Origin of the sequence: Kitasatospora sp. GAS1066B, from assembly GCF_041262605.1 — a bacterium.
GTDB lineage: Bacteria > Actinomycetota > Actinomycetes > Streptomycetales > Streptomycetaceae > Kitasatospora.
Map to the genome: position 1 here is coordinate 57,672 of NZ_JBGCCO010000032.1, position 41,280 is coordinate 98,951.

The 41,280-nt window shown below is 74.2% G+C and carries 31 protein-coding genes (1 of these 31 cut by a window edge); 6 read left to right on the forward strand and 25 right to left on the reverse strand.

Features of this window, described 5'->3' with window-relative positions; genetic code table 11:
• The 11 genes from ABH937_RS30010 to ABH937_RS30060 all read right to left on the reverse strand — a co-directional run.
• Positions 1 to 1,954 carry the 5' portion of an AMP-binding protein gene (locus ABH937_RS30010; RefSeq protein ID WP_370220074.1) on the reverse strand. It extends 35 nt beyond the left edge of the window, so the window shows 1,954 of its 1,989 coding nt (coding positions 1-1,954); the start codon lies at positions 1,952 to 1,954; its stop codon lies off the left edge, out of view.
• A gap of 45 nt (positions 1,955 to 1,999) precedes the next feature.
• Positions 2,000 to 2,977, reverse strand: a complete 978-nt coding sequence (locus ABH937_RS30015) for an aromatase/cyclase (protein ID WP_370220075.1) — start codon at positions 2,975 to 2,977, stop codon at positions 2,000 to 2,002.
• 30 nt (positions 2,978 to 3,007) lie between these two features.
• Positions 3,008 to 3,832 carry an SDR family NAD(P)-dependent oxidoreductase gene (locus ABH937_RS30020; protein ID WP_370220076.1) on the reverse strand — a complete coding sequence of 275 codons (825 nt, stop codon included), beginning with the start codon at positions 3,830 to 3,832 and terminating at the stop codon, positions 3,008 to 3,010.
• 70 nt (positions 3,833 to 3,902) lie between these two features.
• Positions 3,903 to 5,201 carry an MFS transporter gene (locus ABH937_RS30025; protein WP_370220078.1) on the reverse strand — a complete coding sequence of 433 codons (1,299 nt, stop codon included), beginning with the start codon at positions 5,199 to 5,201 and terminating at the stop codon, positions 3,903 to 3,905.
• A 207-nt stretch (positions 5,202 to 5,408) separates the two neighbouring features.
• Positions 5,409 to 6,626, reverse strand: a complete 1,218-nt coding sequence (locus tag ABH937_RS30030) for a hypothetical protein (RefSeq protein ID WP_280692629.1) — start codon at positions 6,624 to 6,626, stop codon at positions 5,409 to 5,411.
• A 73-nt stretch (positions 6,627 to 6,699) separates the two neighbouring features.
• Entirely contained in the window at positions 6,700 to 7,227 is a 528-nt protein-coding gene (locus ABH937_RS30035) for a SigE family RNA polymerase sigma factor (RefSeq protein WP_280692627.1), read from the reverse strand.
• A gap of 145 nt (positions 7,228 to 7,372) precedes the next feature.
• Positions 7,373 to 7,657, reverse strand: coding sequence for an acyl carrier protein (locus ABH937_RS30040; RefSeq protein ID WP_280692625.1), 285 nt, complete (start codon positions 7,655 to 7,657; stop codon positions 7,373 to 7,375).
• Positions 7,658 to 7,722: 65 nt separating this feature from the next.
• Entirely contained in the window at positions 7,723 to 8,922 is a 1,200-nt protein-coding gene (locus ABH937_RS30045; protein WP_370220079.1) for a ketosynthase chain-length factor, read from the reverse strand.
• Positions 8,919 to 10,199, reverse strand: a complete 1,281-nt coding sequence (locus ABH937_RS30050; RefSeq protein WP_370220080.1) for a beta-ketoacyl synthase — start codon at positions 10,197 to 10,199, stop codon at positions 8,919 to 8,921. The genes ABH937_RS30045 and ABH937_RS30050 overlap by 4 nt, the downstream gene beginning before the upstream one ends.
• A gap of 114 nt (positions 10,200 to 10,313) precedes the next feature.
• Complete coding sequence (locus ABH937_RS30055; protein ID WP_370220081.1) at positions 10,314 to 11,321, reverse strand: ketoacyl-ACP synthase III family protein; 1,008 nt, start codon at positions 11,319 to 11,321, stop codon at positions 10,314 to 10,316.
• 57 nt (positions 11,322 to 11,378) lie between these two features.
• The gene (locus tag ABH937_RS30060; RefSeq protein WP_370220082.1) at positions 11,379 to 12,269 is read right to left on the reverse strand and encodes a 4'-phosphopantetheinyl transferase superfamily protein; all 891 of its coding nucleotides are present in this window, start codon (positions 12,267 to 12,269) and stop codon (positions 11,379 to 11,381) included.
• Between the two features lie 156 nt (positions 12,270 to 12,425).
• Between ABH937_RS30060 and ABH937_RS30065 the strand changes: the two genes are divergently transcribed.
• On the forward strand, positions 12,426 to 12,896 hold the full coding sequence (locus ABH937_RS30065) for a hypothetical protein (protein WP_370220083.1): 471 nt from the start codon (positions 12,426 to 12,428) through the stop codon (positions 12,894 to 12,896).
• Positions 12,897 to 13,005: 109 nt separating this feature from the next.
• On the opposite strand, the gene ABH937_RS30070 is transcribed toward ABH937_RS30065, so the two are convergent.
• Both ABH937_RS30070 and ABH937_RS30075 read right to left on the reverse strand, forming a co-directional pair.
• A complete protein-coding gene (locus ABH937_RS30070; protein ID WP_370220084.1) occupies positions 13,006 to 13,386 on the reverse strand; it encodes a nuclear transport factor 2 family protein in 381 nt (126 codons plus the stop codon).
• Positions 13,387 to 13,446: 60 nt separating this feature from the next.
• Positions 13,447 to 14,298: an NAD(P)H-binding protein gene (locus ABH937_RS30075; protein WP_370220085.1), complete on the reverse strand. Its 852-nt coding sequence runs from the start codon at positions 14,296 to 14,298 to the stop codon at positions 13,447 to 13,449.
• Between the two features lie 180 nt (positions 14,299 to 14,478).
• On the opposite strand from ABH937_RS30075, the gene ABH937_RS30080 reads away from it, so the two are divergent.
• On the forward strand, positions 14,479 to 14,796 hold the full coding sequence (locus tag ABH937_RS30080; RefSeq protein ID WP_280692612.1) for a helix-turn-helix transcriptional regulator: 318 nt from the start codon (positions 14,479 to 14,481) through the stop codon (positions 14,794 to 14,796).
• 90 nt (positions 14,797 to 14,886) lie between these two features.
• Here the strand turns inward: ABH937_RS30080 and ABH937_RS30085 are convergent, their stop codons facing one another.
• The 6 genes from ABH937_RS30085 to ABH937_RS30110 all read right to left on the reverse strand — a co-directional run bounded on the left by ABH937_RS30085 (position 14,887) and on the right by ABH937_RS30110 (position 21,207).
• Complete coding sequence (locus ABH937_RS30085; protein ID WP_370220086.1) at positions 14,887 to 15,702, reverse strand: BTAD domain-containing putative transcriptional regulator; 816 nt, start codon at positions 15,700 to 15,702, stop codon at positions 14,887 to 14,889.
• A 33-nt stretch (positions 15,703 to 15,735) separates the two neighbouring features.
• Positions 15,736 to 16,572: a 4'-phosphopantetheinyl transferase superfamily protein gene (locus ABH937_RS30090; protein ID WP_280692609.1), complete on the reverse strand. Its 837-nt coding sequence runs from the start codon at positions 16,570 to 16,572 to the stop codon at positions 15,736 to 15,738.
• Entirely contained in the window at positions 16,569 to 18,377 is a 1,809-nt protein-coding gene (locus ABH937_RS30095; RefSeq protein ID WP_280692607.1) for an acyl-CoA dehydrogenase, read from the reverse strand. The genes ABH937_RS30090 and ABH937_RS30095 overlap by 4 nt, the downstream gene beginning before the upstream one ends.
• Positions 18,378 to 18,582: 205 nt before the next feature.
• Positions 18,583 to 18,855 (reverse strand): acyl carrier protein, encoded by a 273-nt coding sequence (locus ABH937_RS30100; RefSeq protein WP_370220087.1) that lies wholly within the window; start codon positions 18,853 to 18,855, stop codon positions 18,583 to 18,585.
• Between the two features lie 37 nt (positions 18,856 to 18,892).
• Positions 18,893 to 20,170, reverse strand: coding sequence for an acyltransferase domain-containing protein (locus tag ABH937_RS30105; protein WP_280692604.1), 1,278 nt, complete (start codon positions 20,168 to 20,170; stop codon positions 18,893 to 18,895).
• Between the two features lie 218 nt (positions 20,171 to 20,388).
• The gene (locus tag ABH937_RS30110; RefSeq protein WP_280692603.1) at positions 20,389 to 21,207 is read right to left on the reverse strand and encodes an AfsR/SARP family transcriptional regulator; all 819 of its coding nucleotides are present in this window, start codon (positions 21,205 to 21,207) and stop codon (positions 20,389 to 20,391) included.
• 314 nt (positions 21,208 to 21,521) lie between these two features.
• Here ABH937_RS30110 and ABH937_RS30115 point away from each other — a divergent pair, with 314 nt between their 5' ends.
• From ABH937_RS30115 to ABH937_RS30130, 4 genes are all read left to right on the forward strand, one after another.
• Positions 21,522 to 21,761, forward strand: coding sequence for a hypothetical protein (locus ABH937_RS30115; RefSeq protein WP_280692601.1), 240 nt, complete (start codon positions 21,522 to 21,524; stop codon positions 21,759 to 21,761).
• Positions 21,758 to 24,055 (forward strand): TOMM precursor leader peptide-binding protein, encoded by a 2,298-nt coding sequence (locus ABH937_RS30120; protein ID WP_370220088.1) that lies wholly within the window; start codon positions 21,758 to 21,760, stop codon positions 24,053 to 24,055. Before ABH937_RS30115 ends, ABH937_RS30120 begins: the two co-directional genes overlap by 4 nt.
• Positions 24,056 to 24,101: 46 nt before the next feature.
• The gene (locus tag ABH937_RS30125; RefSeq protein ID WP_370220089.1) at positions 24,102 to 25,577 is read left to right on the forward strand and encodes a SagB family peptide dehydrogenase; all 1,476 of its coding nucleotides are present in this window, start codon (positions 24,102 to 24,104) and stop codon (positions 25,575 to 25,577) included.
• 238 nt (positions 25,578 to 25,815) lie between these two features.
• A complete protein-coding gene (locus ABH937_RS30130; RefSeq protein ID WP_370220090.1) occupies positions 25,816 to 26,955 on the forward strand; it encodes a sensor histidine kinase in 1,140 nt (379 codons plus the stop codon).
• Here the strand turns inward: ABH937_RS30130 and ABH937_RS30135 are convergent.
• The 6 genes from ABH937_RS30135 to ABH937_RS30160 form a co-directional block, all read right to left on the reverse strand.
• Entirely contained in the window at positions 26,897 to 27,490 is a 594-nt protein-coding gene (locus tag ABH937_RS30135; protein ID WP_280692594.1) for a response regulator transcription factor, read from the reverse strand. The genes ABH937_RS30130 and ABH937_RS30135 overlap by 59 nt on opposite strands.
• Before the next feature lie 139 nt (positions 27,491 to 27,629).
• Complete coding sequence (locus ABH937_RS30140) at positions 27,630 to 27,857, reverse strand: hypothetical protein (RefSeq protein ID WP_280692593.1); 228 nt, start codon at positions 27,855 to 27,857, stop codon at positions 27,630 to 27,632.
• A gap of 16 nt (positions 27,858 to 27,873) precedes the next feature.
• Complete coding sequence (locus ABH937_RS30145) at positions 27,874 to 28,866, reverse strand: acyltransferase domain-containing protein (RefSeq protein WP_370220091.1); 993 nt, start codon at positions 28,864 to 28,866, stop codon at positions 27,874 to 27,876.
• A gap of 99 nt (positions 28,867 to 28,965) precedes the next feature.
• Positions 28,966 to 29,730: a thioesterase II family protein gene (locus tag ABH937_RS30150; protein ID WP_280692589.1), complete on the reverse strand. Its 765-nt coding sequence runs from the start codon at positions 29,728 to 29,730 to the stop codon at positions 28,966 to 28,968.
• The gene (locus ABH937_RS30155) at positions 29,727 to 32,132 is read right to left on the reverse strand and encodes a type I polyketide synthase (RefSeq protein ID WP_280692588.1); all 2,406 of its coding nucleotides are present in this window, start codon (positions 32,130 to 32,132) and stop codon (positions 29,727 to 29,729) included. The genes ABH937_RS30150 and ABH937_RS30155 overlap by 4 nt, the downstream gene beginning before the upstream one ends.
• Before the next feature lie 11 nt (positions 32,133 to 32,143).
• Entirely contained in the window at positions 32,144 to 41,104 is an 8,961-nt protein-coding gene (locus ABH937_RS30160) for an SDR family NAD(P)-dependent oxidoreductase (RefSeq protein WP_370220092.1), read from the reverse strand.
• Between the last annotated feature and the right edge of the window lie 176 nt (positions 41,105 to 41,280).

Below are 41,280 nucleotides of genomic sequence, written 5' to 3' on the forward strand. Positions count from 1 at the left end.
CCTGCCAGCCGGCGGTGGCACTCCAGACCAGTTCGTCGGTCAGCCGGGCACCCGCCAGGACGGACGGGCGCTCGCCCGGCAGGGTGGCGACGATCAGCGTATGAGCCTCGGCGATCAGCCGGCCGTCACCGTGCCGCCGCACGGTCAGTCCGCTGATCAGGTGGCGGTTGACCTGGCCGGTGGCCGCGCGCTCGGCACGCTTGCGCCGGCTGTGCTCGACGATGGCTCCCCGGCCGCGCAACGCATCCGGGGAGCCGGCGGCGGCGAACTCGGCCTCGGGGTGGAAGGTGGCGCCGTAGACATCCAGTTGACCGTCGTCCACGGCCTGCGCCTGACGGGCGTAGAACTGCGCCAGCTGCTCGTGGAGATGGTCCGTGCGGGCCCGCAGTTCGGCGCGCAGCGCGGCGCGGTTCACCTTGCCGTTGGTCGGCTGGCGCGGGATATCGGGCAGCGGCTCGGCGTGGACGATCCGCTGGGCGGTGGGGAGTTCGGCGTTGACCTCGGCAAGGATGGCGGGGAGTTCGGCGACCACGACGGTGGACTCGGCGGTGGACTCGGCGGTGGGCTCGGCGGTGGGCTCGGCGGTGGGCTCGGCGAGGACGACGAAGGCCATCGGGGCCGGATCGCCGACCGCGTCCCGGCCGTCCACCACGGCGGCGTCGCGCACCAACGGGTGCGCCAGCAGCGCCCGTTCCAACACCGAGGGGCAGACCAACTCGCCGGCGCGGTGGAAGACGTCGGCCACCCGGTCCAGCACGTACAGGTAGCCGTCCGCGTCCAGCCGCACCACGTCGCCGGTGGCGAACCAGCCGTCGGCGTCGAACGGTTCGAGGTCCGGGCGGTCCAGGTAGCCGAGCATCAACTGCGGTCCCTGGACCAGGAGTTCGCCCGCCACTCCGGGCGGCAGCGGGCGCCGGGTGACCAGGTCGACCACCTGCGAGCGGGTGTCGGGCAGCGCCGGACCGGCCGAGCCGGGGCGCGGGTCGACCGGGCCGTCGGAGTGCAGCAGGTAGGCGGCCTCGGTGAGCCCGTAACCCTGGAAGACGGGGACGCCGAACTGCGCGGCGAGGGTGCGCACCACGGGGGCGGGCAGGGTCGCGTTGCCGGCCGCGATCTGGCGCACGGTACGGAACTTGAGCGCTTCGAGCCCCGGGTCGGCGGCCAGCCTGGCCAGCGTCACCGGGAGCGCGTAGTAGTGGGTGGCCCCGTAGCGGTCGGCCAGCTCGACCGTCTCGGCGGCGCTGCCGCCCAGGCCACCCGGCCCGACCACCTGCGCGGCTCCGGCGAACACCGCCGCGTTGAGGTGCAGCGGGGAGAAGATCGGCAGCTGCGCGAAGAGCGTCGAGGCGGCGTCCACCCGGTTGGTGTGGGCGAACTGGGCGGCGCAGGACTTGATCGCGTGGTGGCCGAGCGCGACGGCCTTGGCCGGTCCGGTGGTGCCGCTGGTGAAGGCGATCGCCGCCGGCAGCACGCTCACCGCCGGCTGGACTGCGTCCGAGGGCACGGTGCCGCGCAGCCGACCTGGCGCCAGGTCCACCGGACGATCACCGCCGATCACCAGCACCTGCTCCAGCGACGGGAGTTCGGCACGCAGTGCGGCCAGCCGGTCGGCCAGCTCGGGGCCGACCAGCGCGACGGCGACCTTGGCGGCGGCCAGCAGGTGGCGCAGCGCCGGATCCGGCAGCAACGGGTTGAGCGGCACCACGGTGTTGCCGCTGCGCAGCACCGCGTAGTAGCCGACCGGGAAGTCCGGGTGCAGCAGGGAGGAGACGGCGATCCGAACGCCGTCGCGGCCGAGCCCGTTCACCAACTGCCCAGCCCAGACGTCGACCCGGCGGTCCAGCTCGGCGAAGCTCAACTCCCCGGCGGCGGTGTGCAGCGCGGGGTGGCCAGGGTGGCGGCGGGCGGACTCGGCGAGCAGCACGTCGACCGTGCCGGGCGGGACGGTGAGCATCGGGCGCCTCCTGGTGTGCGGGGTGTCGAGTGGCCGGCGGCGGGCTCAGCGGCCGGTACGGCGGCGTTCGGCGAACTCCTTGGCGTGGCGCAGCGTGGTGGCGCTGTTGGTGCCCAGCGCGTGCCGGACCCGCTCGCGGGCCTGGGCCACCGTGGCGTCCGGGCCGAGCAGTTCGGCGATGCCCGCCGGGTCGAGGGTGACGGTGTGCCAGGAGGTGGCGAGCAGGCCGGGGCCGCCGTCCGGGTCCGCCTCGATCACCCAGCGGCCGGTGTGCGCGGCCATCACGGGTGGCACCTTGACCTGCTTGTAGACGATGGTGGCGCGGTCGGCGAAGGAGAGCCGGACCGAACTGGTGGTGTGCACGCCGCCGTCCGGGGCGCGGGTGTCCATCTCCAGGTACTGCACACCGCCCCGCTCGCTGAAGTCGACGCGGGCCACGTGCGGCAGCCGGCTCGGCCACCGGTCGGCCCGGTCGAGGAAGTCGAAGACGTCCGCCGCGGCGCCGTCGATCCGTACCGAGTCGCGGAAGGTGAACCGCGGTGCGTCGGCGGCACCGTCGTCCGGCGCCGCCGCGGCCGCGGCGAGTGCCCGCAGCTCGGCGGTGCTGTTGCGGTCGATCGCCTGCTCGATCCAGGTCACCGCGTCCGGGTCGTCGGCCACGGCCGAGAAGTCGTGCAGCAGGACCACCTCGCTGCCGCCTTCGACCGCGCCGACCTGCCACTCGCCGCCCATGCCGGCGACCGGCGGCGAGGAGACCAGCTGGCGGAAGGCGACCCGGTGGCGGGCCGGGTCGAGCGAGCGGCGGGAGGTCCAGCCGCGCACCTCGCCGTTGGCGAAGGCCCAGATCCGCAGCAGTTGCTCGGCCTGGTCGCTTTCACCGTCGCTTTCGCCGACCTCGACGTGAACCGTGGGGCCGAAGACCTGCGGCCAGCCGGCCGCGTCGGCGATCAGCCCGAAGACCCGCTCCGGGCTCGCCGCGACGGTGATCCGGTGCCGGGTGACCCGGGTGCCGAGCAGTGCCACCGCTCTCTCCCTCCGATGGATGACTGGCGATCAGTAACTGCCCAACCCACCACAGACGTTGAGCGCCTGCGCGGTGATCGCGGCAGCGTGCTCGCCGGCCAGGTAGCCGACCATCGCGGCCACCTCCTGGGCGGTGGTGTAGCGGCCGAGCGGGATCTTGGCCTCGAACCGGGCCAGCACCTCCGCCTCGGTGATGCCCCAGTGGTCGGCGAAGCCCAGCCGGACCCGCTCGGCCATCGGTGTCTCGACGTACCCGGGGCAGACCGCGTTGACGGTGATGCCGCTGGTCGCCAGCTCGAGGCCGAGCGCCTTGGTGAAGCCGATCACGCCGTGCTTGGAGGCCGAGTACGGGGCGGCGAGCAGCACGCCCTGCTTGCCGCCGGTGGAGGCGATGCTGATCACCCGCCCTGGCCCGCCCTCGCGCATCCGACCGGTGGTCAGCACCTCGCGGGTGACGCGGAAGACGCTGGTCAGGTTGGTCTCGATGACGTCGTCCCAGAGTTCGTCCGGGATCTCCTCGGTCCGTCCGCCGCCGCCCCGACCGGCGTTGTTGACCAGCACGTTGACCGGTCCGTAGAGCGCCACGGCCTGCTCCACCAGGGCGCGCACGTCGGCCGCCGAGCGGACGTCGGCGCGGGCGCCGGTCACCTCCAGGCCACGCCCGCGCAGCTTGTCGACCACGCTCTGCACGACTCCGGCGTCCCGACCGCAGAGGAAGACCGCGTGCCCCTGCTCGGCCAGCAGTTCGACCGACGCCAGGCCTATCCCGCTGGTGCCCCCGGTGACCAGGGCCGTCCGGTGTAGCTGTGGCTCGGCCTTCACCTGCTGCTCGGTTTCGGGCTGCTGCTCGGACATCGGCTGCCGCTCCTCTCGGGTCCCCTCAGGCGATACCGCCGCGAGCTTCACAGCGCGGACTCGGCAGCGGCTACAGGGTGACTCGATCCGGGTGCGCCCGCTCGGCCCACCGGACCACGGGCGGGATCGCCAGCCCCGCCGCGACGAAGACCCCGCCCATCAGCAGCCAGCCGAACGTGCCCTGGCTGACGCACAGGTAGCCGAGGACCGAGGGCGCCGCGACATCGGCCAGCCCGTTGCCGATCCTGGCGATCCCGGTGTACTGCCCCTGCGCGTGCGCGGGTGCCAGGGCGTACTTCAGCTGGAACGACCCGGCCGCCTGCCAGATCTCGCCGACCGTGTGCACTCCCGCGCCCAGCGCGATCAGCAGCACCGCCAGGCCGCCGGGCAGCCCGGCGGTCAGCCCGATCAGCGTCATCCCGACCAGGAACGCCCACCCCGAGCGGCGCCAGGCACGGGCGGCGGTCGCGTTGGTGTCGATCCCCCGGCTCACCCGGACCTGTAGGAACACCACCAGCAGGGTGTTGGCCAGCGCGCTCGCCCCGACCAGCCAGCGCGGCGCGTGGGTGTGCTCGACGATCCACAGCGGCAGCGCGAAGAGCAGCACATCACCCTGGAGGGCGGTGATCGCGGCCAGTACCGAGTAGACCAGGAACGGGTGGTCCCGGGCCGCGCTCATCCGTTCGCCCCCGGGCGGCGGCGGAACCGGCGGCAGGGACGGCAGCCGGCGGGCCAGCAGGGCGGCGGCCAGGAAGCTGAGCGCGTTGCCGAGCACCAGGCAGACGTAGGCGGTGCGGGTGTCCAACTGGACGACCAGCGCGGCCAGCACCGCCCCCAGACTGCCCGCCAGGTTGACCACCGCCCGCAGGTAGGCCCGGAACGCGGCCGGCTTCGGCCCCGCCAGCCCTCGGGTCAGCGGCGCTCGGGCCGCCTGACTGGCCGAGCCGGCCAGCTCGGTGAGGCAGACCACGAGGACGAAGACCCAGAACGAGTGCACCAGCACCAACGCGGCCATCGCCAGGGCCTGCGCGGTGAGCGTCATCAGGTAGACCTCGCGCGGCCCGCGCCGATCCGCCAGTCGCCCCACCGGGATCCCGGAGAGCAGCCCGACCAGCGCGCCGATGCCCATCCCCACCCCGACCCGCGAGAGCGAGAGCCCGACCGAGCGGGTGAAGAAGAGCGCCGCACTGATCATGAAGACGCCGCTGCCCACCATGTTGACGAAGCTCGCGGTGGCGAGGGTGCGGCGCGGCCCGCGCTCCAGCAGCAGGCCGCGGGCGACCAGCCAGGAGGGTGCGGAGCCGGGATCCTCACCCGACGATCGGTCAGAAGTGGTCGCGGTATCGGTCTTCGGGTCGGCCGAGGCCACAGGTCGCCGTCCTGAGTCGGGGAATGGGGAGGACTCGGAGTATGCAGGCACCCGGAGCGGCGCGAGAAGGCATGCTGGGCAGGGGAAAGCTCACACACCTCGCGGGAACGAGTCGGCCCTGCGACACCGTTGGAACTACAGAGAACGAAGCGGTTCGCTGCTACGCACCCACCAGGCCGCGCGGGGTGCGTAGCAGCGAACGGGTGGTCAGTGCTGCTGCCAGCTGGGGTTCGTGGCGATGGCCGTCAGCTGGTCGATGGTCAGCGCCGGCGTGCCGCCCTGGATGTCGTAGCCGTTGGTGCCGTTGGTCTCGTTGATGGTGACCCCGGTGCCGTCCGGCTGCATGACCTGGACCGTCCAGCGGGTGGCGGGGGTGCCACCGCCCGTGGTGACGTCGGCCGTCGAGGTGATCACGCTGCTGCCGCCGTTCACCGCACGGGTCAGCTGCTGGCCGGGCTGGGCCTGGCTCTCGAAGGCCTTCCGGGGATCGCCGGCGCCCTGGCCCAGGTGGGGATCGACCGTGATCAGCAGCACGCTGCTGCGCCCGGCGGCGGTGACCGTCAGATGCGCCTCGCCCGCGGTGAGCTGCGGTGTGGAGCCGTTGTCGTGCTGCACACCGGCGGGCAGCAGCCGGTCGGCGCCGGCCAGGATGTCGGCCGGCTGCGGCGCCTTCGGCGAGGCCTGCCCGGACGACGGGGCGGAGACCGGACGGGCCGCGTCGACCAGCTGGTCCCAGGACCCACTGGTCACCACCGCGGTCAACTGGTCGGCGGAGAGCGCGGGGTCGGCCCGGGTGGCCGGAGGCGTCATCGTGCGGGAGTTGGACTCGTCCAGCCGTACCTGTCGGCCGTCGGTGCCGGTGTAGACCGCGTGCCAGGTCTTGACCGGGTTCGTGGGCGTGGCGGCCGACTTGTCGATGACCAGGATCGAGCCGTCCGGCCGGACGGTCCGGGTGCAGCCCTCGGTGGGCACCATGAACGGGTCCGAGCAGTGGGTGCCCTCGGTGTCGTCACCGAGCGGCAGGCCGACCGTGGCGGTGGACAGTTGCAGCAGTGTGGCGCCGTGGCCGTCGTCGAAGGTGAGCTTCGCCGCCGGCCCGGGGCCGGTCACGTGATCAAGGGGGTTCTGGTCGCTGGTCCGGCCCGGCGGGAGGAGCGGGAGGAGCGTCGCGAGCGCCGACTGCGGCGCAGCGGCAGTGCTCTGCTGGCTCGCCGGCGTCGCCGGGGCGCTGCCGGGGCGCAGTTGGCCGACGGCCAGGCCGGCCACGGCCAGCACGGCCACGCCACCGGCCACGGCGGCTCGACGGCGGGCGACGCGGCGGCGGCCGCGCCGCTCGCCGGAGTCGGCCAGCAGCTCGCCGGGCGTCTCGGGAGCGAGGTCGGCGGCCTCGCGCAGGAGTTCGGTGATGGAGTCCTCAAAGGGCATGGCGGAGCGGGCCTTTCTCGGTGGCGTGGATGGTGCGCGGGGCGGCGGCGGGCCGGGTCAGGGGCGGGCCGGGTCAGGGGCGCGGCAGCTCGTCCAACTGGTCGCCGAGCACGGCACGCAGCCGGTCCAGCGCCCGGCTGCTGCGGGAGCGGACCCCGCTGGCGCTGAGCCGCAGGACCGCGGCGGTCTCCTCGACGCTGCGGTCCTCCCAGAACCGCAGGACCAGGACCGCGCGGTCCTGGACGGGCAGTTGGCCGAGCGCGCGGAGCAGGGTGAGGCGCAGGGCTGGGTCAGGGTCGCTGACGGCCGTCTCCGCGAAGCGGTCGGTGACCTGCTCGGTGCTCGCACGGCGCCGGCGATGGGAGAGGAAGGTGTGGAAGAGCACGGTCTGGGCGTAGCCGGCCGGGTTCTCCATCCGGGATATCCGGCGCCACTTGCTGTAGATCCGCCCTAGCGTCTCCTGGGCGAGGTCCTCGGCGAGATGCGCGTCACCGCCGTTCAGCAGGTAGGCCGTTCGCACCAGCCGGCGACCCATCGCGGTGGCGAACGAACGGAATTCCAGCGGTTCCGGGGGTGCGGAACTCGTCGTTGTGCGGTCCATGCCTGGTTAACGCGGTGGGGTGGGCCGCGCGTCCCGGGCCGCGCACGGCGATGTCCCCCGGCGCGTGGGGGCGCCGGGGGACGGTGGGGGTGGTGGGGGCAGTGGGGGGCGTCAGGGGGGGGGGGACGGCGGTTGGGCGGACGGGTCAGGCGGCCGCGATCTTGCGGACCTCGGCGAGCTGCTCGGGTGCCTGGACCTGGTGGACGGCGGCGAGGAACTCGCGCGGGGTCTCGGCGCCGATCGCCTCCTCGGGCAGTTCGATGCCGTACTCGCGCTGGATCCGCCCGGTGACCTGGAGGATCGCCAGCGAGTCGTAGCCGAGCTCGTAGAAGGAGACGTCCAGGACGTCGCCGTCCAGGTCGACGGCCTCGTCCTCGCCCGCGCACTCGCGCAACAGCCGGGTGAGGTCGGAGAGTTCAAGGAGGGGCATGCCACATCCTTTCGGAGTTGGGTCGTTCGACGTGATCAGACATGATCAGCCGTGATCGGACGTGATCAATGGGCGGCGCGCACGACCAGGGCGGCGTTGAAGCCGCCGTAGCCGCGCGCGAGGACCAGGGCGGTGCGCAACGGGGCCGGCCTGGCGGCCCCGCAGACCAGGTCGAGCCGCAGGGCGGCGGCGGGCTCGCGCACCGGTCCGCTGGGCGGGATCACGCCGTCGCGCAGCGCCAGCAGCGCGCTGGCCACGTCCAGCGCCGCACCGCCGGCCAGCCGGCCGGTCAGACTCTTGGGCGCGGTGACCGGGACCCCGTACGGCCCGAACAGGTCGACCAGCACGGCGGCCTCGGCCCGGTCGAGTTCGGGGACCCCGGCCGCGTCCGCGAAGACCACGTCGATGTCGGCGGCGGTCAGCCCGGCGTCGGCCAGCGCGTTCGCCGCGGCGCGCCCGAGCCCCGGCGGGCGGCCACTGCCGGGAGCCGGGTCCATGGTGGCGGCGTAGCCGGCGAGTTCGCCGTAGCGGTGGGCGGCCCCGCGCTGCCGTGCCGCCGCAGCCTCCTCGACCACCAGGATCGCGCCGCCCTCGCCCGGCAGGTAGCCGCTCGCCTCGGCCGCGAAGGGCAGGTACTCCCCCGCCTCGCTGACCCGCCCGGTGGCGAGTTGGGCGACCCAGCCCCAGGGGCAGAGCGCGCCGTCGACCCCGCCGGAGAGCATCAGCCGCACGCCCTTGCGGACCTCCCGGCGGGCCTGGCCGAGCGCGTCCAGGCCGCCGGCCTGCTCGGTGACCAGCACGCCGCTGGGTCCCTTGGTGCGCTGACGGATCGAGATCTGGCCGGTGTTGACAGCGTAGAACCAGGCGAACGACTGGTAGGCGCTGACGTGTTCGCGGCCGTGCTCCCAGAGCGCCTGCAGCTCCCGCTGCCCGAACTCCACCCCGCCGCCGGAGGCCGCGGTGACCACCCCCGCCGCGTACTCGGGGAGTTCCTCGGCCCGCACGCCCGCGTCGCGCAGCGCCCAGTCGGCGGCGACCAGGGCCAGCCGGGTCATCTGGTCGGTCTGCGGCAGCAGGCGGCTGGGCAGGTGGTCGGCGGCGGTGAAACCGGGGACCTCGCCCGCCACCCTGGCCGGGTAGCCCGAGGCGTCGAACCGGGTGATCGGGCCCAGGCCGCTCTTGCCGGCCAGCGTGGCGGCCCAGTACTCCTCGGTGCCCAGGCCGTTGGGGGCGACCACGCCCAGGCCGGTGACCAGCGCGCTCATCGCCGCACCAGCTCGGGCCGGGTCAGCACCAGCGCGCTCTGGAAGCCGCCGAACCCGCTGCCCACGCTGAGCGCGACGTCGGTGCGCTGCTCGCGGGCCTGGAGCGGGATGTAGTCGAGATCGCAGTCCGGGTCCGGCTCGTGCAGGTTGGCGGTGGGCGGCAGCACCCCGTGCCGCAGCGCGAGCGCGCAGGCGGCGACCTCCAGCGCGCCGACCGCGCCCAGCGAGTGGCCGATCATCGACTTGATCGAGCTGACCGGCGTCTCGTAGGCGTGCCCGCCCAGGGCCAGTTTGAAGGCGGCGGTCTCGTGCCGGTCGTTCATCTTCGTACTGGAACCGTGCGCGTTGACGTAGTCGACGGCGCTCGCCGCGAGCCGGGCCTGGTCCAGCGCGGCGCCGATCGCGGCGGCCAACTCCCGTCCGTCGGGCTTGAGTCCGGTCATGTGGTAGGCGTTGCAGCGGGACGCGTAGCCGGCCACCTCGGCGTAGATGCGGGCGCCGCGACGGCGGGCCGCGGTCAGCTCCTCCAGGATCAGCACGGCCGCGCCCTCGCCCAGCACCAGGCCGTTGCGGGTGCGGTCGAAGGGGCGGGAGGCACCGCTCGGGTCGTCGTTGCGCGGAGTGGTGGCGTGGATGGCGTCGAAGCAGGCTGCGGTGATCGGGGTGATCGGCGCCTCGGCGGCGCCGGCCACCATCACGTCCGCGCTGCCCTCGCGGATCAGCTCGACGGCGTGGCCGAGCGCGTCCAGGCCGGAGGTGCAGCCGGTGGAGACCACGGCGGCCGGGCCCTCGGCGCCAGCCGTCCAGGCCACCTCGGCGGCGATCGAGCTGGGCACGAAGTGCCGGTACAGCTCGGGGACGGCGCGTTCGTGGTCGACGGTCCAGCGGCGGCCGTGCTCGCTGACCGCGACGTACTCGCGCTCCAGGCTGGTGGTGCAGCCGACGGCGGTGCCGACCGTGGTGCCGATCCGGCCCGGGTCCAGCGCGCCGGTCTCCAGGCCGCTGTCCAGGCCGCTGTCGGCGAGCGCCTCGCGGGCGGCGACCACCGCGAACTGGGCCGCCCGGTCGAGCCGGACGCACTGCTCGGCGCTCAGCCCGGCGGCGACCGGGTCGAAATCGCTCTCGGCGGCCACCTGGGAGCGGTAGCCGGTGGCGTCGAAGAGCGTGATGGTGCGGCTCGCGGGCCGTCCCGCCGTGAGCATCTCCCAGTACGGTCCCACCCCCGGCCGGCCGGGGGCGACCACGCCCAGACCGGTGATCACCACGCGGCGGGTCATCGCCGCCCTGCCTTCGCTCGGTGCCGCACCTGTGCCGTCCTCTCCCCGTCGTGAATGCCATGCTGCTGAAGCCTCGTCAGTATTCGCACGCCCGCTCGAAGCAGGCTCGATCCCTCAGTCGAGCAACTCGACCACGGCGCAGCTCCAGCTGAACCCGGCACCGATCCCCGCCAGCAGGCAGCGCTGCCCGGGGCGCAGCGCGCCGCTGGTGCGCAGCCGGTCGAGGCCGGCGAACTGGTCGGCCGCGCCCAGGTGGCCGACCGAGCGGCTCCACTGCCAGGTGGAGCGGTCCGGGTCGATGCCGAACGGATCGAAGAAGGTCGCCGTGAGCCGGCGCCGGCCCAGGTGCGGCAGCACGAACCAGTCGATCTCGGCGAGTTCGGTCTCCGCCTCGGCCAGCGCCGTCTTGATCGCCGCGCGCTGCCCCGCCGAGACCCGGCCGACGCAGAACGAGGTGCTCACCCGCGCGAAGTAGGCCTGCTTGGCCCGCTCCAGATCGATCACCGGGCGTTGCTCGAAGGGAGCCGCGCCGAACGGGTCGTCGCCCCGGTGCATGCCTTCCAGCTCCGGGTCGGAGACGGTGACCACGCTGCGCAGCCGGGCGAAGCCGCCACGCCGGGAGAGCAGCAGGGCCGCACCGCCGTCCGCGTAGAGGGTGCCTGGGTCGCCGGTCCAGCGGTCGAAGCCTGGCGGGCAGAACCGGTCGCCGGCGGTGAGCAACGCGCCGTCCAGCTCGGCCGAGCCGGCCAGGTAGCCGGCGGCGAGCTGCAGCGCGGCCATGCCGCCGTTGGAGAGCTGGCGGACCTCGATCGCCGGGCAGGGCTCGGCGAGCAGCTCGCGCTGCAGGTAGGAGGCGGGCGCCCACAGGTCGTGGCCCTGGTAGTAGACGCTGGCGTGCAGCAGCAGGTCGACCTTCACCTGCGGGGCGCCGGCCAGTGCGGCGCGGGCGGCGGCCACCGCGAACTCGGGTCCGGAGGTGCCGTCCGAGACGGTGACCGCGAGCGCCTCGGTCTGGCGGGCGGTGCGGGCGTCGAGCAGGCCCTGCTCGACCGCCGCCGCGACGGCGCTGGGGGCGGGCAGGCTGCTGCCGTGGCCCGCGAGGTAGATGGACTCGTGCCGCACGACGCCTCCCTGGCCGGGCCGGCTCGGCCCCGCCGACGGCGGTGCGGCCCGTGCCGGTCATGGTCCGGCGCGCAGCTCGAAGGGCAGTGGAGCGGCGGCCGGTTCGACCCCGGACGGCAGCCCGGTGCGGCCCTCGCCGAGATCGCCGAGGGCGACGCTGGCCAGGTAGCGGCCGTCCACCAGGCCGGTGCCGAAGCTCCAGCAGGCCCCGTCCACCGCCTGCCGCTCCGGCGTCGCGACGGCCTTGGTGGCCCCGGCCGGTTCGGACGGCTCGGACGGCTCAGACGCCTCGAACAGGTCCGGCGGGCCGTGGAGCGGGAAGCCGAAGCGGGTGAAGCGCAGCCGCAGGCCCGCGCCGATCGCCTTGCTGTAGGCCTCCTTCAGGGTCCACAGGCGCACCAGCGCGTCGTTGCGCCGCTCGGCGGGCAGCGCCTCCAGCGCCGCGCGCTCCTGGTCGGTGCAGGCGTACAGCTCGACCCCGGTGCCGTACATCCGACGGGTCGCGGCCTCCGCGTCGACCCCGATCACGCCGCGCCGGCTCAGGCCCACCAGCATCAGGCGCTCGGTGTGGCTGAGGCTGATGTCCAGTTGCTCGCAGCCACGCAGGTAGGGCCGGCCGCCCAGCCGGTAGGCCACGTCCAGCAGGTGCGGCGGGCAGTCGAAGACCGCGGCGGCCGTGGCCTTGAGCAGCAGCCGGGAGGCGACGAAGCGCGCCCGGGCCTCGGGGTGGCCCAGGCCGCGCTGGCGGATCCAGTCGCGGCCGAGCAGCGGGCGCAGCTCCGGGGCGTCCAGGTCCTCGGGCAGCCAGTCGTCCCGCCGGCCGTAAACGAGCGCCACGCCCCGGTGCGCCATCGACTCCCTGACCCGGTGCCAGGGGCCGTGCCGGCCGGGCGCCAGGTACGGGACCCCGACCAGCGTCGCCAGCTCCTGCGCCGATCCGAACGCCATGGCCATGACTACCCTTCACCTACCGTGGACAAAGTGCCACCCTGGCACCGCCCGCTCGAAGAATGCTTGACCCACGAAGCTTCCAGCCAGCCTTTAGTGCCGCCTGCCAGCCTGCGGCTCCCGACCACCGGACCATCGTCTCAGGGAGTAACGCTCATGGCCCTCAAGCGGATTCAGCTTCTCGTGGCCGCCGCGGCACTGACCGCCGGCACCCTCGCCGTGACCTCGGCCGCCACCGCACAGGCCACTGCACCGACCACCGGCCGGACCGCCGCGAAGGCCGACCGCGCCTGCGCCGGACTGCTCGGCAAGTCGCTGGACATCACCTTCGACAACGGCCTGGAGATGAAGTTCGACTACGCCGCCGACGGCACCCAGCTCACCGGCACGGTGCTCGCGGTCGGCGACTCGGGCGGCAACGTCGGGGTGACCAACACCGTGCCCGACTCGCTCGCCACCATCGCGAAGAACGTCTACTTCACCAGCTGGAACGAGCACGGCGGGCTCACCGTCAGCCTGACCGAGGACCTCAAGTCGGGCACCGCGCAGGCCTACTGGTCCTTCCCCAGCGGCGGCGACGTGCGGGTCGGCCAGCTGCACAGCGGCACCATCCGCTGCCTGAGCTGACCGGGCGCGGGACGGGACGGAAGCACAACGGCACAGCGCCACGCGCACCCTGACAGGCTCGCGTGGCGCTGGGGTCAGATGAGCGGCAGATCCCGGAGCATCACCGGGGTCAGCTGAAGAAGGCGTTCATTCCCGGGACGTCGGAGGCGAAGGTCTCCACCTCGGCGATGAGCCCGTCGCGCAGGCGGCAGACCGTGGCGAGGTGCTCGTCGAGGACGAGCTCACCACGGCGTGCGGTGTTGTGCTGGGACAGGACCATGTTCTCTCGGCTCGTCAGGATGTGCAGCAGTTCGAAACGGACGCCGTATCCGGCGACCTTCTGGAGTTGGGCGATGACGGCGTCGGCACCGGCGGCGGTGCCGGAGATGGCGTGGTCGCCCGGCAGGGTCCAGGTCGCGTCGTCGTGCAGGAGGGCGCGGATGGCGAGCCAGTCTCCCGCCTGGAGGGCGGAGTAGAAGCGGGTGCCGAGGGCGTGTGCGGCGTCGTTCACGGGGTTTCCTCTTCGGTTCGCAGACCTGACAACGGCTGGTGTCGGGGCTGATCCCCGCACTCAAGCAGCTGGTGCTGCCCACCGGGCCGCGTGCTCCTGGACGAACTGGGTGAAGCTGCGGGGCGGCTGGCCCGTCAGGTCGAGCACCGCGGTGCTGACCTCGTCTTCGCGGCCGGGCCGGACGCCGGCGTCGGCGGCGGCGAGGATCGCGGCGAACTGCGCGGGTATGCCCGCGGCCCGCAGTTCGGCCGCCTGCTGGTCCGCACTCGCGTGGACCACCCGGACCGGCCGTCCGGTGCCGGCGGTGATGATCGCTGCCGCCTCCGGGTAACTCAGCGCCTGCGGGCCGGTGAGCAGGTGGTCACGCTGATCGCCGGGGACTGCGTCGAGGTCGGTCAGCAGGGCCGCGGCGGCTGCCGCGATGTCCCGCACGTCGATCCACCCCACCCGGCCGTCACCGGCGGCGGTGCGGATCTCACCGTCTCGTCGGATCCGCTCGCCCAGCGGGTGCGGGCTCAGGAAGTTCTGCATGAACCCGGACGGGCGCAGCACGACCCCGCCAGGCTGGGCTCGGACCTGGGCGGCCAGTTCCGGCGCCCTGGGGGCAAGGGGGATGGAGGAGCCGAGAAGCACCACCTTGCGCACGCCGAGGCGCTGCGCCTGGGCCAGGAACGGCCCGACCGACGGCATCGGGTCCAGGCTCTGCCCCGGAGGCACCACGAAAACCCGGTCCTGTCCGGCCAGCGCGGCCGGATGGGTGGCCGGATCGTCCCAGTCGAACCGGATCGCATCCGGGTCGTCGGCGGCCGGGTTGCGGCTGGCCACCCGAACCGGCACGCCTTGGCCGCGCAGCAGACTCACCAGCTCGCGACCGGTCTTCCCGGTGCCGCCGGTCACCAGTACGCCGGTCATCGGGTCGGCTCCTCGGAAGTACTCGCCACGGTGTCTCCTTCAATCAGGGCTGACAGGAACGGGCCGAAGGCGAGGACGAGTTGCCGCACCGTCGACACATCGTTTGATGCTTGTCGAAGCATCACGAGATGTGACGGTAGGCTGAACTTCGATGCACGTCAAACGATGAGGAGGCGACGGATGCCACGCGCACTACCCGAACCCTCGGTCGACTCCTTCGACCTCACGGTCATTCTCAGCGCGCTGGCCGAACCGGGCAGGCGAGCGTTGATGACCGAGCTGTATCGCGGTTCGGAGCCGATCGACTGCGCAGTCATCGCCGAGAAGGCCGACCTCGGCCTGAGCAGCCCGACGATCTCCCATCACTACCGCGTCCTGCGGGAGGCGGGCCTGATCAGGACCATCGCAGAAGGACGCAAGCGGATCGTCACAGTGCGCCGCCTCGACATGGAGGCGCGTTTCCCCGGCCTGCTGAGCGCGGTGCTCACGGGGCGATGAGCGAGTCTTCTGCCGTCTTGCCCTTTGGGCATCACGGGCGGATCCAGCGCAGCAAACGCCCTCTCGGACGTAGCCGACCCGGCGATTCGCCTACGGCACCAACTGCGCGACCCGCAGGTCCACTTCGCGCTCCGGCCCGGCGCCGAGGATGGCCCGCTCCAACTCCCTCAGCCGCAGGCCTGGTTCGGCGCCCAGTTCGGCGACCAGTTGCCCGCGCAGCCGCCGGAAGGCGCCGAGCGCGTCCACGCTGCGCCCGCACCGGTGCAGCACCCGCATGTACTGCTCGCAGAACCGCTCGTTCAACGGGTATTCGGTGGTCAACGCGGCCAGCTCTCCTACCAGTTCGCTGTGCCGGCCGATCGCCAGCGCGGCCTCGGTGCGCCGCTCGACCAGGGCGATCCGGCGGTCCTCCAGGTAGCGTGCCTCGGCCTGCAGTCGGGGTCCGAACTCGACGTCCAGCAGCACCGGTCCCCGCCACAGCCGGTCGGCCTCGCGCAGCAGCCGCTGCGCGCTCGCCGGGTCACCCAACTCCAGTGCCCGCAGGCCGAGTTGTCCCAGTCGGTCGAACTCGGTCAGGTCGCAGGCCTCCGGCGGGGCGGCCAGCTGGTAGCCACCGTAGGCGGTGCGCAGCAGGCCCTTGGCGCCGCCGTCCGGATCGGCCGTGCCGGCCAGCGCCGCCTCCAGCAGCCGGCGCAGTTGCAGGATGTAGGTCTGCAGCGTGGTGAGCGCGCTGGCCGGCGGGTGGCCGTCCCAGAGCTCCTCCAGAATCACCGGCACCGGAACCACCTGGCCCGCCCGCACCGCCAGCAGCGCCAGCACGTTCCGCGGCTTGGCCGCGCTCGGCACCACCGAGGCGCCGTGCACGGTCACCGCCAGCGGGCCGAGTACGCCGATCCGTACGTTCATCCTGGGCACTCCTCTCACACGTCATCAGCCCGATCAGCCCGAGCCGCCCGCCACCCGCAGCGCCCGCTGGATCGCCCCGAGCATCCGGGTGTCCAGCGTGGTGGCCGCCCTGGTGTCGCTGATCCGGCCGCGGCCCGCGTCGTGCAGGGCCAGCCCGGCCAGGTGGCGCTCGCCCACCCGCAGCGAGCGGAAGGACCACGCGTCACGGTCGGCCGGGGTGCCGTCGGCGCGCCGCAGCCGCGGCGGCTCCTCGTCCACCTGGAAGCCGAACTCGGTGAAAGGAAAGTACATCCCCTGCCCAAGTGCCTTGGTATAAGCCTCCTTGAGCGTCCACTGCCGCACCAGCCGCCGGTTGCGGTCCGCCTCGTCGGTGGCCGCGAGCAGCCGCACCTCGTCCGGGGTGCACATCTGCTGCTCGCCGCCGCTGCCGTAGAGGCGGCGGTCGGCGGACTCGACGTCGACCCCGATCAGCCCCAGGGTGCTCAGGCCCACCAGCATCAGGTCGCCGGTGTGGCTGAGGTTGAGGTCCACCTGGTCGCAGCCGCGCACGTAGAGCCGCCCGGTCAGCGCGTAGCCGAACTCCAGCTCCTGCGGCGGCACGCCGACCGCGCGGGCGGCCAGTTGCTTGAGCAGCGCCCGGGTGGCCAGGAAGCGGTCGGCGGACTTGCGGCCGCTGCGGGCCTGGTACTTCTCCCAGTCCCGGCCGAGCAGCGCCCGCAGCTCGGCCTCGCCGGGCAGCGCGGCCAGCCACTGGGTGATCGAGCCGTAGGCCAGCGCCACCCCGTGTGCCTGAAGGTCCCGGTCCACCGGGTCCCACGGGCCGTCAGGTCCGGCGACCGCCCGGGGTTCGAGCAGCGCGGCGGTGCTCATGCGAGCGGGAGGTCGTAGAGGTCCAGCGAGCGGTTCTCGGCGGTGCGGCGCAGCACCTCGGCGCACAGGCCCACCTCGACGGCCGGCGGCAGCGCCGGGGTCCGGCGGCCGAGCCGGCGCAGCAGCCGGTCCAGGGCCAGCGCCAGCCACTGCGGTTGGGCACTGAACGCCTCGTGCCGCGGGTCGGCGTTCAGCTGGACGCCGAGGCAGCAGATCGCGGAGATCGCCAGCGCGTACCGGTCGGTGAGCGGGAAGGAGCGCACCGAGGCGGCGAACTCGTGCTCGTCATCCGGGAGTTCGAGCGCGGCTCGGCGGATCTCGGCGAGTTCGGCGACCAGCAGCTCGCTCTGCTCGCGCAGCAGTTCGCCCAGCTCCTGCGGTGCCCGGATGGCGATCACTCGGGCCGCCTCGGCGGCGTAGGCGGCCAGACCGTCCTGGCCGCCGAAGCTGGCCAGCCGGTCGGAGTCGATCGGCGGGACCGGGCCGTACGGGGTGAACAGGCTGCCGGGCGCGGCCCGGTCGGCCGTCCACTCGGCCGCCGCGATGCCCGGCAGGCAGGGCGCGATGGTGGCCTGGCACATCGCGGTGCTGACGTGCCCGAAGGTGATCATGGCCAGGTCGCGGACGTGCTTCTGGAAGATCGCGTGGTCCCCGTTGCGGGCGTGGAAGGCGTCGCCCATCACCACCGAGAGGTGGTAGAGCGCCTCGCCGGCCAGCTTGGGCACCAGGTACTTGCCCACCGCCGACAGCACGTTGGACTGCTCGGGGATCAGGTGCAGCGCCCGGGTCGCGGTGAGCGTGAGGCTGTCGCAGATCAGCAGGTCGACGAAGGTGCCGGCGAGCGCGTTGCGGGCCATCGGCACCTCGGTCACCGGGCGGCTGAAGGCCCGCTGGTCGACCGCGAACCGGGTGGCGGTGCGCAGCGCGGTGTCGGCCAGGCCCACGCACATGGCCGGCACGGTCGCGTGGATCACCGGGAAGGCCCGCAGGCCCAGTTCGACGCCGCGGCCCCACTGGCCGAGCAGCGCGTCGTCCGCCAGCGGGGCGTCGGCGAACTCCAGGCCGCAGATCCGCAGGCCGCGCACCGCGTCGGTGCGGTGCCGGCCCAGCCGGCGCACCCGCTCGGCGGGCAACTCGGCCATCGGAACCAGCAGCAGCGAGTGGGTGCCGCTCTCGCCCCCCTCTCCTTCGGCGTCGTCCCGCTCGGCGTTGTCGGCCCCGCTGCGCGCGAAGGCGATCAACAGGTCGGCCGTCTCGGCGTTGTTGACGGCGGCCTTGCGCCCGGCGATCGCCAGGCCCGCGGCGGTGCGCTTGGCCCGGAACTCGTCGTTGACGAAGTCGTTGCCGTGCGCCAGCTGCTGGAAGGCGACGGTGGCCAGGCCGCCGTTCAGCAGAGTCTCGGCGGTGCGCCGGCACTGAGCGGCGTCGCCGTTCAGCCAGACCACCATGGAGCCCATGAAGGAGGTGAGCGCGGTGCCCATCGCGAGCGTCACGTCGCGGCGGAACATCGGGCGCATCAGCAGGCCGAGACCGTCCAGGCCGACCAGCCGGCCGCCCAGTTCGGCGGGCACGAACTCGGCGTTCAGGCCGAGTTGGGCGTATCGCTTGACGCCTTCGACCGACAGCTCGCCCTCGTCGTCGGCGGCGAGCAGCGCGCTGAAGCCGACCGGGTTGTTGCGGTCCCAGGGATCGCCGAAACCCTCCTCGATCTCGGCCAGCCGCGCCCGCAGCACGGTGCGACGGGCGGCGCGGGCGGCGTGCGCGTCATCGGCCGTCGGGTCGGCCCGTCCCAGCAGATCCGTCACGGCTACCCCCAGCTCCTCGTTCCAGCCCAAGCCGGCGGACCGCGGACCGCGGACCGCGGTCGCACCGGCACTTGCGGCCAGCATGGCGCGCGGGTGCGGAGGGTGGCTTCAGCCCACCTCGAGGATCGGTCGGGTGTGTGTCGGGTCTGCGCTGGTCAGGCCGGGTGGCTCGGCGGCCGGTCAGGCCGGGTGGCCGTGCCGCTGGTCAGGCCGGGTGGCTCTGCCGGCCGAAGAGCACGCTGATCATCTCCAGCAGCATCCGCGGCGTCTCCGCCTCCACCACCAACTCCTCGGGTACCGCGATCTGGTAGGTCCTGGCCAGTACTCCGACCGCCTGGAGCACCGCGAGCGAGTCCAGCCCCAGCTCGTAGAAGCTCTCGTCGAGCACCTCCTCGCTCAGCTCGGTGCAGGACTCCTCACCGCCGCAGGCGGCCAGGATCCGGGACAGCTCGATCAGTCCCACCTGCGGTGTCGGCATGCCGGCCGTCCTCTCGGGTTCGGGGGCCACGGGCCGGTCAGCCCAGCCGGTGAATGGCGTCGAGATCGAGGTCCTGCCCCGCGGTCCACAGCCGAGCCGCCGCCGCCAGCACGCTGCGCCGGTCGTGCGCCGCGTTGCGCGGCCGGGCGCTGAGCATCGCGACCGCCTGGCTCGGGCCCTTGAGGAAGGCCGGGTGGCGGCGGATCAGGCTGTAGAGCCCCTGGCCCGGACCGGCCTCCAGGCAGAGGTGCCCGCCGGAGGCGAAGAGCGTGTCGAAGGTGGCCCGCAACTGCACCGGGCGGGTCGGCTGCCGGGCCCAGAAGCCCGGATCCACCGCCTCACCGGGCGCCATCAGCGCGGCCGTGGAGGCCGACAGCACCGGGATGGCCGGCGGCAGCAGGGCCACCCGCTCGAAGGCCCGGGCCGCCTCGGCGCAGGCCGCCGCGACCACCGGGCTGTGGTAGGCGACGCTGGCCCGCACCGGCATGCAGCTCAACTGGGCCGCGCGCAGCGCCTCGGCGGCCCGCGCCAGGCCCTGCCTGGTCCCCGAGATCACCGTCTGGTTGGGGCTGTTCACCGCCGCCACCGCGACGTCCGGCGGCAGGTGCGGCGCCACCTGGTCGGCGCCGGCCGCCACCGCCACCATCCCGCCGGCCGGCGCCTGGGCCAGCCGCTCGGCCTGCGCGCCGATCACCTCGACGGCGGCCGGCAGGCTGAGCACGCCCGCCAGGGTGGCGGCCGCGTGCTCGCCGATGCCCTGGCCGAGCAGCAGTCCGGGGCGGATGCCCCAGCTGCTCAGCAGCCGGCCGAGCGCCAGGTCGAGCGCGAAGATCAGCGGCAGCGCGCGCTCGACGTGGTCGATCGGCAGCCGCGGGTTCTCGGCCAGCCAGTCGTCGCGGACCCGGTCGCCGGCCGGGCCGAGCAGCGCGAACACCTCGTCCACGGCCTCGGTGAAGACCTGCTCGTGGCCGTAGAGCCCGAGCGCCATCCGGGGGTGCTGGGCGCCCTGCCCGGGCAGCAGCATGGCCACCGGGCGCGGCTGCCCGACCTCGCCGACGAAGACGCCGGGGCCCTGCGCGTCGAGCGCGGCCAGCGCCTCCTGCGGGTCGGCGGCCACCAGCGCGCCGCGCGCCGGCCCGGGCGCGGCGGCGCCCCAGGCGTCGGCCACCCCGGCGAAACCCGCCTCGCCGCGCGCCTTGATCCAGCGGCGCAGGCTGACCCGCAGCGCGGCCTCGTCCTGCGCGCAGGCGGCCGACCAGACCAGCAGCCGGACGGGCTGGGGCATGCGGCGCGGGGAACCGACGGTACGCAGCATGGGTGCCTCCTCTCCTCTCCCTGCGCTGGGGGACGCGGGGTTGGGCGTCGGGGGGGGGTTGGGCGTCATGGTTGGGCGTCATGGTTGGGCGTCGGAGGGCGAGCGTCAGGGGTTGGCCTTCACTCGCGCCGAACGGCCGCCTACCCCGGGCCACTTGAGTGGACCGGGGACGGCGACAAAGCAGAACAGTCTTTGGACAGACGATGACTGACGCGACGTCAGACGACCATCCGGCCGGGCCTGCCCCGATCCTGGCGCACCGGGGTCTCCAGTGCCGGGTCGGAGGAGAGGATGGCCCGCTGGAGCTGTTGCAGCCGTGGCGAGGGCTCCAGGCCGAACTCGTTGACCAGCGTGCCGCGCAGTCTCTTGAAGACGTCCAGCGCGTGCCACTGCCGACCCGACCGGTAGAGCGCGATCATGTGCTGGGCGTGCAGGTTCTCGTGCCAGGGGTGCTGCACGGTGAGCACGGCGAGCTCGCTGAGCAGCTTGTGGTGGCGGCCCAGCCGCAGATCGGCGTCGATCCGCCGCTCCAGCACGCCGAGCCGGCTCTCCTCCAGGCGCATCACCTCGATCGCCAGCCGCGCGCCCGGCTGGACGTCGACCAGGACCGGACCGCGCCACTGCGCCAGCGCGCTGCCGAGCAGGCGCGAGGCGGCCTCGTCGTCCCGGGCGTCCAGCGCCTGCTGGCCCGCGCCGGCGAGGCGTTCGTAGGACTGGACGTCCAACTCCTCGGGCCGGATGTCGAGTACGTATCCGTTGTACTGGGTGCGCAGGACGTCCTTGGCACAGCGCGTCGGGTCGGCGCTCAGTGCGCTGTCCAGGCGCCTGCGCAGTTGCAGGATGTAGGTCTGCAGAGTGGTCGGCGCACTGCGTGGCGGCTCCGCGCCCCACAGCTCGTCCATCAGTACGCTCGCCGGTACGATCCGCCCGGACCAGAGCGCGAGCAGCGCGAGGACCTGGCGGGGCTTGCCGGCGGTGGGCACGATGGACTCGTCGCACTCCGTGGCCTCCAACGGGCCGAGAATCTTGATCTCCACAGGATTGCCTCTCCCCCATACCGTCAGCGGGAGCCCTGGGATCCGCGGCCCCGGTCCTGCGGGCCGGTGCAGCGGGCCGATACGGCGGATCACAGCGCCTGAACATCCATCAGGATCGCAACACGGCAGGCGAGTTGCCCAGTGCGCGAGTCATGACAGCGGCATGAGGAAGAACCCGGGCAACCCGTGAAATTCTCACGCCAGGGGGGTGACGCTCCCACTGGTGGGGTGGCGGGGCTCACACCCAGAATTCTGCCCATGGCCCGCTCGGGCCACGCACCACCCAGCCTTGATCGCAGAGTGGAGTGCTCCCTATGAACACGATCAGCTCCAACGCCGATTTCAGAACGCTGTTCACCGCCTACCTCCCGGCACGCGGCAACAAGGAAACCACGCTGGATCTGACCATCGACGCCCTGGACGGCTGGCACCTCCAGGACGGCGCGGCGCTGAACCTCTGCGCCGGGCTCTGCGCGGCGCCCGCCCCGGAACCGCTCGGTGCCGCGCACGCCGCGTTGACCGCCCCGGCTGTGCTCGGCTTCGCCGCGGCATGACCACGGGGCCGGGGGACGGGGGACCGCTGATCGGCTTCCGGCGCGATCTGCGCCCCGAAGTGGTCTCGGGGGAGGCCACTTACCTGTTCTCGGAGCACGGCGTCACCGCCCTGCAGGGCGCGCAGATCGAGGCGCTCGCCCCGCTGCTGGACGGCACCCGGGACATCCCCGGACTGCTGCGGGAGGCACCCGAGAGCGTCTCGCCGCAGCAGATCGGCGACCTGATGGAGCAGTTGGCGGACGCGGGGCTGGTCGCCCTGCGGCCGCCGACGGCCTCCCCCTGCGACGAGCGGGCGATCGCCTACTGGGAGGCGGCCGGCCTGGACAGCGGCCGGGCCGCCGCCCGGGCGGCCACCGGACGGATCCACCTGGCCGCGGTCGGCCGGGTGGACCCGCGCGACGCCGCGGCGGCCTTCGAGGCCGCCGGGCTCGCGGTGGTCGAGGATCCGGGCGACCGGCTGCCCGGCGACCTGACCGTGGCGCTCTGCGACGACTACCTGGCGCCCGGTCTGGCCGCCGTGAACGCCGCCGAACTGGCGGCGGAGCGGGCCTGGTTGATCGCCCGGCCGTACGGCCGGCGGGTCTGGATCGGCCCGGTCTTCCAGCCCGGCGGCGGCTGTTGGAGCTGCCTGGCACACCGGTTGGGCGGCCACCGGCGGGCCGAGGCCCATGTGCAGCAGGCGCTGGGCCGGACCGGACCGGTCCCCCGCCCCACCGCCTCGATCTCGCCGCTGGGCGGCTTCAGCACCCACCTGGTCGCCCTGGAGGCGGTCAAGTGGCTGGCCGGCTACCGCTGTCCGGCCCAGCAGTCGGTGTGGACGCTGGACACCCTGACCATGGAGGGCCGGCACCACCAGCTGCGGGTCCGGCCGCAGTGCCCCACCTGCGGCGACCCGCAGCTGGTCACCGAGCAGCAGTGGCGCCCGGTGGCCCCGCGCTCGCGGCTGAAGACCTGCTACGGCGGCGGCGGGCACCGCGCCCAGCCCCCCGAGCAGGTGCTGGAGACCTACCGGCACCTGATCAGCCCGATCACCGGCGTGGTCAAGGAGATCCGCCGCGACCCGCGCGGCCCGGCCTTCCTCAACTCCTTCCTGGCCGGCGCCAATCCGGCGGCCAACCCGAACAGCCCGAACAGCCTGGCCGCGCTCCGTACCGATCTGCGCAGCAACAACGGCGGCAAGGGGATCAGCGCCGTGCACGGCGAGGTCAGCGCGCTCTGCGAGGCGCTGGAGCGGCACAGCGGCTTCCTGCACGGCGACGAGCCCCGGATCCGGGGCAGCCTGCGGGAGTTGGCCGACCGCGCGGTGCGGCCACAGGACTGGCTGCTGTTCGACCCGCGCCAGTTCGACGGCCGCCAGGAGTGGAACGCCCGGCACGGTGGCTTCCAGCACGTCCCCGACCCGTTCGGCGAGGACGACGTGGTCGACTGGTCGCCGGTCTGGTCGCTGACCGAGCGCCGGCACAAGCTGCTGCCCACCGCGGCCCTGTACTTCGGGACGCCGCAGCCACCGGGCGCCCGGTTCTTCCACGCCGACTCCAACGGCAACGCCGCCGGCAGCAGCCTGGAGGACGCCATCCTGCAAGGCTTCCTGGAGCTGGTCGAGCGGGACGCGGTCGCGCTCTGGTGGTACAACAGGACCCGGCAGCCGGCCGTCGACCTGACCGCCTTCGAGGATCCGTGGATCACGGAACTGCGCGGCGTGCACGGCGACTTGGGCCGCGAGGTGTGGGCCCTGGAGGTGACCTCGGACTTCGGGATCCCGACCGTGGTGGCGTTCTCCCGGCGCTTCGACAAGCCGGCCCAGGACATCGTCTTCGGCTTCGGCGCGCACTTCGACCCGCGGATCGCGCTGCGCCGCGCGCTCACCGAGGTCAACCAACTGCTCCCGGCCGTGGTCGGCGCCCGCGCCGACGGCAGCGGCTACCAGGGCGGCGACGAGGCGGCCCGCTGGTGGTGGCGGCACGCCACCACCGGCAACCAGCCCTATCTCGCGCCGGATCCGGCCCTCGCCCCGCGCCGCCCGACGGACTACGGCTACACCCCGCGCCGCGACCTGCTCGACGACCTGGACGCCATCCTGGATTTGACGGATCGTCACGGCCTGGAAATGCTGGTGGTGGACCAGACCCGACCGGACATCGGGCTTCCGGTGGTCAAGGTGATCGTCCCCGGACTGCGGCACTTCTGGTCCCGCTTCGCCCCGGGACGGCTCTTCGATGTCCCGGTGGCGCTCGGCCGGTTGGCCACACCTACCCACTACCAGGACCTCAATCCGATCCCGATCTTCGTGTGACACCCCGGCCGGGCGCCGGACCAGAAGGAGCATCCGAGGAGCAGCGATGGACCCGACAGCCAGTGCCCCGGAACAGTGTGCGAGCGCCACCGTGCTGCTGCGGTCGCTGCGCGAGGATGCCCTGGTGGAGCAGGTGTTCGGGCAGGACGCGATCACGGTGCTGACCCGCTGGGGCGAGGTGCCGATCGACCGGCCGGGGCCCGCCGTGCGGGAGGCGCTGCGCCGGATGGCCTTCGGGCCGGTCAACCTGGTCAACGTGCTGGCCGGGCTGTCGATCGGGGACGAGCACGCGGCGGCGCAGCACCGGCGGCTGGCCGAGGTGCTGGACCGGCTGCAGGGCACGGTGATCCAGACGCTGGCGCTGACCGACGGCGAGGGCGCGCTGCTCTCGGTGGTCCCGATCTCCGGCCAGGCCAGCACCACCGTCACCGCGGTCGACCCCGAACGGCCGCTGCGGCTCTCCCGGTTCGCGACGCTCGGCGCCGGCGGCGGGGAGGCCGTGCTGGAGTCCCCGCTGGCCCTGCACCGGGTGCTGCTGCACCACACTGACGCGGTGCTGATCGCGGCCGCGCTCACCCGCCCGACCAGCGTCGCGAAGCTGGCCCGCGCCATCGGCCTGCCCGGCGAGGCGATCGGCGCGGTGGTCGCCCACCTGGTGGCCACCGGCATGGTGCTGGTGGGCGAACGCGATCGGCTCGGCGGCCCGCGGTTCGCCGAGGACACCGATCCCGACCTGCTCGGGTGGGCCGAGCACGACCTGCTCTTCCACTCCCGCAGCCGGCTCGGCCGGCACGACGGCGCCTACGGCGCGGTCTTCCCGCAGGGTCAACGGCCGCCGCACGAGCCGGCGGTGAAGCCGCTGCCGCGCGGCAAGTACTTCCCGCTGCCCCGGCCCCCCGAGCGCGGCGCGGCCGAGCCGACCCTGACCGAGGTGCTGGAGTCCCGGCGCCCGGCGGGCCGGCTCGGCGACCACGCGGTCACCGCCGCGCACCTGGGCGAACTGCTGCACCGCGCGGCCCGGGTACGGGAGATGCACGTCGGCGGCCCGGACGAGGCGGCGGCGGGCACCACCACCGACCGGCCCTACCCGAGCACCGGCGACCTGTACGAGCTGGAGCTCTACCTGGTGGTCGGCACCGCCGCCGACCTGCCCCGCGGCATCTACCACTACGATCCGCGCGGCCACGGCCTGACGCTGATCAACACCGCCGAGGAGGCGGTCGCCGAACTGCTCGACGCGGCGATGATGGCCGCCGGGCTGCGGCGGGAGCCACCGGTGCTGATCACCCTCACCGCCCGGTTCGGCCGGCTCTCCTGGGTCTACGGCGGGATGGCCTACGCCACCACGCTCAAGCACGTCGGCATCCTGCTGCAGACCCTCAACCTGGTGGCCACCGCGATGCGGTTGGCCCCGCAACCGGTCGCCTTCGGGGACAGCGACGCGGCGGCCCGGGCCTTCGGCCTGGACTGGCGGCGGGAGTCCAGCGTCGGCGAACTGATCGTCGGCCCGTCGACGGCCTGACTCGATGTCAAACTGCGCGTGAATTGCCGAAGTAGTGGCTGGTTTCTGTGAAAAGACACATGCCGCGTACCCCTTGGAGTAGCTGGTGCGCCGCTACGATGTGTGCCGGTGGGGTGACCTCGGTGGTCAAGGGGGACGGATGTCACGGATGTCACGTCGGGTAGACGCGCACGGTCGCCGCATTCCGGTGGTTGACGACCGGTCCGCTGTCGGGCCCGCGTCGCGACTGTCGCGCACGGTGATCGCCGTCGTCTTCAGCGGCTTCGCGGTGCTGGCCGGTGTGCACACCATGACCCTGAGACCGGGCCTCAGCCAGGTGCTGGTCTTCACCGTCTCGGTCGGCGCCCTGCTGGCCCTGCAACTGATCCACAACACCCGCCTCGCGCCGCGCCCCGGGTCCCGGACCGCCTACGCCACCCTGGCCCTGCAGGCCGCGCTGGTCTACCTGCCGTTCCTGATGTTCGGCAGCGCCTGGGTCGGCATGCCGGGGTTCTTCGCCGGGAACCTGCTGGTGCTCACCGCCTCGCCGGTGAGCTGGGTGCTGTTCGGCCTGGTGGTGGGCACCCAGACCTGGGCGCAGTACCTGGTGACGCCCGACGACGCCTGGTCGATCAGCTACACGCTGATCTCCGCCACCATCACCGGCCTGATCGTCTACGGCATGCTGCGGCTCGGCGACCTGGTGGAGGAGGTCAAGCGGACCCGCGAGGAGCTGGCCCGGATGGCCGTCCAGCAGGAGCGCCTGCGCTTCTCGCAGGACCTGCACGACCTGCTCGGCTACAGCCTCTCCGCCATCACCCTGAAGACCGAGCTCACCCGCCGCCTGGTCACCAGCCACCCCGACCGGGCGGGCGACGAGCTGATCGAGATCCTGGAGATATCCCGCCAGGCGCTCTCCGACGTGCGCATGGTGGCCAGCGGCTACCGCGAGATGTCCCTGGACCAGGAGACCCGCTCCGGCTGCTCGGTGCTGGCCGCCGCCGACATCCAGATCGACCTGGACATCTCGCACGACCGGCTGCCGCCGCAGGTCAGCACCGTGCTGGCGACCGTGCTGCGCGAGGGCATCACCAACGTGCTGGGGCACAGCAAGGCCGAGCACTGCGCCATCAGCATCGAGCAGCGCGACCGGAGCGTGTTGCTGCGGATCGTCAACGACGGCGTGCAGCCCGCGCCCCAGGAGCAGCCGGCCCGGCGCGGCACCGGCATCGACAGCCTGCGCTCCCGGGTCGGCCGGCTCGGCGGCCGGCTCACCGCCGCCGTCGGCCCGGACGGCCGCTTCCAGCTGGAAGCCCGGGTCCCGTTGCCGGCCGACGGTGCTACAGCCAGCCCGCCTGGGACGCGATCCGGATCGCGTCGACCCGGTTACGCGCGTTGAGCTTGGTCACGGCGGTGGTCAGGTAGTTGCGCACGGTGCCGGCCGAGAGGTAGAGGCTGGCGGCGATCTCCGCCACCTCCGCGCCGCCGGCGGCCAGCCGCAGCACCTCCGACTCCCGCCCGGTGAGCGGGTTCTCCACCGAGTCCCAGGCGGCCAGGGCCAGTTGCGGGTCGATCACCCGCCGCCCCGCCGCCACCCCGCGGATCGCCTCGGCCAGCCGGTCCGGCGGCGCGTCCTTCAGGATGAAGCCGGCGACCTGGGCGGCCACCGCGCGCCGCAGGTTTCCCGGGCGGCCGAGGCTGGTGAGGATCAGGGTGCGGCAGGACGGCAGTTCCTTGATCAGCTCGGCGGCGGCGGTCAGGCCGTCGATGCCCGGCAGGTCGATGTCGACGATGGCCACATCCGGTCGCCAGTCAAGCGCCCGGGGCACGATCTCGTCGCCCGAGGCCACCTCACCGACCACCTCGATGTCCGGTTCGAGGTTCAGGAGCGCGACCAGCGCCCCGCGGACCATGTTCATGTCCTCTGCCAACATGACCCTGATCAAGCCGGACTCCCCACCTCAGCGCACGGTACAGCTCGCGCGTCCTGAGAGGGTTCTACCATCCAAAGCTGGGAACGCGATCACAATCCACAGCGGTGCGGATACGTTTCACCACCGGCCGTCGCCGGGCTCAGGGCAGCCACTCCAGCGGCGGCCCCAGCCGCTCGGACCGCCGGCCGAGCAACTCGATCTCCCAGTCGTCCCAGTCGCCGCCGCGGCCGTCCTGCCGGTCGAGCGCCAGGCCGCAGTCCCGGCAGCAGTACTCCTCCTCGACCGGGAGCGGCACCGCGAACTGGGCCGCCCCGGCGGTGCCCAGCAGCACGAGCAGCTGGTCCAGCAGCCGGACGAAGGCGGACATCAAGCCCAGCCGCCCGTCAGGCCGGCACCGCGACCGGGCGGCCGGCGGTGAGTTCGGCGGCCAGCGCGGCGAGTTGGTCACCGGTGCCGGCCGGCCCCCGGCAGGCGTTGAAGACCTGGAAGCCGTGCTCCTCGGCCAGCGGCTCCAGCAACCGGGAGAGCACCGGGCGCGGCCCGACCTCGACGATCCGGGTGGCACCCAGCGCGAGCAGCGCCTCGATCCCGTCGGCGAACCGGACGGTGGCGCTGATGTGCCGCACCCAGTAGTCGGCGCTCAACTCCTCGGCCGCCAGCGGTCGGCCCAGCACGGTGGAGACCAGCACGGTGGAGACCAGCGCGGTGGCGGCGGGCCGGTGGTCGACGGTGCGGGCCACCGCGCCGAAGTCGTCCAGCATCGGGGCCATCAGCGGCGAGTGGAAGGCGTGCGACACCCGCAGCCTGGTGGCCTTGATGCCGTGCCCGGCCAACCGCTCGCGGATCGCGTCCAGTTGATCGCCGTCGCCGGAGAGCACCACCTCGGCCCGGCTGTTCACGGCGGCGGTGCCGACCAGCGGGTGCGCCGGGATCAGTTCGAGCACCTCGGCCTCGCTCGCCTTGACCGCCAGCATCGCGCCGCCCTCGGGCAGCAGCTCCATGCCCTGCGCCCGAGCGGTGACCAGCCGGGCCGCGTCGGTCAGGCTCAGCGCGCCGGAGAGCACCGCGGCGGCGAACTCGCCGATGCTGTGGCCGAGCAGCAGGTCAGGACGCACACCGAGCTCGCCCAGCGTGGCGCCGAGCGCGTAGCCGATCGCGAAGAGCACCGGCTGGGCGTAGCCGGTCCGGTTGATCAGCGGGTCGGCGGCGCGGACGAAGTCGACCACCGAGCGGTCCAGGCCCGGGCGCAGGGCGGCGTCCGCCTGCTCCAGGTGACGGCGGTAGACGGGACTGGAGTTGTAGAGGCCCACGGTCATCCGTGGCTGCTGGCTGCCCTGGCCGGTGAAGACGAAGGCGGTCGCGGGGGTGGCGGGCACGGTCGGTGCTCCTCTCGCGGAACGGGACTGAAGTCGGCGCACTCGGCGCCGGGGCGGGGGCGGTGCGCTCGGCACCGACCCCGCCCCCTGGGGCGTGTTTCAGGAACGGCTCGCAGCGCCCGCCAGCTGCGCCGCGGCCTCGGCCACCAGCGCTCTGGTGAATCCCGGGAAGGCCTGGCCGAGGAAGTAGAAGTGGCCACCGGGGAAGAGCTGGTAGCCGAACTCCGCGGTGGTCTCCCGGGCCCAGCCGGCCAACATGAACTCGGGCGCCCACGGATCGATGTCGCCGCCGAAGGCGGAGACCGGGGCGGTCAGCGGGACCCGGTCGGGGTCGGGATTGTAGGACTCGACGGCGCGCAGGTCCGCCCGGGTGAGCCGGAGGAACCGTTCGACGAACTCCGGCACCTCGTGGATCCGGTCGGGCGTGCCGCCCATCGCCAGCAGCTGGCCGAGCAGCCGTTCGTCGTCCAGCTCGTAGAGCCGGCGCCGCACCCGCGCCTGGTAGCTCGGGCCGGCCCGCCCCGAGACGCCGACCCAGCCGGGCCGCTGCCCGGCCGCCTCCAGCCGGCGGGCCAGCTCGATCGCCACCAGCGAGCCCAGGCTGTGCCCGAAGAGCGCGAACGGCGCGTCCAGCCAGGGCTGGACGTCCTCGTAGACCGTGTCGAGCACCGCCGACAGGGTGGTCAGCGGCTCCTCCCGGGCGCGCTTGCCACGGCCCGGCAGGTCGATCAGCACCAGGTCCCAGTCCTCGGGCAGCTGGCGGGCCATCGGCCAGTAGACGCCCGAGGAGCCCCCGGCGTGGTGGAAGCCGAGCAGCCGCAGCGCGGGCCGGTCCACCGGGCGCGGGCGCACCCCGGTCCTCACGCGCCGCGCCGTTCACTGGCGGCGGCGACCAGCACGCCACCGGAGAGGATGTGTTCGCCGAGCCGCTCGAAGAGCTCGCCCAAGGTGATCTCCTCCAGGAAGTCGTCCAGCGGGACCTCGATCTGGTAGTTCTCCTCGATCCGCAGGGTCAGTTGCATCGCGATGAAGGAGTCGCCGCCCAGTTCCAGGAAGGTCTCGCCCTCGGCCAGGTCCTCCTCGGCCTGCAGCAGCGTGCGCAGTTGCTGGTGCAGGAAGGCACTGACGGCGGCGCGGTCGGCGGCCTGGTCGGCGGTGACGGTGGGGACGGCGGCCAGTGCCTGCACCGGTGCCGGGGCGGCGGCCCGCTCCTCGATCCAGAGCCGGCGGCGGCGGAACGGGTAGGTGGGCAGGTTGCCGGCCGCCCGCGCGCCGGCCGGGCGCAGCGCGTCCAGCCGCAGTTCGGCACCGGCGGCGAAGAGGGTGCCGAGCGCGCTCGCCAGCAGGTCCACCGCCTGGGCCGGCTCGTCGCCGGTGAGCGGCAGGCTGCCGCCCTCCCAGCGCAGAGCCGCGTCCACCGACTGGTCGGCGGCGGCCGCCCCGGGTCGCACCTTGAGGCCGAACTGACGCAGGATCTCCGCCAGTTGCTCGTCGGCGCGGCCGTGGCCCGCGATCAGCTCCGGGTAGGCCTCGGTCAGCGCGGCCACCGCGGCGGCGAGTTGGGCGGAGCCCTGCACGGTGCTCAGGGTGACGGCCAGCCGGGCCGGCTTGAGCTCGCGCACGCCGTGCTCGGCCGCCGCGAGCAGCGCTTCGGCCAGCTCGGTGCCGCTGCGCCCGGTGACCGCGATCCGGAACTCGAAGGCGGTGCGCCCGGCCCGCAGCGTGTGGCAGTCGGCGGCCAGGTCCGCCGCCCCGGTGCGGCTCAGGTGCCCGGCCGCCAGCGAGACCAGCTCGGCCAGGCTCTCCTCGTGCTTGGCGGAGAGGGTGACCAGCTCCAGCCGCCCGGGGACGGCCGGCGGCTGCTGCCGCGCCTCCTGGTAGGCCTCCAGCACCACGTGCGCGTTGGTGCCGCTCATCCCGAAGGCGCTCAGGCCCGCCACCTTGCGCTGGTAGCCGGCCGGCCAGTCCCGGCTCTCGCGCGGCACCGCGACGTTGATCCGCTCCCACGGGATCAGCGCGTTCAACTCGCCGTCGGCGGCGCTCAGCGCGGCCGGGATCCGGCCGTGCTGGAGCATCAGCACCACCTTGATCAGGCCGGCCAGCCCGGCGGCCGCCTCCAGGTGGCCGATCCGGGACTTCACGCTGCCGGTGAGCAGCGGTTCCTGACGGTCCGACACGCCGCTGCCGACCACCGCGTCCAGCGCGCCGACCTCGATCGGGTCGCCGAGCGAGGTGCCGGTGCCGTGCGCCTCGACGTAGCCGACCTCGGCGGCGGCCACTCCGGCGTCAGCCAGCGCGGCCCGCAACACCTCCTGCTGGGCCGGGCCGTTGGGCACGGTCAGCCCCGAGGAGGCGCCGTCGTGGTTGACGGCGGTGCCGCGCAGCACCGCGAGGATCGGACGGCCCTCGCGCTCGGCCTCGTCCAGGCGCATCAGCAGCACCATGCCGACGCCCTCGCCCCGGCCGTAGCCGTCGGCGGCGGCGGTGAAGGTCTTGGAACGGCCGTCCGGCGCCAGCGCCTTGTTCTGGCAGAGCGAGACCATCAGGTCCGGCGAGAGGATCAGGTTGGCGCCGCCGACCAGCGCGTAGCGGCACTCGCCCTGGCGCAGGCTGCGGGTGGCCAGGTGCAGCGCGACCAGCGAGGAGGAGCAGGCGGTGTCCACGCTGATCGCCGGCCCGGACAGGCCCAGCACGTAGGAGACCCGCCCGGCCGCCATCGAGTGGCCGCCGCCGGTGCCGTAGTAGGGGTCGATGCCGGTCTTGTCGTCCGGATGTGCCATCCGCTGGACGTACTCGGAGGTCATCATGCCGACGAAGACGCCGGCCTTGAGCCGCTCCTGGCGGCGGACCGGCAGGCCGGCCCGCTCCATCACCTCCCAGCCGGTCTCCAGCAGCAGCCGCTGCTGCGGGTCCAGCGCGGTGGCCTCGCGCTGCGAGATCCCGAAGAAACCCGCGTCGAAGCCGGCGATGTCGCTCAGGAACCCGGCCCGCCGCACGTAGGAGCGGCCGAGCTGGTCGGGCTTCTCGTCGTAGACGGCGCGCAGGCCCGGGCGCTCCTCGGGGATCTCGCTGAGCGCGTCCTGCTCGCCGAGCAGGAAGTCCCAGTAGGACTCGGGGGTGGTCAGCCCGCCGGGCAGCCGTAGCGCGGTCGCGACCACGGCGAGCGGGGCGTTGCGCTGCTCCTCTAGTTCACTGATCCGGGCCTTGAGCCGGCGGGTCAGTCTGTGCTGCTCCTGCAGCAGGGCGCGGTACTCGTCCGTTTGCATCTCTTCCTACCTCACAGGTCCATGGCCAGGTCGCGCCGCACGGCGGCGAGCAACTCGTCGTCGGAGAGCTCGTCGTCGGAGAATGGGTCGCCGCCGAGCTCGTCCGGCACCGGGGTCGCGGCGGTGGCCGCCGGGGCGGGGGCCAGCAGCCCGGTCAGGTACCGGGACATCTCCGCGACGTTCGGGTAGTCGATGGAGGCGGTGGCCGGCAGGTCCTCGCCGACCGCGTGGGCGAGCAGGGCGCTGAGGTCGATCGCCATGATCGAGTCCAGGCCGATCTCCTCGAACCCGGTCTCGTCCTCGACCGCCTCCGGGTCGCCCAGGGTGTCGCCGGCCAGCTTGCGGACCACCTCGCGGACCCGCTCCTCGCGGTCGTCCTCGTCGGTGACCGCGGCCAGCTCCTCGCGCAGCCAGCCGCGCGGCTGCTCGCCGCCGCCCTCGGCGGCGGGTTCGGCGACCGGCGGGCGCTCGGCGGTGAGCACCGAGAGCAGCGCGGTGCCGGGGTGGGTGCCCAGGTTCCCGGCGTAGCGGGTGAAGTCGGCGTCCATCGCGAGCAGTCGGGCCTGGGTGGTGCCGGTGGCCAGGGCCAGCAGCGGGACGGCGACCTCATCGCTCAGCACCCGGACGCCGAACCGCTCGGCGGCCCGGGAGAGCGCGCCCGAGTCGGCCATGCCGCCCTTGGCGCTGGGCACCCACGGACCCCAGGCGACCGCCGTGGCGGGCACCCCGCGCTCGCGCAGCTGCTGCGCCAGCCCGTCCAGGTAGCCGTTGGCCGCACCGTAGTTGACCTGTCCGGCGGAGCCGAGGGTGCCGGCCGCCGAGGAGAAGAGCACGAAGCAGCTCAGCTCCCGGCTCTCCAGCACCGAGGCCAGCGTGTCGGCGCCGGCGGCCTTGGCGGCGAAGACCTTGCGGTAGTCCTCCTCGGTCAGGTGGTCGAAGGCCCGGTCGGCGGTGCTGCCGGCCAGGTGGAAGACGGCGGACAGCGGGGCCATCGACTCGGCGGTGGCGACCGCCGCGCAGACGTCGGAGCGGTCGGTCACGTCACCGGCCACCACCTCGATCCGCACGCCGCTCGCGGTCAGCTCCGCGATCACCTCGCGGGCCGCCGCGTCGGGTGCCGAACGGCCCATCAGGGTCAGCGCGGTGACGCCCTGCCGGGCCAGGAACCGCGCCACGCTCAGGCCCAGCGCGCCGAGGCCGCCGGTGAGCAGCGCGCCGCCGGTCAGGTGCGGGGTGTCGGCGCCGGCCGCGGGCAGCAACCGGGCCACCGCGAGGCCGGCCGCCCCCAGGCTGAGCCGGGTCTCGGTGACACCCTCGGCGGCCACCTCCAGCAGCGCCTGGGCGAGCGGTTCGGGCTGCCAGCCCTCGGCCAGCGTGATCCGGACCAGCCGCCGGTCGGGCTGCTCGATCTCCAGCGCGGCCAGCAGGCCGAACAGCGCCTCGCGGACCGGCGCGGCCCCGGGTCGGCCGTCCACCGGCAGCGCGTACGGCACGTCGGCCGGCGCCGCCTTCAGCGCGGCGGCCAGTTCCATGGCCGCCAGCCTTGCCGCCTCGGCGCCTTGACGGTCCGTCAGATCACTGAACCGGGCGTCCACCAGCAACTCGGTGGCGCCGGGGCCCTGGGCGAGCGCGTGGTTGACCTGGTGGCCCAGGGCGCGCAGCCGCTCGCCGAGCCGGCCCGCCGGGACGCTGTCGGCGCCGGTGACCACCAGGGTGCGGCGGGACTGCGGGACGGTCGGCAGCGGGCGCGGCACCCAGCTCAACTCGTAGGCGTGCGGCACGCCGCCGCGCAGGCTGGTGCGCAGCGTGGTGCGGGCCGCGGCGCGGACCCGGAAGCCCTCGGCGACGATCACGCTGTCGCCGGCCGCGGTGAACAGGTGCAGGTCGGCGACGTCCACCCGGCGGCGCCCGCGCTCCAGCGTCTCGGACTGCAGCACCGTCACGTGGCCCCACAGGTCCTCGCCGGGCACCGGGCGGCCCGGGAAGGCGAGCTTGGCGGAGGCGAACGGGATGGCCAGCGCGGCGGCCGCCTCGGCGTCCTCCTCGACCATGAACCCGGCGATGCTCTGGAAGACCGAGTCGATCAGGCCCGGGTAGATCTGGTAGTCGGTGACGGCGTCCGGCAGCGGCGGCTGGGCGTAGCGGACCAGCGCCTCGTCGCCGCGCAGCCAGATGTCGGCGATCCACCGGAAGGACGGGCCGAGGTTGTAGCCCAGCTCGCGGAAGAAGGCGTAGAAGGCCTCCCCGGAGATGTGCCGCTCGGCGGTGGCCGCGAAGGCCTCCCGGTCCGGCGCGTGGGCGATCGGGCCCTCGGAACTCATCTTGCCGGACAGGTGGTTGACCCAGGTGCCGGCCTGCGGGTCGAGCAGGCTGTGCACGCTCACCCGGCTCGGGTCCGCCTCGTCGTCGCCCAGCAGGATCTGCAGGTCGTAGCGCTCGCCGTCCTTGATCACCAGCGGGCGCGGGCAGATGAAGTCCTCCAGCGCCAGCGGGCTGCCGTCCCCGGCCAGCGCCGAGAGCATGGTGGCCAGGTGCGAGGAGGCCGGGGTGAGGACGGTGTCCTCGATCCGGTGGTCCGTCAGGTACGGCGGGAAGGTGTCGCTGCGCTCGAAGGCGAAGGCCCGGCCGCGCAGGGCCGGCGAGCGCAGTTCGCTGCCCCAGTGGCGCAGCGGGGCGGCCCTGACCGCCGACCCGGCGGCGGGCTCGACCTTGGTCCAGTAGCGGGTGTCGGCGAACGGGTAGCGCGGTGCCGCGGCCCTGGCCGGGCCGCCGGCCCGCTGCACCGAGGCCCAGTCCAGGTCCTGGCCGTGCCGGTAGAGGTGGGCGGCGGCGGCGAGCAGGCTGGCCCGCTCCCCCGTGCCCCGGCTGAGCGAGGCGACGGCGCCCTTGGCGGGCACCAGGCCCGCGCCGACCACCATGTTCACCAGCGTCCGCCCCGGACCGATCTCCAGGATCGCGTCCACCCCGAGGCCGGCCAACTGCTGGACGCCGTCGTGGAAGCGCACCGGCTCGCGCAGGTGCCGGGACCAGTAGCGGGCGTCGTAGTCCGCGTCGGTGGCGACCTTGCCGGTCAGGTTGGAGACCACCGGCAGGGTCGGGCGGTTGAAGGTCATCGGCGCGGCGAGCGCGGCGAAGTCCGCCAGCATGCCGTCGATCAGCCGGGAGTGCGCGGCGGCCGGGATCACCAGGCTGCGCGCCCGGTGGCCCTCGGCCCGCGCCCGCCGCTCGACCTCGGCGACGTCGGCGGGCAGCCCGGCCACCACGATCGACTCGGGACCGTTGATCGCCGCGATGTCGCAGCTGGTCCCCGCGGTCCAGGCCTCGACCTCGGCGAGCGGGGCGGCCACCGAGAGCATCGATCCCGCCCCGGCCCGCTCCTGCATCAGCCGGGCCCGGTGCGCCACCAGGGTCAGGCCGCTGACCAGGTCGAGCACGCCGGCGTGGATCGCGGCCGCGATCTCGCCGACGCTGTGCCCGGTGACCACCGAGGCCCGCACCCCCCACGACTCCCAGAGCGCCACCAGGGCCAACTCCAGGACCACGGTGGTGGGTTGGATGAAGCGGACCTGGTCGATCAGCTGCTCGTCCGCGCCGTAGAACATCAGGTCGAGCAGCGAGAGGCCGAGCAGCGGGGCGATGATCTCGTCGCAGCGGTCCACCACCTGGCGGAAGACCGGCTCGCTCTCGTACAGCTCGCGGCCCATCCCGAAGTACTGGCTGCCCATCCCGGTGAAGAGGAAGGCGATGGTCGGGCGCCCCGGCGCCTGGACCACCGGCTCGCGCAGCCCGGCCAGCAGCTGCGCGGCACCGGCGCCGAGCAGCGCCCGGCGCGGGCCGAAGTGGGCCCGCCCGGTGCCCGCGGTGACCGCGAGCGCGGCCAGCTCGTGCTCGGCCGCCTCGGCCAGCCGCTGCTCCCACCGCTCGCTCAGCCGGGCCAGGCCCGGCAGGTCGGGCGCGGAGAGCGGCAGCAGGTAGGGGCCCGCCGCCGGCTCGAGGGCGGCCGGCTCGGCGGCCTCGCCGAGGATCACCTGGGCGTTGGTGCCGCTGAAACCGAAGCTGGACACGGCGGCCAGCCGCGGGCGGTCGCCGGTGCGCCACGGGGTGAGCGCGTCCACCACCCGCAGGTTCATGTCGTCCCACGGCACGTGCGGGTTGAGGTTCTCGGCGTGCAGGCTGGCGGGCAGCTTGCGGTGCCGCAGCGCGAGCACCGTCTTGATAACCCCGGCGATGCCGGAGGCCGACTCGCTGTGGCCGATGTTGCTCTTCACCGAGCCGATCTGCAGCGGCTCGCCGGGGCGCCGGCCCGGGCCGAACGCGGCCCAGGCGGCGGCCAGTTCGATCGGGTCGCCGAGCGAGGTGCCGGTGCCGTGCGCCTCCAGGTAGGAGATCTGCGCGCCGTCCAGGCCCGCGTCGGCGAGCGCCTCGTTGATCACCGCCTCCTGCGCCCGGCCGCTGGGCACGGTCAGTCCGGAGGAGGCGCCGTCCTGGTTGACGGCGGTGCCGTGGATCACCGCGAGCACCCGGTCACCGTCACGCTCGGCATCGCTCAGGCGCTTGAGCACCAGCACGCCGCAGCCCTCGGCGCGGACGAAGCCGTCGGCCTCGGCCGAGAAGGTCTTGCAGCGGCCCTCGGGCGAGAGCATGTGCGCCCGGCTGACGGCCACCGAGCAGGACGGGTCGGCGATCACGTTCACGCCGCCGGCCAGCGCCCGGTCGCTCTCGCCGCTGCGCAGCGAACGGACCGCCAGGTGCAGCGCGACCAGCGAGGAGGAGCAGGCGGTGTCCACCGCGAGCGCGGGACCGTTGGCCCCGAGCAGGTAGGAGATCCGCCCGGCCGCGGCGTTCAGCGCGGTGCCGGTGCCGAAGTAGGCGTCCAGCTTGCCGAGGCCGCCCTGTTCGAGCAGCCGCGCGTAGTCGGAGTTGGAGATGCCGACGAAGACGCCGGTCCGGCTGCCGCGCACGCTGTGCGGGTCGATCCCGCCGTCCTCCAGCGCGTGCCAGGCCGCTTCGAGCAGCAGGCGGTGCTGCGGGTCCAGGCTCTCGGCCTCGCGGGCCGGGATGCCGAAGAAGCCGGCGTCGAAGCGGGCCAGGTCGCTCAGGAAGCCGCCCTGGTCGGTGGTGATGGTGCCGGTGGCCAGCGGGTCGGCGTCGTGCAGCGCGGCGCGGTCCCAGCGGTCGGCCGGCACCGGGCCGACCGCGTCGCGGGCCTCGGCGAGCAGTTGCCAGAACTCCTCCACCGAGTCGGCGCCGGGGTAGCGGGCGGCCATCCCGACGATCGCGATCGGCTCGCCGAGGCCCGTGACGGGCGCGGCGGGCGAGCCATGCGCGGCGGGCGAGCCAGCGGCCTCGACGGCGGCGGCCGCCGGGCGCGGGCGAGGCGACCGGGCCGCGGCGGGGGTGTGCTTCGGCCCGTCGGCGAGCCGGGCGGCGATCAGCTCGGCGAGCTGACCCACCGTCGGATAGCTGAAGATCTCGGCCACCCGCAGCTCGACGGCGAACGCCTCGGCCAGCTCGCGGGCCAGGTCGACGGCCATGATCGAGTCCAGGCCGAGGTTGTAGAAGCCGACGTCCTCCGGCACGGCGCGGCCCTCGGCGTAGCCGAGCGCAGCGGCCAGCTGACGGCCGACGTGCACCCGGGCGGCCGCCAGGCGGGCTCCCTCGGGCAGCGCGAGCAGCTCGCCGCGCAGCGGCGACCCGACGCTCGGCGGGGCCTCGGTGGCGGCCCGCTCGGCCAGTTCGGCGAAGAGCGCGCGCGGGCGGCCCGCGCCGATCACCTCCAGGAACCGGGGCCAGTCCACCGGGCAGGCCAGCAGCAGCGCCGCGGCGTTCGGGGTGGCGGCGGTCAGGCTGGTGCAGCCGGTGGCCGGGTCCACCTCGCCCAGGCCCATCCGGGCCAGGTTGCGCCGGCCCGCCTCGTCGGCCATGCCGTCCAGCGCCCAGGCCCCGAAGGCCAGGCTACTGGCGGGCAGTCCGGCGGCGGCACGGTGCGCGGCCAGCGCGTCCAGGCCGCCGTTGGCGGCGGCGTAGGCGCCGCGGCCCTCGTTGCCCCACAGGCCGGAGGCCGAGGAGGTCTGCAGGAAGAAGTCCAGTGGCCAGTCGCGGCTGAGCAGGTGCAGCCACCAGGCGCCGGAGTACTTGCCGCGCAGCGCCGCCTCGAAGGCCGCGCTGTCGGCCTCGGCGAGCGGCGCCAGCGGCAGCGTGCCGGCCGCGTGGATCACGCCCGCGATCGGCGGCAGGCCCTCGATCGCCAGCGCGGCGGTCAACTCGGCGTGCCGGTCGCAGTCGGCGGCGCGGTAGTGCGCCGCCACCCCGGCGGCGGCCAGCTCGGCCAGCCAGTCGCGGGTGGTCGCGGGCAGCGCCTCGGGGGCGGTGCGGCCGATCAGCACCAGGTGGCGGGCGCCGCGCCGGACCAGGTCGGCGGCCAGCGCCCGGCCGATGCCGCCCGCGCCGCCGGTGATCAGGTAGGCCGCCTCCTGACGGATCGTCAGTTCCGGCTGCCAGTCGGCGGCCACCGGGCGCAGCCGGGCGCCGAACGCGGCGCCGTCACGGACCGCCAGCAGGTCCTCGACGGCCGTCCCGGGCGTCGGTGCGGCGGCGGTGGCCAGCTCCAGCACGGTGCGCGCGTCGGTGGCGGTGGGGGCGGCCGGCAGATCGATCACGCCGCCCCAGCGGGCCCCGAACTCCAGGCCGAGCACCGGCAGCAGGCCGTGCAGCAGGCCGTGGTCACCGGCCGCGATCCCGTCCTGCCCGGTGACCTGGCGCACCCCCCGGGTGAGCGTGAAGGCGCGGTGCCGGCCGTCCACCACCGCGAGGCTGCGCACGGCGGTGGTGACGGCGGCCAGCAGCGCCGCGCCCGCGCCGGCCGGGTCGGCGTCGTCCAGCCGCTCCGGCAGCGGGTCGGCGCGGTGGGCCAGCACCAGCGAGAGCGGGCCGCGCTGGTCGCGAGCCGCCCAGAACCGGCCCCAGGCCAGGTCGTCGGCGGGCAGCGGGCCCTGCTCCCAGGCCGGGAAGGAGCCGTCGGCGACCGGGCCGAGCAGCACGCCGAACTGGCCGCCAGCCTCGGCCTCCGCGGCCAGCAGGGTGAGCAGTTCGACATCGTCCCCGGCCAGCACCAGGGTGCTGCCGCTGACCGGCGCAGTCGGCGGGACGGGGTGCCAGGCGAGCTCGTGCAGCGGCACGCCGGCCGGCGCCGCGGGCCGCTCGGCGGCGGGCAGCGGCGCAGCAGCGGCGGCGGGGGCGGCCTGGGCCGCGGCGGCGGCCGGCGCGTGCCGGGTCCGCTCCCACGGGTAGTGCGGCAGCTCCACCACCCGGCGCGGCAGCGCGGGCAGTCGCCCTGCCGCCGTCCCCTCGGCGATGGTGACCAGCGGCGAGGCCTGGTCGGCGGCCAGCGCGCCGAGCGCGGCGGCGGCGCTGGCGGGGTCGGCGGCGGTGACCGTGGCGGTCACCTCCTGGCGGCTGCGGCCCTCGGTGACGGTGTAGGCGAAGGCGGCGTACTGGGCGGGCGCCAGCGTGGCGAGGCGCTCGGCGAGCCGCCCGGCCAGCGCGCGCAGCGCGGCGGGGGTCTTGGCGGAGAGCTGGAAGCCGGTCACCGGAACCTCGGTGGCGCGCTGCTCCGCCGGCTCGGCGGGCTCCGCGGGACCGACGATGATGTGCGCGTTGGTGCCGATCATGCCGAACGAGCTGACGCCGGCGTACCGGCCGCTCTCGGCGGCCCGCCACGGCTGTGCCTGACCCGAGACCGAGATGCCGGTGCCGTCCAGGTCGATCCGCGGGTTGAGCGTCTCGAAGTGCACCAGCGGCGGGACGACGCCCTTGCGCAGGCAGAGCAGCGCCTTGATGACGCCCGCGATGCCGGCCGCGCCCTCCAGGTGGCCGAGGTTGGCCTTGACCGAGCCGACGTGCAGCTTGGCACCCTCGTTGCGCCGGCCGAGCGCGGCGATGATGGCGTCCATCTCGATCGGGTCGCCCAGCGAGGTGCCGGTGCCGTGCGCCTCGATCAGTCCCAGGTCGGCCGGGGTCAGCCCGGCGTCGGCCAGCGCGGACTCCAGCAGGTCGATCTGGGCCAGCACGTTGGGCGCGGTGAAGCCCGAGGAGCGGCCGTCCTGGTTGATCGCCGAGCCGCGGATCACGCCGTGGATCCGGTCGCCGTCGCGCAGCGCGTGGTCCAGCCGCTTGAGCGCGATCACCCCGCAACCCTCGCCGCGGACGAAGCCGTTGGCCCGCGCGTCGAAGCTCTTGCAGCGGCCGTCCGGGGAGAGCGAGCGGGTCTGGTCGATGATCCGGGTCGAGCCGGGGGCCAGCACCAGGTTGACGCCGCCGGCCAGCGCCACCTCGCACTCGCCGCGCCGCAGCGCCTGCCCCGCCTGGTGGATCGCCACCAGCGAGGAGGAGCAGGCGGTGTCCACGGCCACCGCCGGGCCGGTCAGGCCCAGGCAGTAGGAGATCCGCCCGGCCGCGAAGCTGTGGCCGTTGCCGGTGGCCCAGTAGGCGTCCAACTCGCCGGTGTTCCAGTCGCGGTAGTCCTGGCGGCCGGTGATGCCGACGAAGACGCCGACCTTGGCGTCGGTCAGCTGCTCGGGGGCCAGCGCCGCGTCCTCCAGCGCCTCGTGGGCCACTTCGAGCAGCAGGCGGTGCTGCGGGTCGATGGCGCGCGCCTCGCGCGGGCTGATCCCGAAGAAGTCGGCGTCGAAGCCCAGCACCTCGTCCAGGAAGCTTCCCTGGTGTGGGAGTTCGGCCCATTCATCGGCGAACGGGGCCATCCGTCCGGGCGGCCGGGTGCGCACCAGGTCACGGCCGGACTCGAGCGCCGCCCAGTACGAGTCGAGGTCGTCGATGCCGCCGGGCAGCCGCAGGCCGACGCCGACCACCGCCAGCGGCTGGTTCCCGCTCGCGGCGTCCAGCTGGGCGCGCAGGCTCTTGATGGTGTCCAGGGCTCGGGTCAGGGGTGTCGCAGCGCTCTTGCTCGGTTCCATGAGTCCGTATCCAGTCCTCGTGACAGGGAAGTTGAAAGGCCCGCGGTCGGGGGGGGCCCCCCCGGGGGGGGGGGGGGGGGGCCCCCCCCCCCCGGGGGCCGGGGGGGGGGGGGGGGCGGGCCCGGGGGGGGGGGGGGCCCCCCCCGGGGGCCCCCCGGGCGGGGCCGGCGGGGGGC

Excerpts from the sequence above, each read along its gene's own strand:
- ABH937_RS30035 (WP_280692627.1), bottom strand. The coding sequence starts at position 7,227 with ATGGACCGCACAACGACGAGTTCCGCACCCCCGGAACCGCTGGAATTC.
- ABH937_RS30065 (WP_370220083.1), top strand. The coding sequence starts at position 12,426 with ATGGCCCTCAAGCGGATTCAGCTTCTCGTGGCCGCCGCGGCACTGACC.
- ABH937_RS30090 (WP_280692609.1), bottom strand. The coding sequence starts at position 16,572 with ATGAGCACCGCCGCGCTGCTCGAACCCCGGGCGGTCGCCGGACCTGAC.
- ABH937_RS30125 (WP_370220089.1), top strand. The coding sequence starts at position 24,102 with ATGGACCCGACAGCCAGTGCCCCGGAACAGTGTGCGAGCGCCACCGTG.
- ABH937_RS30080 (WP_280692612.1), top strand. The coding sequence starts at position 14,479 with ATGCCACGCGCACTACCCGAACCCTCGGTCGACTCCTTCGACCTCACG.
- ABH937_RS30115 (WP_280692601.1), top strand. The coding sequence starts at position 21,522 with ATGAACACGATCAGCTCCAACGCCGATTTCAGAACGCTGTTCACCGCC.
- ABH937_RS30100 (WP_370220087.1), bottom strand. The coding sequence starts at position 18,855 with ATGCCGACACCGCAGGTGGGACTGATCGAGCTGTCCCGGATCCTGGCC.
- ABH937_RS30135 (WP_280692594.1), bottom strand. The coding sequence starts at position 27,490 with ATGTTGGCAGAGGACATGAACATGGTCCGCGGGGCGCTGGTCGCGCTC.
- ABH937_RS30075 (WP_370220085.1), bottom strand. The coding sequence starts at position 14,298 with ATGACCGGCGTACTGGTGACCGGCGGCACCGGGAAGACCGGTCGCGAG.
- ABH937_RS30155 (WP_280692588.1), bottom strand. The coding sequence starts at position 32,132 with ATGCAAACGGACGAGTACCGCGCCCTGCTGCAGGAGCAGCACAGACTG.
- ABH937_RS30120 (WP_370220088.1), top strand. The coding sequence starts at position 21,758 with ATGACCACGGGGCCGGGGGACGGGGGACCGCTGATCGGCTTCCGGCGC.
- ABH937_RS30030 (WP_280692629.1), bottom strand. The coding sequence starts at position 6,626 with ATGCCCTTTGAGGACTCCATCACCGAACTCCTGCGCGAGGCCGCCGAC.
- ABH937_RS30140 (WP_280692593.1), bottom strand. The coding sequence starts at position 27,857 with ATGTCCGCCTTCGTCCGGCTGCTGGACCAGCTGCTCGTGCTGCTGGGC.
- ABH937_RS30045 (WP_370220079.1), bottom strand. The coding sequence starts at position 8,922 with ATGAGCGCGCTGGTCACCGGCCTGGGCGTGGTCGCCCCCAACGGCCTG.
- ABH937_RS30040 (WP_280692625.1), bottom strand. The coding sequence starts at position 7,657 with ATGCCCCTCCTTGAACTCTCCGACCTCACCCGGCTGTTGCGCGAGTGC.
- ABH937_RS30060 (WP_370220082.1), bottom strand. The coding sequence starts at position 12,269 with ATGGCGTTCGGATCGGCGCAGGAGCTGGCGACGCTGGTCGGGGTCCCG.
- ABH937_RS30050 (WP_370220080.1), bottom strand. The coding sequence starts at position 10,199 with ATGACCCGCCGCGTGGTGATCACCGGTCTGGGCGTGGTCGCCCCCGGC.
- ABH937_RS30020 (WP_370220076.1), bottom strand. The coding sequence starts at position 3,832 with ATGTCCGAGCAGCAGCCCGAAACCGAGCAGCAGGTGAAGGCCGAGCCA.
- ABH937_RS30085 (WP_370220086.1), bottom strand. The coding sequence starts at position 15,702 with ATGAACGTACGGATCGGCGTACTCGGCCCGCTGGCGGTGACCGTGCAC.
- ABH937_RS30160 (WP_370220092.1), bottom strand. The coding sequence starts at position 41,104 with ATGGAACCGAGCAAGAGCGCTGCGACACCCCTGACCCGAGCCCTGGAC.
- ABH937_RS30105 (WP_280692604.1), bottom strand. The coding sequence starts at position 20,170 with ATGCTGCGTACCGTCGGTTCCCCGCGCCGCATGCCCCAGCCCGTCCGG.